General features: G+C 65.3%; 54 protein-coding genes (2 of these 54 running past the window's edge). 31 read left to right on the forward strand and 23 right to left on the reverse strand.

The window, feature by feature from the left end:
* From kdsA to HOP03_01115, 4 genes are all read right to left on the reverse strand, one after another.
* On the reverse strand, positions 1-494 hold the 5' portion of the coding sequence (gene kdsA / locus HOP03_01100; GenBank protein NOT86761.1) for a 3-deoxy-8-phosphooctulonate synthase. 346 nt of this gene lie to the left of the window's left edge; 494 of the gene's 840 nt are visible here — the first part of the coding sequence; the start codon lies at positions 492-494; its stop codon lies off the left edge, out of view.
* Entirely contained in the window at positions 491-799 is a 309-nt protein-coding gene (locus HOP03_01105; protein ID NOT86762.1) for a hypothetical protein, read from the reverse strand. The genes kdsA and HOP03_01105 overlap by 4 nt, the downstream gene beginning before the upstream one ends.
* Positions 796-2,499, reverse strand: a complete 1,704-nt coding sequence (locus HOP03_01110) for a CTP synthase (protein NOT86763.1) — start codon at positions 2,497-2,499, stop codon at positions 796-798. The genes HOP03_01105 and HOP03_01110 overlap by 4 nt, the downstream gene beginning before the upstream one ends.
* Positions 2,500-2,655: 156 nt before the next feature.
* A complete protein-coding gene (locus HOP03_01115; protein ID NOT86764.1) occupies positions 2,656-2,925 on the reverse strand; it encodes a hypothetical protein in 270 nt (89 codons plus the stop codon).
* A gap of 209 nt (positions 2,926-3,134) precedes the next feature.
* Between HOP03_01115 and parE the strand changes: the two genes are divergently transcribed.
* Positions 3,135-5,042, forward strand: coding sequence for a DNA topoisomerase IV subunit B (gene parE / locus HOP03_01120; protein ID NOT86765.1), 1,908 nt, complete (start codon positions 3,135-3,137; stop codon positions 5,040-5,042).
* 223 nt (positions 5,043-5,265) lie between these two features.
* The gene (locus HOP03_01125; protein NOT86766.1) at positions 5,266-5,811 is read left to right on the forward strand and encodes a DUF1697 domain-containing protein; all 546 of its coding nucleotides are present in this window, start codon (positions 5,266-5,268) and stop codon (positions 5,809-5,811) included.
* 14 nt (positions 5,812-5,825) lie between these two features.
* On the opposite strand, the gene HOP03_01130 is transcribed toward HOP03_01125, so the two are convergent.
* On the reverse strand, positions 5,826-6,866 hold the full coding sequence (locus tag HOP03_01130; protein ID NOT86767.1) for a hypothetical protein: 1,041 nt from the start codon (positions 6,864-6,866) through the stop codon (positions 5,826-5,828).
* Between the two features lie 107 nt (positions 6,867-6,973).
* Between HOP03_01130 and HOP03_01135 the strand changes: the two genes are divergently transcribed.
* The 5 genes from HOP03_01135 (at position 6,974) to HOP03_01155 (ending at position 11,691) form a co-directional block, all read left to right on the forward strand.
* The gene (locus HOP03_01135) at positions 6,974-7,564 is read left to right on the forward strand and encodes a hypothetical protein (protein ID NOT86768.1); all 591 of its coding nucleotides are present in this window, start codon (positions 6,974-6,976) and stop codon (positions 7,562-7,564) included.
* 86 nt (positions 7,565-7,650) lie between these two features.
* Complete coding sequence (locus HOP03_01140) at positions 7,651-8,313, forward strand: hypothetical protein (protein ID NOT86769.1); 663 nt, start codon at positions 7,651-7,653, stop codon at positions 8,311-8,313.
* Complete coding sequence (locus HOP03_01145; GenBank protein NOT86770.1) at positions 8,310-8,774, forward strand: hypothetical protein; 465 nt, start codon at positions 8,310-8,312, stop codon at positions 8,772-8,774. Before HOP03_01140 ends, HOP03_01145 begins: the two co-directional genes overlap by 4 nt.
* Positions 8,771-9,586 (forward strand): hypothetical protein, encoded by an 816-nt coding sequence (locus HOP03_01150; GenBank protein ID NOT86771.1) that lies wholly within the window; start codon positions 8,771-8,773, stop codon positions 9,584-9,586. Before HOP03_01145 ends, HOP03_01150 begins: the two co-directional genes overlap by 4 nt.
* Complete coding sequence (locus HOP03_01155; protein ID NOT86772.1) at positions 9,583-11,691, forward strand: carboxypeptidase regulatory-like domain-containing protein; 2,109 nt, start codon at positions 9,583-9,585, stop codon at positions 11,689-11,691. Before HOP03_01150 ends, HOP03_01155 begins: the two co-directional genes overlap by 4 nt.
* 159 nt (positions 11,692-11,850) lie before the next feature.
* Here HOP03_01155 and HOP03_01160 read toward each other — a convergent pair whose 3' ends face one another.
* From HOP03_01160 to HOP03_01185, 6 genes are all read right to left on the reverse strand, one after another.
* The gene (locus HOP03_01160) at positions 11,851-12,819 is read right to left on the reverse strand and encodes a DMT family transporter (GenBank protein NOT86773.1); all 969 of its coding nucleotides are present in this window, start codon (positions 12,817-12,819) and stop codon (positions 11,851-11,853) included.
* A 10-nt stretch (positions 12,820-12,829) separates the two neighbouring features.
* Entirely contained in the window at positions 12,830-13,606 is a 777-nt protein-coding gene (hutG, locus tag HOP03_01165) for an N-formylglutamate deformylase (GenBank protein ID NOT86774.1), read from the reverse strand.
* Between the two features lie 54 nt (positions 13,607-13,660).
* Positions 13,661-13,858, reverse strand: coding sequence for a DUF2892 domain-containing protein (locus HOP03_01170; protein NOT86775.1), 198 nt, complete (start codon positions 13,856-13,858; stop codon positions 13,661-13,663).
* A 59-nt stretch (positions 13,859-13,917) separates the two neighbouring features.
* Entirely contained in the window at positions 13,918-14,643 is a 726-nt protein-coding gene (locus HOP03_01175) for a Crp/Fnr family transcriptional regulator (GenBank protein NOT86776.1), read from the reverse strand.
* Positions 14,640-15,896: an FAD-dependent oxidoreductase gene (locus HOP03_01180; protein ID NOT86777.1), complete on the reverse strand. Its 1,257-nt coding sequence runs from the start codon at positions 15,894-15,896 to the stop codon at positions 14,640-14,642. The genes HOP03_01175 and HOP03_01180 overlap by 4 nt, the downstream gene beginning before the upstream one ends.
* 104 nt (positions 15,897-16,000) lie before the next feature.
* Positions 16,001-16,480, reverse strand: a complete 480-nt coding sequence (locus HOP03_01185) for a peptidylprolyl isomerase (protein ID NOT86778.1) — start codon at positions 16,478-16,480, stop codon at positions 16,001-16,003.
* A gap of 170 nt (positions 16,481-16,650) precedes the next feature.
* Between HOP03_01185 and HOP03_01190 the strand changes: the two genes are divergently transcribed.
* The 4 genes from HOP03_01190 to HOP03_01205 all read left to right on the forward strand — a co-directional run bounded on the left by HOP03_01190 (position 16,651) and on the right by HOP03_01205 (position 20,008).
* Positions 16,651-17,124: a C40 family peptidase gene (locus HOP03_01190; protein NOT86779.1), complete on the forward strand. Its 474-nt coding sequence runs from the start codon at positions 16,651-16,653 to the stop codon at positions 17,122-17,124.
* Between the two features lie 369 nt (positions 17,125-17,493).
* Positions 17,494-17,964 (forward strand): C40 family peptidase, encoded by a 471-nt coding sequence (locus tag HOP03_01195; GenBank protein ID NOT86780.1) that lies wholly within the window; start codon positions 17,494-17,496, stop codon positions 17,962-17,964.
* A gap of 170 nt (positions 17,965-18,134) precedes the next feature.
* Entirely contained in the window at positions 18,135-18,551 is a 417-nt protein-coding gene (locus HOP03_01200; GenBank protein ID NOT86781.1) for a hypothetical protein, read from the forward strand.
* Positions 18,458-20,008, forward strand: coding sequence for a pentapeptide repeat-containing protein (locus HOP03_01205; GenBank protein NOT86782.1), 1,551 nt, complete (start codon positions 18,458-18,460; stop codon positions 20,006-20,008). Before HOP03_01200 ends, HOP03_01205 begins: the two co-directional genes overlap by 94 nt.
* Positions 20,009-20,200: 192 nt before the next feature.
* Here the strand turns inward: HOP03_01205 and HOP03_01210 are convergent, their stop codons facing one another.
* On the reverse strand, positions 20,201-21,517 hold the full coding sequence (locus HOP03_01210; protein ID NOT86783.1) for a dicarboxylate/amino acid:cation symporter: 1,317 nt from the start codon (positions 21,515-21,517) through the stop codon (positions 20,201-20,203).
* Positions 21,518-21,669: 152 nt separating this feature from the next.
* Here HOP03_01210 and HOP03_01215 point away from each other — a divergent pair, with 152 nt between their 5' ends.
* Positions 21,670-23,364 (forward strand): alkaline phosphatase, encoded by a 1,695-nt coding sequence (locus HOP03_01215; GenBank protein NOT86784.1) that lies wholly within the window; start codon positions 21,670-21,672, stop codon positions 23,362-23,364.
* A gap of 45 nt (positions 23,365-23,409) precedes the next feature.
* Here HOP03_01215 and HOP03_01220 read toward each other — a convergent pair whose 3' ends face one another.
* Entirely contained in the window at positions 23,410-23,862 is a 453-nt protein-coding gene (locus HOP03_01220) for a CopD family protein (GenBank protein NOT86785.1), read from the reverse strand.
* 385 nt (positions 23,863-24,247) lie between these two features.
* Here HOP03_01220 and HOP03_01225 point away from each other — a divergent pair, with 385 nt between their 5' ends.
* The 8 genes from HOP03_01225 (at position 24,248) to HOP03_01260 (ending at position 30,061) form a co-directional block, all read left to right on the forward strand.
* On the forward strand, positions 24,248-24,646 hold the full coding sequence (locus HOP03_01225) for a hypothetical protein (GenBank protein ID NOT86786.1): 399 nt from the start codon (positions 24,248-24,250) through the stop codon (positions 24,644-24,646).
* A 141-nt stretch (positions 24,647-24,787) separates the two neighbouring features.
* Positions 24,788-25,144: a roadblock/LC7 domain-containing protein gene (locus tag HOP03_01230; protein ID NOT86787.1), complete on the forward strand. Its 357-nt coding sequence runs from the start codon at positions 24,788-24,790 to the stop codon at positions 25,142-25,144.
* A 103-nt stretch (positions 25,145-25,247) separates the two neighbouring features.
* Complete coding sequence (locus HOP03_01235) at positions 25,248-26,180, forward strand: hypothetical protein (GenBank protein NOT86788.1); 933 nt, start codon at positions 25,248-25,250, stop codon at positions 26,178-26,180.
* Positions 26,181-26,255: 75 nt separating this feature from the next.
* Complete coding sequence (locus HOP03_01240; GenBank protein NOT86789.1) at positions 26,256-26,783, forward strand: hypothetical protein; 528 nt, start codon at positions 26,256-26,258, stop codon at positions 26,781-26,783.
* Positions 26,780-27,718, forward strand: coding sequence for a hypothetical protein (locus HOP03_01245; protein ID NOT86790.1), 939 nt, complete (start codon positions 26,780-26,782; stop codon positions 27,716-27,718). Before HOP03_01240 ends, HOP03_01245 begins: the two co-directional genes overlap by 4 nt.
* 12 nt (positions 27,719-27,730) lie before the next feature.
* Positions 27,731-28,618: a histone deacetylase gene (locus tag HOP03_01250; GenBank protein ID NOT86791.1), complete on the forward strand. Its 888-nt coding sequence runs from the start codon at positions 27,731-27,733 to the stop codon at positions 28,616-28,618.
* Between the two features lie 64 nt (positions 28,619-28,682).
* Positions 28,683-29,450, forward strand: coding sequence for a 4,5-DOPA dioxygenase extradiol (ygiD, locus tag HOP03_01255; protein NOT86792.1), 768 nt, complete (start codon positions 28,683-28,685; stop codon positions 29,448-29,450).
* An 11-nt stretch (positions 29,451-29,461) separates the two neighbouring features.
* The gene (locus tag HOP03_01260) at positions 29,462-30,061 is read left to right on the forward strand and encodes a class I SAM-dependent methyltransferase (GenBank protein NOT86793.1); all 600 of its coding nucleotides are present in this window, start codon (positions 29,462-29,464) and stop codon (positions 30,059-30,061) included.
* 4 nt (positions 30,062-30,065) lie between these two features.
* Here HOP03_01260 and HOP03_01265 read toward each other — a convergent pair whose 3' ends face one another.
* Positions 30,066-30,458: a TfoX/Sxy family protein gene (locus HOP03_01265; GenBank protein NOT86794.1), complete on the reverse strand. Its 393-nt coding sequence runs from the start codon at positions 30,456-30,458 to the stop codon at positions 30,066-30,068.
* A 111-nt stretch (positions 30,459-30,569) separates the two neighbouring features.
* Here HOP03_01265 and phaZ point away from each other — a divergent pair, with 111 nt between their 5' ends.
* The 3 genes from phaZ (at position 30,570) to HOP03_01280 (ending at position 33,977) form a co-directional block, all read left to right on the forward strand.
* Entirely contained in the window at positions 30,570-31,904 is a 1,335-nt protein-coding gene (phaZ, locus tag HOP03_01270) for a polyhydroxyalkanoate depolymerase (GenBank protein ID NOT86795.1), read from the forward strand.
* Between the two features lie 202 nt (positions 31,905-32,106).
* Positions 32,107-32,703: a hypothetical protein gene (locus tag HOP03_01275; GenBank protein NOT86796.1), complete on the forward strand. Its 597-nt coding sequence runs from the start codon at positions 32,107-32,109 to the stop codon at positions 32,701-32,703.
* Entirely contained in the window at positions 32,700-33,977 is a 1,278-nt protein-coding gene (locus HOP03_01280; protein NOT86797.1) for a lipase, read from the forward strand. The genes HOP03_01275 and HOP03_01280 overlap by 4 nt, the downstream gene beginning before the upstream one ends.
* A gap of 108 nt (positions 33,978-34,085) precedes the next feature.
* Here the strand turns inward: HOP03_01280 and HOP03_01285 are convergent, their stop codons facing one another.
* Positions 34,086-35,516 carry a phosphoesterase gene (locus HOP03_01285; protein NOT86798.1) on the reverse strand — a complete coding sequence of 477 codons (1,431 nt, stop codon included), beginning with the start codon at positions 35,514-35,516 and terminating at the stop codon, positions 34,086-34,088.
* A gap of 350 nt (positions 35,517-35,866) precedes the next feature.
* Here HOP03_01285 and parC point away from each other — a divergent pair, with 350 nt between their 5' ends.
* From parC to HOP03_01300, 3 genes are read left to right on the forward strand one after another with little or no spacing between them, the layout of a single operon-like run.
* Positions 35,867-38,110 carry a DNA topoisomerase IV subunit A gene (parC, locus tag HOP03_01290; GenBank protein ID NOT86799.1) on the forward strand — a complete coding sequence of 748 codons (2,244 nt, stop codon included), beginning with the start codon at positions 35,867-35,869 and terminating at the stop codon, positions 38,108-38,110.
* Positions 38,110-38,769 (forward strand): thiopurine S-methyltransferase, encoded by a 660-nt coding sequence (locus HOP03_01295; GenBank protein ID NOT86800.1) that lies wholly within the window; start codon positions 38,110-38,112, stop codon positions 38,767-38,769. The genes parC and HOP03_01295 overlap by 1 nt, the downstream gene beginning before the upstream one ends.
* Positions 38,770-38,803: 34 nt before the next feature.
* Positions 38,804-41,158 carry a penicillin acylase family protein gene (locus HOP03_01300; protein NOT86801.1) on the forward strand — a complete coding sequence of 785 codons (2,355 nt, stop codon included), beginning with the start codon at positions 38,804-38,806 and terminating at the stop codon, positions 41,156-41,158.
* Positions 41,159-41,218: 60 nt separating this feature from the next.
* Here the strand turns inward: HOP03_01300 and HOP03_01305 are convergent, their stop codons facing one another.
* The 8 genes from HOP03_01305 to map all read right to left on the reverse strand — a co-directional run bounded on the left by HOP03_01305 (position 41,219) and on the right by map (position 50,488).
* Entirely contained in the window at positions 41,219-42,052 is an 834-nt protein-coding gene (locus HOP03_01305) for an alpha/beta hydrolase (protein NOT86802.1), read from the reverse strand.
* A gap of 130 nt (positions 42,053-42,182) precedes the next feature.
* Positions 42,183-43,895 carry an asparagine synthase B gene (gene asnB, locus HOP03_01310; protein NOT86803.1) on the reverse strand — a complete coding sequence of 571 codons (1,713 nt, stop codon included), beginning with the start codon at positions 43,893-43,895 and terminating at the stop codon, positions 42,183-42,185.
* A 314-nt stretch (positions 43,896-44,209) separates the two neighbouring features.
* Entirely contained in the window at positions 44,210-45,358 is a 1,149-nt protein-coding gene (gene dapE / locus HOP03_01315) for a succinyl-diaminopimelate desuccinylase (protein NOT86804.1), read from the reverse strand.
* A complete protein-coding gene (locus HOP03_01320; protein ID NOT86805.1) occupies positions 45,355-45,714 on the reverse strand; it encodes a Spx/MgsR family RNA polymerase-binding regulatory protein in 360 nt (119 codons plus the stop codon). The genes dapE and HOP03_01320 overlap by 4 nt, the downstream gene beginning before the upstream one ends.
* Positions 45,711-46,190 (reverse strand): hypothetical protein, encoded by a 480-nt coding sequence (locus HOP03_01325; protein ID NOT86806.1) that lies wholly within the window; start codon positions 46,188-46,190, stop codon positions 45,711-45,713. The genes HOP03_01320 and HOP03_01325 overlap by 4 nt, the downstream gene beginning before the upstream one ends.
* A complete protein-coding gene (gene dapD / locus HOP03_01330) occupies positions 46,187-47,077 on the reverse strand; it encodes a 2,3,4,5-tetrahydropyridine-2,6-dicarboxylate N-succinyltransferase (GenBank protein NOT86807.1) in 891 nt (296 codons plus the stop codon). The genes HOP03_01325 and dapD overlap by 4 nt, the downstream gene beginning before the upstream one ends.
* On the reverse strand, positions 47,074-49,707 hold the full coding sequence (gene glnD, locus HOP03_01335) for a [protein-PII] uridylyltransferase (protein NOT86808.1): 2,634 nt from the start codon (positions 49,705-49,707) through the stop codon (positions 47,074-47,076). Before glnD ends, dapD begins: the two co-directional genes overlap by 4 nt.
* A 4-nt stretch (positions 49,708-49,711) precedes the next feature.
* On the reverse strand, positions 49,712-50,488 hold the full coding sequence (map, locus tag HOP03_01340; protein NOT86809.1) for a type I methionyl aminopeptidase: 777 nt from the start codon (positions 50,486-50,488) through the stop codon (positions 49,712-49,714).
* 315 nt (positions 50,489-50,803) lie between these two features.
* Here map and rpsB point away from each other — a divergent pair, with 315 nt between their 5' ends.
* The 5 genes from rpsB to HOP03_01365 form a co-directional block, all read left to right on the forward strand.
* Positions 50,804-51,697 (forward strand): 30S ribosomal protein S2, encoded by an 894-nt coding sequence (rpsB, locus tag HOP03_01345; protein ID NOT86810.1) that lies wholly within the window; start codon positions 50,804-50,806, stop codon positions 51,695-51,697.
* A 155-nt stretch (positions 51,698-51,852) separates the two neighbouring features.
* Entirely contained in the window at positions 51,853-52,731 is an 879-nt protein-coding gene (locus tag HOP03_01350; GenBank protein ID NOT86811.1) for an elongation factor Ts, read from the forward strand.
* Positions 52,732-52,974: 243 nt separating this feature from the next.
* A complete protein-coding gene (locus HOP03_01355; GenBank protein ID NOT86812.1) occupies positions 52,975-55,032 on the forward strand; it encodes a carbon starvation protein A in 2,058 nt (685 codons plus the stop codon).
* Positions 55,007-55,219, forward strand: a complete 213-nt coding sequence (locus tag HOP03_01360; GenBank protein NOT86813.1) for a YbdD/YjiX family protein — start codon at positions 55,007-55,009, stop codon at positions 55,217-55,219. The genes HOP03_01355 and HOP03_01360 overlap by 26 nt, the downstream gene beginning before the upstream one ends.
* A 204-nt stretch (positions 55,220-55,423) precedes the next feature.
* Positions 55,424-57,092, forward strand: partial view of a S9 family peptidase gene (locus HOP03_01365; GenBank protein NOT86814.1) — the 5' portion only. Its footprint extends 215 nt past the window's final position; only the first 1,669 of its 1,884 coding nucleotides appear in the window; the start codon lies at positions 55,424-55,426; its stop codon lies beyond the right edge, outside the window.

Below are 57,092 nucleotides of genomic sequence, written 5' to 3' on the forward strand. Positions count from 1 at the left end.
GCGCCGCGCTCGCAGACCATGATGTCGTGGTTGCCGGTGGACTTCGCCTTCTCGACGACGGGCTTCATGTCCCACGGCGACAGGAACTGGCCCTTCTTGATGTTGACCGGCTTGCCGGCGCTGCAGACCTTCTTGATGAAATCGGTCTGGCGCACGAGGAACGCGGGCGTCTGCAGCACGTCGACCACGCTGGCCACTTCGTCCATCGGCGTGTATTCGTGCACGTCGGTGAGCACCGGCACGCCGATCTGGCGCTTCACTTCGGCCAGCACGCGCAGGCCTTCCTCCATGCCGGGCCCACGGAAGCTGGTGCCCGAGGTGCGGTTGGCCTTGTCGAAACTCGATTTGAAGATGAAGGGGATGCCGAGCGCCGAGGTGATCTCCTTGAGCTGGCCGGCGACATCGAGCTGCAACTGCTCGGATTCGATCACGCAGGGGCCGGCGATCAGGAAGAACGGGTGGTCGAGACCGACATCGAAACCGCAGAGTTTCATGGTGTGACGAGCCCTCGTTGCAGCATGGAATAGGACAGCAGTGCGGAAGCCGCGAGACAGGCGAGCCCGATGATCAGATAGCGGCGCAACCAGCGCACGGAGCGACCGTGACGGATCAGATAGACCCAGCCGACCATCGGCACCACCATGGACAGCAGCGCGAAGCGCTCGCGCCCATGCTCGCGGGCGAGCCCGACCGCACTGATGGTCGCGGACACGCCGACGAAGAACAGCATGGCGACCGACACCGCCAGCAGTCCGACCAGCGACAACGCCAGAACAGCGGAGACCGCTGCGTCGTTCACGCGTTCACTTCCTTCAACAATTTTCCGCCCGCACTGCCTTCATTGACCTTGTACTCGCGCGCGGCGCGGATGAAGCCGATGAACAGCGGGTGGCCGTGACGCGGCGTGGACAGGAATTCCGGATGCGCCTGGCAGGCCAGGAACCACGGATGCTGCGCCTGCGGCAGTTCGATCATCTCGACCAGCAGATCGTCCATCGACTTCGCTGCGATCACCAGGCCGGCATCCTCGAGCTGGGTGCGGTAGCGGTTGTTGAATTCGTAGCGATGCCGATGACGCTCGCCGACCACGTCCTTGCCGTACATGCGGTGCGCCAGCGTGCCCGGCTTGACGCGCTGTTCCTGCAAACCCAGGCGCATGGTGCCGCCGAGATCGCTCTTCTCGCTGCGACGCTCGACTTCGCCGGTCGCGGTGCGCCACTCGGTGATCAGACCGATCACCGGATGCGGGCTCTGGCGGTCGTTCTCGGTGCTGTTGGCATCGGTGAGGCCCAGCACATGGCGGGCGTAGTCCACCACCGCCGCCTGCATGCCGTAACAGATGCCGAAATACGGCACGCCGTGTTCGCGGGCGTACTGCGCGGTGAGCACCTTGCCCTCGAAACCGCGATCGCCGAACCCGCCCGGCACCAGGATGCCGTCGATCCCGGCCAGCACCGCTGCGGCGCCATCGCGTTCGATGTCCTCGGATTCCAGCCATTTCAGCGTGACCCGGCTGCGCTGGCGGATGCCGCCGTGCTTCAGCGCCTCGGCCACCGATTTGTACGCATCCTTGTGATCGACGTATTTGCCGACCACCGCGATGGTGACTTCGTCGATCGGATGTTCGGACGCGTCGACCACGGCTTCCCACTCGGACAGGTCGGCGGTCGGCGCGGCCCTGTTCTGCAGGCGCAGATGCTCGACCACGATCTGGTCGAGCTGCTGCTGGTGCAGCCACATCGGGATCTTGTAGATGTTGTCGAGGTCGACGGCGGAGATGACCGCCTTCTCGGAGACGTTGGTGAACAGCGCGATCTTGCGGCGCTCGCCGTCCGGCAGCGGCTGCTCGCTGCGGCACAGCAGCACGTCGGGCTGGATGCCGATCGAGCGCAGTTCCTTCACCGAGTGCTGGGTCGGCTTGGTCTTCAGCTCACCGGCGGCGGCGATGTACGGCACCAGGGTGAGATGCATGAACATCGCCTGGTCGGCACCGCGCTCGGTGCGGATCTGGCGGATGGCTTCGAGGAACGGCAGCGATTCGATGTCGCCGACGGTGCCGCCGATCTCGACCAGCGCCACGTCGAAACCCTCGGTCGCCGCATCGATGCAGCGCTTGATCTCGTCGGTGATGTGCGGAATGACCTGCACGGTGGCGCCGAGATAGTCGCCGCGGCGCTCCTTGCGGATCACGGCTTCGTAGATCTTGCCGGTGGTGATCGAATTCTTGCCGGACAGGCGGGTGTTGACGTAGCGCTCGTAGTGGCCCAGGTCGAGGTCGGTCTCGGCGCCGTCGTCGGTGACGTAGACCTCGCCGTGTTGGAACGGGCTCATCGTGCCCGGATCGACGTTGATGTAGGGGTCGAGCTTCATCATCGTCACCCGCAGGCCGCGGGCTTCGAGAATCGCGGCGAGCGAGGCGGCGGCAATCCCTTTGCCGAGCGAAGACACCACGCCGCCGGTAACGAAGACGAGTGGAGTGGCAGTGCGGGGGGAGGTCATGGCGGCAGCGGGTCGCTGGAAAGCGGTAGTTTACCGGGATGCGGGCCTTGAGGCGACCGCCAAAGCGGCAGATGCATCGTAACCGGCTGATTCAGTGGAAATAAAAACGCCCCGGCAGAACCGGGGCGTCGATAGCGGGGCGGGAAGCGCGCAGCTTCAGATGTCCTCTTCTTCCTCGAGCTCGCGCTCGGGGGCCTTGTCGTCCTTGGCTTTGTCGCGCTTGGGCTTGCGGGCCTCGGCTTTGCGTGCCGCTTCGGCTTCGGCCTGACGCTTGTCGGCTTCGGCCTTGGTCTTGTCGGCGTCTTCGGAAGCGTCCTGTGCGATGTCGGTCTGCGACTGGGCGGCGGCCGGGCCAGCGAGCGCCAGCCACGCGACCGCGAGCGCCAGCGGCGACAGGGCAAGCGCGAAACGGCGGGAGAAGGTCATGGTCTGGACTCTGCCCGCATGCGCGCCGGACATCGGCGGGGTCTTGTGCGAGCCAGCGCACCATAGTCGCAGCCTGCCTGCTGGGCCGTGAACACCCGGCCCACACGCAGCCCGCGCCTGAACGGCTTGACCCCCGACGGCCGTCCCGCCAAGCTCGCCGGCCTCGGGTGCCGCGTTCGCCGCCCTCTCCACACGGTTCCGTCATCGCAATGAGCAGTCGCTACAACGCCGCAGATATCGAAGTCCTCTCCGGCCTGGATCCGGTCAAACGCCGGCCGGGCATGTACACCGACACCACCCGCCCGAACCATCTGGCGCAGGAAGTCATCGACAACGCGGTCGACGAGGCGCTCGCCGGCCATGCCCGCAGCATCGAAGTCGTGCTGCACACCGACGGCAGCTGCGAAGTGTCCGACGATGGTCGCGGCATGCCGGTGGACATCCACCCCGAGGAAAAAATTTCCGGCGTCGAACTGATCCTCACCCGCCTGCATGCCGGCGGCAAGTTCAACAACAAGAACTACACCTTCAGCGGCGGCCTGCACGGCGTCGGCGTCAGCGTGGTCAATGCGCTGTCGAAACAGGTCGAACTGTTCATCAAGCGCGACGGCAACGAATACCGGATGGCTTTCCGCGACGGCGACCGTGCGTCCGACCTGGACATCGTCGGCAGCGTCGGCAAGAAGAACACCGGTACGCGCCTGCGCTTCTGGCCCGACCCGAAATATTTCGATACCGCGAAATTCAATCTGCGCCACCTGCGCCACGTGCTGCGCGCCAAAGCGGTGCTCTGCCCCGGCCTGACCGTGAGCCTGCTCGATGCGGCCACCGGCGACAAGGACCAGTGGTTCTACGAAGACGGCCTGCGCGATTATCTGAAAAGCGAACTCGGGGCGAGCGAAGCGCTGCCGCCGGACCTGTTCGTCGGCCAACTGAAAAAAGATTCGGAGATCGTCGACTGGGCCGCCACGTGGATCCCCGAAGGCGATCTGGTCCAGGAAAGCTACGTCAACCTGATCCCCACCGCGCAGCACGGTACGCATGTGAACGGCCTGCGTACCGGTTTCACCGATGCTTTGAGGGAGTTCTGCGATTTCCGCACGCTGCTGCCGCGCGGCGTGAAGCTGGCGCCGGAAGACGTGTGGGACCGCGTCGCCTTCGTGCTCAGCGTGAAGATGACCGATCCGCAGTTCAGCGGCCAGACCAAGGAACGGCTGTCGTCGCGACAGGCCGCCGCGTTCGTCGAAGGCGCCGCGCACGATGCGTTCTCGCTGTGGTTGAACACGCACACCGAACTGGGCGAGAAGATCGCGCAGCTCGCGATCGAGCGTGCCGCCGCGCGCCTGAAGACCGAGAAGCAGATCGTCCGCAAGAAAGTCACCCAGGGCCCCGCCCTGCCCGGCAAGCTCGCCGACTGCATCAGCCAGGATCTGTCGCGCACGGAACTCTTCCTGGTCGAAGGCGATTCCGCGGGCGGCTCGGCGAAACAGGCGCGCGACAAGGATTTCCAGGCGATTCTTCCGCTGCGCGGCAAGATCCTCAACACCTGGGAAGTCGCTTCCGGCAGCGTGCTCGCGTCGCAGGAAGTGCACGACCTCGCGGTGGCGATCGGCTGCGACCCGGGCAAGGACGACATCAGCGGTCTGCGCTACGGCAAGGTGGTGATCCTCGCCGATGCCGACTCCGACGGTCTGCACATCGCGACATTGCTCTCTGCTTTGTTCCTGAAACATTTCCCGGCGCTGGTGATCGCCGGGAACATCTTCGTGGCGATGCCGCCGCTGTTCCGCGTCGACGTGGGCAAGCAGGTGTTCTACGCGCTGGACGAAGAGGAGAAGCGCCTGCTGCTGGAGAAGATCGAGCGCGAGAAGGCCGCGAATACGAAAGGATTCGGCGGCGCGGTCAACGTCACCCGCTTCAAGGGCCTCGGCGAAATGAACCCGCAGCAGCTGCGCGAATCGGCGATCCACCCCGATACGCGCCGGCTGGTGCAGCTCACCGTCGATGGCGGCACCGAAACCCATGCACTGATGGATATGCTGTTGGCGAAGAAGCGTGCTTCGGATCGGAAAACGTGGTTGGAAACCAAGGGCGACCTGGCGACGCTGGAGGTCTGATCCATGGCCTGAGGTATCCCCGCTTTTTCAAGTGTTTCGAAAAGCTTCGTCATCCCCGCGAACGCGGGATCCAGCGACTTCAAGCTTATGCGACTTACCGCTTCTGCGCGGCGCAAAGACACTGGGTTCCCGCGTTCGCGGGAACGACGGGCAATAGAACGGTAACTGCCGATCAATCGATCCGTTTGATTTTCTTGATAAAAAACTGGGGACGCCTCAGGTCATGGCAATACAGATCGCGCTGTTCCGCGGCATCAACGTCGGCAAGGCCAAACGCATCGCGATGGCCGATCTGCGCACCATGTTCGAAGACCTCGGGTTCAAGCATGTGCGGACCCTGCTCAACAGCGGCAACGTCGTGTTCGACGCCGGCCGCAGCGCGACTGCGACCAATGCGAAGCGGATCGCCGCCGCGCTGATACAGGCCACGGGGGTTTCGGCCAATACGCACGTCTTGACGGCTGCCGAACTGGATGCGGCTGCGGCCGGTAATCCGTTCCTCGACCGCATGGACGATCCGTCGCGGATGATCGTGGGTTTCATCGCTGCCGGTGCCGACCGCAAGCCGCTGCAGGCGCTCGTCGACAAGGCTGCAGCGGACGAGCACGTCGCCCTTGGCGCACATGCCCTGTATCTGTGGTGCCCGGAGGGCATCCTGGAAAGCGCATTCGCCGGCAAACTCGTCGGTCCGGCATTCCGCGACAGCGTCACCAGCCGGAACTGGTCCACCGTGCTGAAGCTGCAGTCCCTCGCCGCAGGGAATCGCTGAAACGGGTTGGCCTGCTAGACATTCGCGACATACAACTGCGAATACAGCGGGTGATCGACTTCGCCCAGCAAGCGCAGCCGCTGCGTTTCGGGCAGCAGCACCGCGATGTGTTCGAAGGTGTCGATCGGCGACAAGGTCTGCGCCAGCACCGATTCGACCACCGGCCCGGACGCGTCCCAGTCGGCCGCCATCCGCGCGAGGTCGGCCGCATCTTCGCGATTCAGCAGGTCGTGGACGACGACCACGCGATCGCGGACCCGCTCCCATTCGCGGGCATCGACCTGCCCGGACTGCAGGAAGCGATCGATGATGGCTTCCTGCAGCGCGGACAAGCGGTTGCCGCGCTCCATCTCGACCGCCCACTGCATCTGTTTGTCGTCGAGCTCCGGAACCGGCGTACCGGTGGCCTCGGAGACGCGCGCGCCGACGCGCCGCATCTTGTCGGCGTCCGGCATGTTCTTCGACAGGATGTGGTCGATCGAACGCGCGTACAGCTCGATGAAGACCGGTCTGAAGTTGCCGGCATCCACCGGCAGCACCGTGCCGGCCCGAGGTTGCGCGCGCAGGATGTCATGCGCGGCCTGCGCCGTCATCGCAGGGTCGGCGATGCACGCGCTGCCCTGCGGAACGTTGTCCGGGTCGTGGATCGGGTTGGAGGTGACGGTGCAGGTGGCGTAATCGTCGTAGACCCGCACCAGATCGAAGAACACCGGCATCTTGCCGTGATCGTAGACCGCAGCCGCGATGCCGTCCTGTGGATGGACGCCGGCCCACAATTGCATCGTCGGCATCTCCGGCACGGAAAAACGCCCGACCTCGTCGAATCCCGAAGCCAGCAACGCATCGACCTGACTCCCGGTCCCGGGCTGCTGCCAGGTCTCGACGTTCGGTACCAGGGTGATGCGTGCGGCGATGCCGGCCTGCGGCAGGTTGGCCATCGCCGCGATCTTCCGCGACAGCCACCAGGGCAATGCGAAACGCAGCAACAGCAACAACAACAAGACGAAGCCGACAAGCGTCGCGAAGACCACGGCCAGGATCTGCAATACGGTCATTCCCCATTCCCCTGCCGGGCGGACGTTGCCGGCACGGGCAGAGTGTACGTGGCCCGCACGGCCCGTGACCGCAATGATCCCAGTCCCATCCACCAAGGAATGACACGATGCTGAAGACCCGCAAGACCCTCGGCGCAGCCGGCCTGCTCTGCCTCGCCATGGCGGCCGTGATGCCCGCCCACGCCGAATCCGACTTCCAGACCGGCGCCGGTACGCTCAACGCCAATGCCCGCCTCGACTTCCGGGTGGTCATCCCGAAGTTCATCCGCTTCCAGGTCGGCAGCGCGGGCGCCACGATCGACCTCGTCGAATTCGCGGTGCCGGCCGCCAACGTCGGCGATGGCACCGACGTCGCCCGCACCAACGGCGGCGCCGTGCCGGTGCTGCTGCAGAGCAACAACGGCAACGTGTCGCTGACCGGCACCACGCTCGGACAGCTCAACAACGGCGCCGGCGAGAACATCTCGTTCGCCGAGATCCTGTCGACCAGCTCCGACCCGAATCTCAACGTACCCACCCTGATCGATGGTGGCACCAGCGCCGCGATCACCGTGACGCCGAATGTCGGCGCGCGCGTGGTCAATCGCACCGCCAACTGGTCGTTCGCCTACAGCAACACCAACTTCGTCGGTGCCGGCAGCTACGGCGGCGTCAACGTCAACAACGGCCGCGTGACCTACACCGCATCGTTGCCGTAATCGACGGCCTCGGATCCTGTTGCATCAAGGAACTGTTCGCCAGGGGCTGTCCGTCGGGCAGCCCCTTCGTTCGAGAGGTTCACGCCATGGATTTGCGTCTCTCCCGTCTCCCCGGCCTTCCAGGCATCCGCATCGCGTCGCGGGTGCTGCTGTTGCCTGTGCTGGCCACTGCCGGCATCGGCGATGCCTGCGCTTACACCATCACCATCGGCACCGGCACCAAGGCCGCATACCTGCGCGTCGGCGACGGCAGCATCAGTGGCGGCAATTACAACGCCGGCGGCACGCCTGCCGCGAATACGACGGTCAATCTGGTCAGCGTCGCGGTGCCCGCGAACGTCGTCGGCAACACCGTCGACCAGGCGATGACCGGCACCGGCCGGCTCACCAGCGACCTGGACGGCTTCGTGTTCTGCAGCGCCGGACAGGTCTATATCAGCGCGTTTTTCCGCTTGCCCACCACCGCGAATCAGAGTGCGACGCTGCGCGCGACTTCGCCCACCACGCTGACCAGCGCCGGCGGCGACACCATCCCGATCAGCCAGATCAGCTGGACCAGCAGCGGCATCGGCGACACCGGCGCGCAGCCGATCCCCGCAGGGACCTTCACCGGCGGTACGCAGACGCTGGCGACGCTGCTGCGCAACACCTGGAACGAGAGCTGCCACACCTTCCGCTACGGCAACGATGCGATCATCGCCGCCGGTACCTACAACGCGCGCGTCACCTACACCTTGGCCACGCCATGATCCGCAGCGTGCTGTTGCTGCTCATCGCAGCGCTGTGGACATCCACGATCGCCGCGCAGTCCTTTCCGGTCGACGACAGCGCCAGCCACGTGCTGGAGGCCGGCCCGGTCAAGATGCGCTGGAATACGCTGGTGCCGCAGCCGGGACAGGCGTCGACCATGACCGGCCAGGTCGTGGTGCTGGTGCGGCTGGACGTCTCGCCCTGGCGCGGACGCCGCGCGCGCATCTACCAGACCCTGCCGTCGCAGCCGATCGGTCCGGTGGACGTGCGCTGGACCGCCAACGGACCACTGTTGCCCGGCGCGCTGCGCGGCGGCGACCGCGCACTCGTGTATGCCGGACCGATCCAGGCCGATCGGCTGGAAGACACCTTCCGCATGACCATCCAGGCCGACGGCAACCGCGTGCTCCGCCCGCAGGATCTGACGTTCGCGTTCGAGATCGAATTGGAGTCGCCGTGATCACATCCGCCCGCCTGCGCTGCATATTCGCGCTGATCGTCGTCGCGTTCGCGTCCTCGGCGCAGCCCACACCCGCAGCGGCGCAGGAATTCGCCGTGGTGGTGACGCCGCCGCGCTTCGAAGACCGCGCGAAAGCCGGTGCGATCTACCGCAATATCATCGAAATCAGCAACACCTCGCCGAAAGCCTCTCGCTACACCGTGCAGACCGCCGATTGGACCCTGGATGCGCAGGGCGGACCGGTGTTTTCGCAGGCGCTGTCCAACGACAGCTGCCGGCCGTGGGTCGGCATCGAAGCCGGCGAGATCACCGTGAAAGGCAACGGCAAGCGCCGCTATCGCTTCGAAGTCGCGGTGCCGGCCGGTACGCCGCGCGGCGAATGCCGGTTCGCGATCATGATCGAAGGCGAACCGCAGCCGCCGCGCGGCGATGTGCCGCTGCCGGTCAGCGGACGCATCGGCGTGATCGTCTATCTGGCGATCGGCGATGCCGCGCCGCGACTGGAGGTGCTCGAAACCCGCAGCGCCAGCATGCAGGGACAGACGCTGCCGGTGCTGCGCGTGCGCAATGTCGGCGACATGCACGGCCGCCTGGAAGGCTATCTGGCGGCCGTCGACGCCAAGGGCACGCGGATCGTGCTGGTGCCCGACAACAGCCCGATCCTGGTCGGCACGACCCGCGACATTCCGCTCTATCCGCAGGCCGAGGAGGACAGCGCGCAGATGCCTGCGATCGTCTATCCGCTGCGGATCAAGGGCCGGCTCGATTCAGGCAACCAGCGGCTGGATATCGAGACCACCCTGAGCCGATGACCAGGACGCAGGGAAGACCAGCGGCTCGCCGACTTGCGCCAGGACTGCTGGCGCTCGAGGTCGCGCTCGCGCTGATGTCGGCGCAGAGTTTCGCCGCTGGATCTTCCGGCGCGGATCCGAACGGCGGCGCGGTCGAAGACGCCGGCTTCGATGCGAACTACGACCCGAACTACGATCCGTTCACCGAACTCGGCGCGCCGCCGACGGGCGTCGTCGACACCGCAACGCCCTACCGCGACCGGATCATCCTGCCGGAAAGGCTCGCGCCCTTGCCCGTGGATGGGGACGAGCAGAACACATCGGGCGCACCGCGCGCCGTGCATGTCGAACTGATCGCGCACCGCAGCCGTTTCGCGGGCGAACGCAGCGTCGAGCTCGGCGCGGGATTCGGCGGTTTCTGGGATACCGACGCGCTGGGCACGCTCTCTGCGGAGGCGCTGGTGTTCCGCAGCGATCGCGCGCGCGACGGTGGCGAGCGTTGGCGCGGCAGCGCCACGCTGTGGCAGCGCGGCCTGGCCATGCCCGGAGGCTGGGCGGTGAACAACGGGCTCGGCGTGTTGAATACGCCGATGCCGGCAGTGTTGCGCGATCAATACCGCTTCTTCCTGCCGAGCGTGCCGATGCTCGGCGCCAGCAGCGAATGGCAGCAGCGCACGCGCGGGCTGCAGCTGCAGGCCGCCGTCGGTCGCGGCGGCTCGTACAACGGCACGCGACTGAGCGGCTTCGAGACCGGCGACGGCTCGGTGGCGACCATCGGTGCGCAGTGGGCGTGGTCGGCGCGGTGGACCGGCGCGGCATCGCTGCTGGTGACCGATGGCCGCATCGTTCCCGACGACCAGGGCTTGCCCGCTTTCCAGAACACCGCCACGCGCGCGCTGCTGTTCGGCAACCGCTGGCAGGGCGCGCGCGACAGCGTCGCCGTGCATCTGCAGACCAGCGATACCGATGGCGCGCAGGCCTCCGGCGCGTGGGTCGATGCGCGCGCCGATCGCGGTCGCTTCACCCATCGCTATGGCGCGTTCCATCTCGAACCGGAGCTGGCGTGGGGCGCGTGGCCGATCAACAACGATGTCCGTGGCGGCTACTACCGTCTGGATTTCAACCGTGCGCGCTGGAGCTGGAATGCCGGCATCGATCGCATCGATTCGATTTCCGGCAGCGGCTTCGACGGCTGGTACGGCAACAGTTTCCTTCGCTATCAGGCAAGCGCGCGACTGGGCTACGGCGGCGGACTGTCCGCGCGCGACAGCCGCAGCGGCAGCGCCGAAGACAGCGCGCAGGCGCTGCAGTTGTTTCTCGACGCGCAATCGCGCTGGGGCCAGACCCGGCTGCAGTACGACCGCACGCACGACCAACACGATGCCGACAGCTGGCAGGCGCTGGTCGATCATGCGCTGCGGATGCGCGAAGGTTCACGACTGTCGCTGTCGGCAGGCATCGGCGAATTGGCCAACGGCCAGTCGCGTACCAGCCGCACGCTGTCGCTCGCGGCCTATGGCGGCTTCGATCTGACCGACGATGTTTCGCTCGACGGCACGGTCCGCTGGAGCCGCAGTCAGGACGAAGATGCGTCGCAGGGTCTCGATCTGAATCTGGGCTGGCGCTGGCGGCTTGCATCGCGCTGGACCCTGCTCGGCAATCTCAGCGAGAGTCGCGGCGCGCGGCGCTCGCCGTTCGCGCTCGATCCATTGACCAACCAGCCGGTGTTCGGAACGCTGCCGCACGACCGCTCGATCCATGTCAGCCTGCGTTACGACTACAGCGCGGGTCGCGCGCGACAAGTGCTGGGCGGCCCGCCCGATGCAGCGACGGGACGCATCGCAGGCAGCGTATTTCTCGACGACAACAACGACGGCGTGCGCGCCGCCTCCGAGCAGCCGGTCGCGAACATCGGCATCGTGCTCGACGACCGCTACAGCGTGCGTACCGACGATCAGGGCCGGTTCGTGTTCGAGCGGGTCGCGGTCGGCACGCACTCGCTCGAGGCCGTCGCGGACAACCTGCCGCTGCCGTGGTCGATCGACGAGGAGCGCGGGCGCCGGAGTCTGCAGGTCGATGTGCGCGGCGACACGATCGTCGATATCGGCGCCGTGCGTCCGCGTTGATGCGGCGCTGCACTGTTTGCCTCCTCCCCTTGCGCGCAGCGCAGGAGAAGGTCGGGAGGGGGTGTTTTTTTCGCTGCAAACAACCCTTTCCTCAACCCTCCCCCTTCGCGATGCGAAAGGGAGGGAGGAGGGAGCATTTCCACTTGAATCGGGAACGCGCTAAATCTTCGATCGCGACATCGACAGCACGCCTGCGACCACCAGCAGCGTCCCGGCGATCTGCCAGGGGCCCATCGGCTCATGCAGGATCAAGAGACTCAACACGATCGTGGACACCGGGCCGATCATGCCGATCTGCGATGCCGGCCCGGAGCCGATGCGTCGCACGCCGATCATCGTCGCCAGCACCGGCAACACCGTGCACACCGTGCCGTTCAACAGCGACAGCCCGTAGACCGCGCCGGGCAACGCGGGCAAACCCGAAGGTTCGAGCAGCAGATACTGGCCGATGCACAGCACGCTCGCGACGGTGCTGGCATACGCGGTCAACCGCACCGCGCCGACCCGCGCGACGATCTCGCCGCTGCCGTAGAGATAGACCGCATACGACACCGCGCTGCCGAGCACCAGCAGGCCGCCGCGAATCACATCGTCCCCAGCGATGCCCAGATCGTGACCGAACGCCAGCAGCACGCCGGCATAGCTGATCGCGAGTGCGACCAGCTGACGCCGCGTGGGCCGCCGATGCGCGAGCAGTGCGCCCAGCAGCAGCACGAACGTCGGCGTGAGATACAGGATCACCCGTTCGAGCGTCGCCGAAATATGGGCGAGCCCGAGGAAATCGAGCAGGCTCGCGAGGTAATAGCCGCAGACGCCGAGCGCAACGATGCGCCAGCGGTCGCCGCGCGCCAATGCCGGCGCGCGGCGCGCGGCCCAGACACCGATCAGCAGGAAGAACGGCAGCGCCACCGCCATGCGCAGCGCGAGCAGGGTGATGGCATCGGCGCCCAGCCGGAAGCCCAGCTTCACGATGATGGCTTTGCCCGAAAACGCGACCGCACCGAACGCGACCAGCAGCACGCCGACGAGGTCGAGCCTGAGCGGAACCGCAGCGGCGACCGATGTCGGATCCGATGTCCCTGCAACGATGCCGCCGCCCTCGTCGGTCACCGCCTCCGGCGCGGTCATGTCGCTGGACTCATGCCAGCGCGGCTTCGATCAATGCCCGGATCGCGCGCTGCGCGCCTGCGGCGAGCGTTTCATCGTATGCGAACGAATCCTCGTCCATGTAGATGCGCTGCGCGATCTCCAACTGCACCGCATCGATGCCGTTCGCCGGATCGCCGTAATGGCGGGTGATGTAACCGCCCTTGAAGCGACCGTTGACGACCCGGTCGTAGCCGGTCTGCGCGCGCAGCGCGGCTTCGATCCGCGACTGTCGGCCAGGCGCGCAACTCGCGCCGGATGCGGTGCCGAGATTCAGATCCGGCAGACGCCCGTCGAAGAGGAACGGACACTCGCCACGGATCGAATGTCCTTCCCACAGCAGCACGCGACCATGGGCGGCGCGTAAACGGTCGAGTTCGTCGCGCAGCGCAGCGTGATATGGGCGCCAGTAGGTGTCGATGCGGGCCTGGATGTCATCGGGCGTCGGCGCTCCGCCGGGCAGATACACCGGATCGCCGGAAAACCGCACCGTCGGACACAGCCCGGTGGTGTTCTGTCCGGGATACAGCGAGACATCGTCCGGCGGGCGGTTGAGATCGATGACGTAACGCGAACAGCGCGGCACGAGGATCGATGCACCAAGCTCATGTGCGAACGCGTACAGGCGCGACACATGCCAATCGGTGTCGGGCGCGCGCTGCGCCTCGGGGGTCATCCGCGCGGCGAGCGCGGCGGGAATCTCGCTGCCGTCGTGCGGCAGGCTGATCAACAGCGGCGCGGTGCCGCGATGCAGGACGAACACATTCATGCGGCCAGTGTAGCCGCATGAATGCCGATGCCGTGATGTCGATACCGTCGTTGGTTACGCCTTGACCTTGCAGGTGTTCATGCCGAGCAGCGTGTACAGCGGGCACCAGCCCATCAGCGACGTCAACAGGGGCACGAGACCGATCAGGCCGAAATACTTCATCGGCGCTTCGAGCAGGAACAGCAGGCTCAGCAGACCGAGACCGAGAACGATGCGGACGATCTTGTCCGCGGAACCGACATTCTTCTTCATGGGGCGTCTCCAACAGTGCGGCGGGAATGGCGCCAAGGTACGCCGCGTCTGCCGTGCGCTCAGTGACCTTTATCACCGGCCGGTCTTTCGAAGGCGGGCTTGTCGATGGCCGCCGCCACGCCCTGCGCCAAGGCACGCAGCCCTTCGACATCGGCGATGCGCACCCCGGCGCGCGACAGTTCGACCAGGCCCTGCTCCGCCAGTTGACCGAGCGTGCGCGTCACCATCTCGCGCACGCTGCCGATCTCGTCGGCGATCTGCTGGTGGGTCATCGCTACCGTCTGCAGGCCGGTGTCGGCGCGTTCGCTGAGGAACTCGGCCAAACGGCGGTCGAGGCGGTGGAACGCCAGACGCTCGACCCGCTCCATCAAATCCGACAGCCGCCCGGACAGCACCGCGAACAGGAAATGACGGAAGCCCGGCGACTCCGCGATCATCCGCTGGAAGAGTTCGGGCGGCAGGATCGCCATCTGCAGCGCGCCTTCGGCCACGCCTTCCGCGCTGTAATCGGTGCCGCCCAGCAGGCAGCTCGACGTGAGGATGCAGGTCTCGCCGCGTCCCACCCGATAGAGCACGATCTCGCGCCCGGACTCGGAGCGCTTGAATACCTTGATCCCGCCCTGCAGCACCAGCGGCAGACCGCCGCAGTGCTGGCCTTCGCTGAAGATCCGGCTGCCGTCGCGGAACGCGTGCATCGCCACCTGCGCCAGCACCTCGTGCTGCAGCGGCAGCGGCAACTCGGCCAGCAGCGGATAGGCGGCGGACAGCGCCGTCGATCCGCTCATGCGAAACGCTCGGGCCGATACGGTGCCGGATCGATCGCCGACGCGCGACCGGCCATCAGATCGGCCAGCAGCTGCGCGCTGCCGGTGCTCATGCCCACGCCCATCATGCCGTGACCGGTATTCAGCCAGGTGCGACGGCAACCGGGCGCGCGACCGATCAGCGGCATGTCGTCGCGGCTCATCGGCCGCCAGCCGTACCACTGCTCGCGCACCTCGGGGCCGACGGGATCGTGCAGGTATTCGCGCGCGCCGCGCTCCAACGCGCCGAGACGCCGCGCGTTGAGGGTGTCGTCGAAGCCGGAGAATTCCATCGTGCTGCCGAGCCGGTAGCCGTCGCCCCACGAAGTGACGCAGACCGAACGCTCGCGCAGCACCAGCGGGCGCTTCGGCACGCGGTCGGGCGCGCGATAGGTGATCGAATAGCCCTTGCCGGGCTGGATGATCTTCTTCATCCACGGCATGCCCAGCGCATCGGCCGACTTCGCCGACCACGCGCCCAGCGCCAGCACCGCATTGCGCGCACGCATCGTGCCGTGGACGGTGTGGGCGAGCACACCCTCGCGGTCCTCGCGCAGTCCGTGCAGGGCGCAATGTTCGACGATCTCGCCGCCGCGTTCGCGGACCGCGCGCGCCAGTTCGGCGAGATAGCGGTCCGGTCGCAGCGAGGCGTCGCCGCTGAAACGCAAGGCGCCGGCCACGCCCGGCTTGAGTGCCGGTTCCTGGGGTTCGTACGCGGCGCCGTCGATCGCTTCCACCGCCACGCCCAGCTCGCGCAGCAGCGGAAGCTCGTGTTGGCCGTGCGCGAAGGCGCGGGCATTGCGATAGACGTAATCCTCGCCGGATTCGACGAACTCGCACTGCAGTCCGTAGCGCTGCACCCAGTCGGCGAGCCGGCGCCGGGAATCGTCGAGCAGCGCGAATTTGCCGTGCGCGCTGGCTTCCCAGTCGCGGACATTGCAGCGCGCGGCGAAGCCCAGCAGCCAACCCCACAGCAGGGGATCGAAACGCGGCGGGATGTACAGCGGCGCGTCGGGCGTCAGCGTCCATTTCAACGCTTTCAACACTGCGCCGGGCGCGGCCAGCGGCGGCGCGTGGCTGGGCGTGATGGTGCCGCAGTTGCCGTGCGAGGCGCCGCTGCCGATGGCATTGGCCTCGATCACGCGCACGCCGCGTCCGGCTTCGAGCAGCGCCAGCGCGGCGGCCAGACCGCTCACGCCGCCGCCTACGATGAGTACGTCGTATTGCTGTTCCATGACCACAGTGTAGCGGCGCCGCGCTGGGCGCGGCCACGGTCCGGAATGCGAACGGCCCGCTTGCGCGGGCCGTCCGTTGTGTTCAAACCGGCTGGCGGCGAACCTCAGTGGTGATGACCGCCGTCGCCATGCACGTGACCATGCTCCAGCTCTTCGGGGCTGGCGGCGCGCACTTCGACCACTTCGATGTCGAAATGCAGCGACTTGCCGGCCATCGGGTGGTTCAGATCGACATCGACCACGCTCATCCCGACCTTCTCGATGGTGACCGCGCGCGGGCCGTATTCGGTCTGCAGCACGACCTGCATGCCCGGCAGCAGGCGCTGGTCGCCGAAATGCTTCTTCGCGATGCGCTGGGTCAACCCTTCGCGGCGCTCGCCGTAGGCCTCGGCGGCAGGCACGTCGACGGCGAAGGTTTCGCCGGCTTCGCGGCCGTGCAGCGCATTCTCCAGACCCGGGATGATGTTGCCGTGGCCGATCATGATCGCCAGCGGTTCCGCGCCCTGCGAGCTTTCGGTGGCGGGCTGGCCGACTTCGCCGACGGTGTAGTGGAAGCGGACAACGCAGTCTTTTTCGATTTTCATGGGTCTGGCTCGGGAAGGTCAGGAGAGGATCGAACCGCGGAATGCGGCAGGGGGCGGCTTGATCGCCACCCGGCGATGCGGCCAAGATGACCGCCGTGAAGGCCGCGCATTATCCGTGCTCCACCGCTTCGGCGCCATTGGCGCAGCGGGCGGTCGTCGCCGTACTGCTGATGGCGCTCGCGCTGGCCGGCTGCGGCAAACCGGAAGCCGTGCGTTCGCAGCCGCCGCCGTCCCACGACTGGTCCGGCAGCCAGCCGAACGACCCCGCCGCCGCCAACGCGGTGCTGATGCGGGCGATCGGGCTGGTCGGTACGCCCTACCGCTACGGCGGCAACACCCCGGACACCGGCTTCGACTGCAGCGGACTGGTCAACTACGTTTTCCGGGACATGCTCGACCTGCGCCTGCCCCGCACCTCGCGTGAGCTGGCGGCGATGCAGGGCCCGAAGATCGCCACCAATCGTCTGGCCCCGGCCGATCTGGTGTTCTTCGGCAGTGGCGGCGAGATCAGCCACGTCGGCATCTATGTCGGCGAAGGCCGCTTCGTCCACGCCCCGCGCACCGGGGGCACGGTCCGGCTCGATCGCCTCGACGGCGCCTACTGGCGGGACCACTACACCGGGGCCAAACGGATCCTCGACTGACCTCCGGATCGACCTACGCCGGGGTATGGATGTCCCGTTCCGGAACCGTGGTCACCTTTTCCGGGCCAGGTCTAACGAAATCTGAACCCCCTTGCGGCCACGGTCGGGCACTATCCATCCTCCTTTCCGCAAAGTGCATGACGCGTGACGACCCAAGCCCAAGGCTCCGGCCGCTCTTCCGCCATCCACCGCCTCATCCGCGGTCAAATCCGTTTTCTCGTTGCCGGCCTGCTCTTGGTCGGCAGCCTCCCGGTCTTCGCGCAGCAGCGCGTGGTACCGGCGACGCAGGACCCGCTCGAACTCGGCCTGCTCGCCCCGATCGGCGACGCCACCCTGCACGGCCCGCTGTCGCTGCCCGGCCGCAGCGTGATGTTCGCCAACGACATCCGCAACATCTTCGAAACCGCGCAGATTCCGGGCGAAAGCGCCGATGAACCGCCCGCCGCGCCGACCGAAGGCCCCATCAAGACCATGCTGAAGCGCGCCCTGGCGCTGCTCGGCACGCCCTACCGCTGGGGCGGCACCAGTCCCGAACGCGGTTTCGACTGCAGCGGTCTGGTCGGTTATGTGTTCCGTCACAGCCTCGGCATCGAACTGCCGCGCATTTCGCGCGACATGGCGAATGTCGGCCAGCTGATCCGCGACCCCAACGCGCTGGTCGAAGGCGATCTGGTGTTCTTCAGCCGCCGTGGCAAGCATGTCGACCACGTCGGCATCTATATCGGCAACGGCCAGTTCGTCCACGCCCCGCGCACCGGCAAGGACGTGGAAGTGGCCAACCTCGCCACCGGCTACTGGAGCCAGAAGTTCTTCCAGGCACGCCGGGTCGCTGCGCAGTAAGCGCACGCAACGCCCAGGGTTTCCCCGCAAAGGCCGCGAAAGCGGCCTTTCGCTTTTGGTGGGTCGCCCACGCGACGACAGCCCGTGCCGTTTGCGCCCCTGCCCGCTTGCGGGCACGCCACGGCAGGCACATTCTTCGCTACCGGATCGATGGAATGGGGACAACGACGATGGGGCGCACGATTCTCGGCATGCTGGTGGGTCTGGCGACGATGTGGTTGACCGTCGCCGCACTCGAATTCCTCGGTCACGCACTGTTCCCGCCGCCCGCCGGCCTGGACCCGCAGAACCCCGAACACCTGCAGATGATCATCGCCGCCGCGCCCACCGGCGCGCTCGTGATGTTGGTGGTCGCGTGGGCCGGCGGCAGTTTCGTAGGCGGCTGGGTCGCCGCGCGCATCGCCCGCCATGCACGCGCCGCCGCGATCGCGGTCGCGCTGTTCGTGATGGCGGGGGTCGCCGGGATGATCATGATCGTGCCGGATCATCCGGGGTGGGTGTCTACGCTGGGTTTGGTGTTGCCTATTCCGGTGGCGTTGGTTGCTGCGAGGTTGGCGGGGAAGCGGGAGAAGACGTTGCCCAAGTGATGGCTAGAAAAAAGGACGCTCTCACAATCATGATTACTCATGAAAAAGCGCTTAGTAATGCACACGCAATTTTCGCGCGATCCCACGCCGTTTACGGCAGCCCAGCGTCACCTACGAAAGCTGGATTTTTCGAGCTAGCCAAAGCAGGAAAACACACATGGAATGCATGGAGGACCGAGTATCCAGAACCTGCTGCAGATTTTAGCGGAATATTATTTGAAGAAGAAATAAATTTTTCCGATTATATTTTCGCAACAAATAAAGATGAGCAAGGACCAAATTTCTGCGGCGCCAGATTCATGAAATTAACACGCTTCCGTAACGCCTCATTTGGAAGGATTTCGGATTTCAAAAGAGCGATTTTCGTCGAAGAATCCGATTTTTCAAGAGCACGGTTTGGGGACGATATCGAATTCGGCTCGGTGGAGTTCAGAAAGCCTACGCTTTTCAGCGCCGCCAAGTTTGGTGATGGAGCAGATTTTTCTGAGGCTCGCTTCAAAAGCACATCAATCTTCAGCAAAAGTGAATTCGGAAAACATGCGTCATTTTTTCGAACAGAATTTGGCTTACGTACTGTTTTCGTGGATTCAAATTTTGATGCGGACGCAACATTTAGAGGGGCAACATTCGGTAGCTTATTGAATTTCAACCGATCTGAATTTCAAGGAAACTGCAATTTTTCTGCCGAAAACAAAGAAGAAACAAAAAAAGAAGCACGACAATTTCATTCCGTAAATTTTGGCGGATGCAAGTTCCTAGGAAAAGCGGACTTCTCTGGCAGAGAATTCAGAGAATCGACGCATTTTGGACCTGATATTCGTGAAAATAGGAAGCAACAAACCGTATTCAAAGGTCCTGTTCTTTTTCATTCGTGCAAGCTGCACCAAGATACATGCTTCGATGATGCGGAATTCCTCTCACCACCCAACCCTGAAGCTGCACGCAGCTATCGCACCCTCAAGTTGGCGATGGAGCAAATCAAAGCGAGTCGTGAGGAGCAAAGATTTTTCCGTCTGGAGATGAAATCTGAACACCCAAGCCTGCCTCGAGGCAGACGTTGGATCTCAACGCTCTACAGCCTTTTCTCGGACTACGGCTTCAGCCTGTGGCGACCCGTCATCGCACTGCTGATCTTCTCGCTTTTCCTCGGAGCAGCCTACGGGTTGCTCGCCAACAGATGCGCATCAGATTCGGAATGCAAGCAGGCCGCCATCGCGGCAAACACAACGACAGGCGAAGAACGCACATCGGATCTGTTGAAATACACGCTCGCCAGCGTCGCTCCGGTGCCGGGTCTGGACAAAATGCAGACCGAGCTGCGGGCGCCGCTGTTCGGTCAGCATGGGTGGATCGCGGTCACCGCTGTGGTCCTGGAGATTTTTCACAAGATCGTGGCGCTGGTGATGACGTTTCTGTTTGCACTGGCCTTACGCAATCTTTTCAAGATGAAGTCGTAGTCGCGGCTCCCGCCGCTCCCACAAGAGCCGGTGCGCTGAAGCGCACCCTATGTGGCTTTTACCCGTCGTTCCCGCGAACGCGGGAATCCAGTGTCTTTGCGTTGGGCAGAAGCTTGAAAGTCGCTGGGTCCCCGCGTTCGCGGGGATGACGACGCTGTTTGAAACGCTCGAAAAAGTGGGGATACCTCAGCCCTACACAACCTCTTCGATGCCGACATTGGTCGGCGCACGTTCGTAGATCTCGCGATCCAGCATTCCGGTCTCTTTCGCGACGAGCACCGGCACCAGCATCTGTCCGGTGACATTGGTCATGGTGCGCATCATGTCGAGGATGCGGTCGATGGCGTAGAGATAGCCGATGACTTCCAGCGGCAGGCCGGCGGCGCTGAGCACGACGGTGGCCATCACCACGGCGGTGCCGGGGACGCCTGCGGTGCCGAAGCTGCCGAGGACGGATGCGATCAGTACGATGAGGTATTGCTCGGGCGTGAGCGGGGTGCCGGTGTATTGCGCGATGAACACCGCGCACAGCGCCGGGTAGATCGCGCCGCAGCCGTCCATCTTGATGGTGGCGCCCAGCGGCACAGCGAACGCGGCGTAGTCCTTGTTGACGCCGAGGTTGTGCACGGCGCTGCGCAGCGACGAGGGCAGCGAGGCGAAACTCGACGAACTGACGAAGGCGACCTGCATGCCCGGCGCGGCGCCGCGGAAGAATTTCAGCGGGTTCAGGCCATGCGCCATCAGCAGGCCGCTGTAGACGATGAGGATGTGGATCGCGCAGGCGACATACAGCGCCAGCACGAAACTGCCCAGCGGCAGCAGCTTGTTGAAGCCATAGGCACCGACCAGCGAGGCGATCAGGCCGAAGGTGCCGATCGGGGTCATCTCCAGCACGAAGCGGGTGAGCTGGATCGAAATCTCACTGGCTTCGCCCGCCAGCTTGCGTGCCAGCGCGACCTTCTCGCCGAGTTTCACCATCGCGAAACCGACCAGCGCGGCGAAGAAGATCACCGGCAGGATCGAGCCCTTGCCCGCAGCCAGCACGGTCTCGCCTGCTGCATTCTTGACCGCGCCGATCCCGGTCAGCGCCTGGAAAGGATTGGCCGGCACCACGTTCAGCAGCACCTGCACGACGCTGGGCACCTCTTTCGGCACATAGTCCGGATCGACCATCAGCGGTATCTGCACCATGCCCGGCTGCATCACCGTGCCGACCGCGAGACCTACAGCCACCGCGAGGACGGCGGTGATCGCGAACCACAGGAACGTGCGGCCACCCAGCGCGGCCATCGACTTCTGCCCGTGCAGCGAGGCCACCGCGTTGATCACCGCGAAGAACACCAGCGGCACCGCGATCATCTTGATCAGGGTGACGTAGAGATTGCCGAGCGGGCCGAACCAGGTGTCGGCGGCAGGCCCCATCAGCTTGCCGGCGATGCCGCCCAATACGAAGCCAGCGAGCACGCGCGCCCAGAACGGGATGCGGAACCAAGCCGAGATCAAGCCCATGTGCGGTCTCCGGCGCAGCGCGCGCCCGTGAATCGATCACGCACGATAGCGGAGCACAGCGGGCCCCGCGAGACCGGATGCAGCATGACCGCATTCCACGATTGCAACGTCGGGCGGGCATAATCGCTGCTTTCGGCCAAACCACCGCGCCCATGTCCTTTCGCCACGCCCTGCTCGCCTTCGCCTGCACCCTCGCAGCCACGTCCTGCTCCACCGTCCCCGCCGCCGCTCCGCGCGCTTCGGCACCGATCGGGGTCGTCGATGTCCCGCAGATCGTGCGCCCCGGCGGCGAAACCCCGGCCTGGTGGTTCCGCGCGGGCGCTGCGCAGGCGGCATCGCGCGGTGCAATGTCCGGCAAAGCGAAGAACGTGATCCTGTTCGTCGGCGACGGCATGAGCCTGACCTCGGTCGCAGCGGCACGGATCCTCGACGGTCAGCGCAAAGGCGGCTCCGGCGAGGAGAACATGCTGAGCTGGGAAGCGTTCCAGCACACTGCGCTGAGCAAGACCTACAACACCGACAGCCAGACGCCGGACTCCGCCGGCACGATGTCGGCGATGGCCACCGGCGTGAAGACCCGCGCCGGGGTGCTGAGCATCGGCCAGGACGCCGAGCGCGGCGACTGCGCCGGCTCACTGCGCTCGCCGATGCTGAGCCTGTGGGAACTGGCCGCCAGCACCGGCCTCGCGACCGGCGTGGTCACCACCACCCGGGTCACCCACGCCACCCCGGGCGCGACCTTCACCCATTCGCCCGACCGCAACTGGGAAAACGATGCAGAGCTGTCCTCGGCCGCGATCGACGCCGGCTGCGCCGATATCGCCCGCCAGTTCGTCGAATCGCCCTACGGTCACGGCCCCGATGTGCTGATGGGCGGCGGTCGCGCGAATTTCTTTCCGGCAACCGAACGCGACCCCGAATACGACGACAAGGTCGGCCTGCGCCTGGACGGCCGCGATCTGGCGTCCGAGTGGAAGCAGCATCATCCGGCCGGCACCTACGTCTGGAACGCCGCGCAGTTCGCCGCCGCGCCGAAAACTGGGCCGCTGCTGGCGCTGTTCGAGCCCAGCCACATGCAGTACGAACACGACCGGCCGAAAGACCGTGCCGGCGAGCCTTCATTGGCGGAGATGACCCGCAGCGCGATCGAGCGCCTGCGCGTGGATCCGCAGGGCTACGTGCTGCTGGTCGAAGGCGGTCGTATCGACCACGCCCACCATTCCGGCAACGCCTACCGCGCGCTCACCGACGCGATCGCGTTGAGCGAAGCGGTCGCGGTGGCGACCTCGATGACATCGGCGGACGACACGCTGATCCTCGTCACCGCCGATCACGCGCACACCATGACCTTCGCTGGCTACCCGGTGCGCGGCAACGCGATCCTGGGCAAGGTCAAGGGCAGCAGCGGCGAAGGCAGCAACCCCAGCGGATACGCCACCGATGCCGCCGGCCAGACCTATACCACCCTCAGCTACGCCAATGGCCCGGGTTATGCCGGCGCCACCGACCAGCAGCCGGAAGGTCCCAAAACGTTTCTGCACGAAGTCAGCGGCTATCAGGAAGCGAAAGACGGGCGCCCGGATCTGGGCGAGGTCGATACCGAAGCTCCGGACTACATGCAGGAAGCGATGATCCCGCTGTCGAACGAAACCCACGGCGGCGACGATGTCGGCATCTGGGCGCGCGGCCCGGGCGCGGACGCGGTGCGCGGCACGATCGAACAGAACGCGATCTTCCACATCCTGCTGCAGGCCACACCCGCGCTGCGCGAGCGTCTTTGCGCGGCAAAGCTGTGCAACGCGGACGGCGTGCCGGTGGAGTTGCCGAGGCCGGCGCAGTTCAGGTAGGGCGGCCCGAAGGCCGCTTCTACCGACGCAGGGCGGCATCCACGATCAGAACGGCTTCGCAAGCACCAGGTAAACGACCGCGATCAGCGCGAACACCGGCACTTCGTTGATCCAGCGCATCGCCTTCGACGAAGGCAGCGCGCGCCCCTTGTCGACGCCCTTCAACCAGCGCCCGCAAACGATGTAATACGCGAACATCAGCGCGACCAGGGTCAGCTTGGCGTGCATCCAGCCGCTGCCGGGGGCGACCATCGTCGGGAAATCCGCGAACATCCGGTAGCCCAGCCACAGCACGAGCCCCAGCACCAGCGCGATCGCGAACATGGTGTGGCCGAAGCGGTACAGCCGCCGCCCCATCAGCACGAGACGCTCGCGCACCGCGGGCGCATCGCCGACTTCGGCGATGTTCACCAGGATCCGCGGCAGATAGAACACCGTCGCCATCCATGCGATCACGAACACGAGATGAAACGTCTTGATCCAGAAATAGGCCTGCATGGGATCGATCCGGGGCAATTGGGCGCCGACATTAACAGATGCATCCGGATCCTTCAGATCGATGGCGGGTCAAGTCTCGCGAAACAATGAGAAAGAACGGGATGCGTCTCATTTTGCCCTCGATTGTCACCTCGCTGTTGTAGAGCCGACGAAAAGTTGACCCTCCGCGTCGTCGACACGCGCCAAGACCGTCGAGCGGCCTCTGATCGGACTGCCCGAACATGTCCGCAGCAAACGCGGCCCGGCAGCGCAGCCTGCAAAGTCCGGATCCCGGAGATCCTGGACTGGCACGGAACCTGCTTGAGAATCATTCACAACCATACCGGAACCCGCCGTGTCGGCCGCCCTCAAAGTGATTGAATCTTCGAACTCGCAAGTGACCGACGTGAGCATGCCAGCACGCATGAACTGCCAGAACGTGCTGGTGGCCTTGCTTGAACGGAAACCGGCAGTCCTCTTCGCATCAATGGCCACTGTCGACGGCCGCAGCTATGCGCACGCCAACAGCACCGCAAGCAAGGCCAATGCGCAGCGCTCGGCGGCGATCATGAGCTCGCTGATGGGCTTGATCGAATCCTTCAGTCGCGAATCCCTCAACAGTCGCGCGCTGTACAACAGCATCGCCACCGAGCACGGTTCCATCGTCATGGTGCGGATTCCATCGAAAGCGAAGCTGCACACGCTCTGCGTATGCGCGGACGCGAGCGAAAACCTCGCGATGACCATCCGCAGTGCACTCGATACCGCCGCACTGCTCGCCGGAGAAGTCGACGCCATCTATTGATGGTGCCCGACAGGCACCACAGCCGTAGCGTCTTCGGGCTTCCGCCCGAGAACCAGCCGCTTCGCGCGAATCGTTTCGCCACGCGTTCCGCAGAAAAACCCGCTTCCCACCGTTTCACACACAGCATAGGACCCGAACACCATGGCCAAGATTTCCCTCGAACCGCTGCGCAACCTCGACGGCTACCTCGCCGCCGCCCTCGTCGATGCCGACAGCGGCATGCTGCTGGCCGGCGACGGTTCGGGCGTGAACCTCGAACTTGCCGCTGCCGGCAATTCCGAAGTCGTACGCTCCAAGCGCAAGGTCGCCAACGCGCTGAAGCTCAACGACACCATCGAAGACATCCTCATCAGCCTGACCAAGCAGTACCACATCATCCGTCCGCTCGAATCGAACCAGAAACTGTTCCTCTACGTGGTGCTGGATCGCTCCAAGTCCAATCTCGCGATGGCGCGCCACGAACTGCGCACGTTCGAGAAGAGCGTCGACTTCTCTTGATGCAATCACCGACGCGGTGCGGGTTTCCCCGCACCGCCGGCCACGCAGGCGTCGCAATGGCGTCTGCGCACGCCCCCTCCCAGAATCGTCTTCGACGGAAGCCATGATCCGCTTCGATATCGCCATCGCCGCACTCAGCGAGCAGGCCGAACAACGCATCCGGATCGCGGCCATTCTGCTCGCCGCCTACCGCATCCGCGCACAGGTCCGCACCTGGGACGGGACGCGCTGCGGCGCGCTGGTGGCCGATGTGTCCGATGCCTACGGCCGCCAAGCCGTTGCCCTCGCGAAACGGCGCGGCACCCCGATGCTGCTGTTCGGAGCCGATGGGCAGGCACCGGAACCCGGCATCGCATTGACCACTGAAGCCAACCCCGCGCCGATACTGGCGCAGACCCTGCGCGAGCTGCTGGGCGCCGTCGAACCCGTCGATGGACAGGCCATCGCGGCCGGCGGCCCGACACCAGCGCTGTGCCGCCTTGCCGAACCCGAGTTCAGTGGGCGGGCTGTCGATGCGACCTATGGCGGTCGGATCGTTCGTATCCGTCCGGAAGCAGGCCGCGTGTATGCCCCGACGTTCAGCGACCTGCTGTCCGCGCGCGACAGTTTCGCCAGCGCCGAATGGCACCTCAGCACTGCGGACGGCGAAACCCCGGCAACTGACGACGGCGGCGCCAACCGCAGCCTGGAGGCATTCCTGCTGCAGGCCGCTTTCCAGGGCCGCGACCAGTTGCCTGCGTTTCCTCCGGGTCGCTACCAGCTGAAGGAATGGCCCGACGTGGGCTCGGCGCCCGAGCTGGTCGGTGCGCTGAAGATCGCGAAATTGCTGCTGCGCGAGGCCGCAAGCGCGGAAGAACTGCTGGCATGCAGCAAGGTCGGCGCGCGGGATATCAATGCCAGCCTCTGGGCCTATCGAGCGGCCAATCTGCTCGACGCGCAGGGCGAATCCGCCGGTGGCGAACCACCACCACGACCGTCCGCAGGCGCCTTCTCGGGAATCCTGGCGCGCATCGCCAGCCGTTTCGGGCTGGGCTAGGCGCGACTGCCATGACAGGGGTCCTGGCCGCACGTTCGGCAAGGACGCACACGAAACGGAACAGTGGGAGAGGCTGTGTCATTCGATAGCGCAAAACTGGTATTCGCCGGCCCGGTCGGCGCTGGCAAGACCACCGCCATACGATCGTTGTCGGACTTCGAGCCCGTATCGACGGAAATGCCGCTGACCGATGGTCCGATGGGCGAAAAGACCACGACGACGGTCGCACTGGACTTCGCGCCGGTGTCGCTCGAAGACGGCACGCCGCTGCATCTCTACGGCCTGCCCGGCCAGGAACACTTCTCGCACATGCGGCCGATCGTGATGGCCGGCGCGGTCGGCGTGATCGTGGTGTTGCCCGGCGACAACGCGCGGATTTCCGACGAATGCGAGCGCTGGCTCCGCACGATCCGCGATATCACGACCGACGCTGGCGTGGTGATCGGCATCACCCGCACCGACCTGGTCGGCAACTTCCGCATGGACACCATCCGCGACGCCGTGCGCCGCTGCGGCCCGCCGGTCCCGGTCTTCACTTTCGACGCCCGCGACCGCGAGCAGACTTCGCATCTGGTCCGGGCGCTGCTGCTGTCACTCGATTGAGCGCCGATACGCACGAGATCGTCTCGGCGTTCGCGCAGGCCGGGCTCGATCTGCACGGAACGCTGCGCGAGATGCTCGACGAGCATCCCGCTCATCGCACCGAACGGCGCGGCTGCGGCTATACCCAGGCCTCACGATTCCTGTCGACCTTCATCAACCAGCCACGTCGTCCCGACCAATCGCTGGATTTCGGTCTGTTCGCCGAATGGCCGAAAGCGCGGACCGAAGCGTTGGCGCGGCAAGCCATCGCTGCCGGCTGGGCGCGGGGTTGGCGGCGCTTGGACCGATGCGACCCCGCGATGCGCGCGCACCTGCTTCCGGAATCGCTGGCAGCGCAGCTCGCAACGCTGCCGAAAATCCTCGCCGACATCGAAGCCGGCCTGCAGCACGAGGAAAGCCGCCTGCTGATGACGCTGATCCGGCAGATCCTCGCGCCCGAGGCGCCCGCTGCGCCGTCGATAACGGAAATGAGCGAGAAGCCCGAGATCGGCAGCTGCTCGCGGGCGGAGGAGTTTTTTCTTGAAATCGCGCACGGCCGCGTGCGCCGCAACGGACGCGTCAATGTTTTCGTCGACAACGCCTGCCAACCGCTGCTGGTGGAAAAATTGGGGCTGGGAGAATCCCATTCGGCGATGGCGGTGGCGCCGGTGACGATCTGCGATGTGGTGCTGCCGCCGGGGTCGCTGTTCGCGCTACGCTATCCCGACGAAACAAAGCCGAAACGCGATATCGCCTGCGGGCACTTGCTGCCCATCGAAGCGATCACGCAGGCGCGTTTTCTGCGCCTGACCACGCTGGCCGTATCGACTGCCATACGCCGCCGGGCATTCAGCGCGCAGTTCGAAGCGCAATTGCGCGGCGACATGCTTTCGCCAGCGAGTACCACCATCGACGACCTGCGGCAGTTCGCGCTCGACAATCTGGCGCGCGGCTGACAGCCGCTCTCGATGATACGCATCCCTGCTTGCTTCCACCCCGACTACGCCCCCGACGAGATCCCATTGTTGGCGCGACTGGGCACGACTGCCGCGAAACTGGAAAGACTCGGCCTGGCGGAACTGATTCCTCCCCGACCCTTCGACACGGAACTTCTCCTCGGCCTGCATGATGAGCGCTACCTGCGTGCGTTCCTGTGCGGCGAAGAACCGATGGCGTCGAGACAGGGCATTCGCTGGTCGCCGCGCGTGCGCGACGCCGCCTTGGCGATGCTCGGTGGCCAGCTGGCGGCATCGGACACGGCGCATCGCGAAGGCATCGCCATGAACATCGCGCGCGGTTTCCATCATGCGGCACCGGCCTCCGGCAGCGGCTACTGCCCATTGAACGGCCTCGCCCTCCTCGCGCATATCGACAAAGACCGCAGGGTGATGGTCATCGATTGCGATGAACACGGCGGCAACGGGACCGAGGAATTCGCAGCGCGGCTACCCAACCTTTACAACGTCTCGATTTTTGGCACCCGCTTCGGATGCCGCGGAGGTACGCGCTCGTGGGCCATGCAGGTCCGCGCGCGCGAGCAGGGCTTTCGGCATTATCTGGATGCGCTTCGGGAAGCCGAAACGCTCGTCGATGCACATCGCCCGGATCTGCTGGTGTATCAGGCCGGCGCGGACTGCCACGAAAACGACCCCAAGAGCCAAGTGGGTCTGACCACGATGCAAATGTTCCAACGCGATATCGCCGTATTCAGGATCGCACGCATGCGCGGCATTCCTGTCGTCTTCGTCGTAGCCGGCGGTTATCAGGACGCCGAACGCGTGGCGCGACTCAATGCCAATACGGTGCGTGCCGCGCGCTGGGTCTGGCGCCAGCATTCGCCTACCAACCATACTTGATCAACACGGGCATACGCCCTGCGAGATAAGCATGCCCACTACGCCATCCGTTGCAGGCCCTCCGATGCCCGCGCTGTTCATCGGCCACGGTTCGCCGATGAACGCGATCGACGACAACGCATGGTCGCGTGCGTGGCATGCGCTGGGCACGCGGCTGCCACGCCCTCGCGCGATCCTGTGCATCTCCGCGCACTGGGAAACGCCGGGGCCATGGCTCACCGGAAGCGCCGCACCGCCGACGATCCACGACTTCGGCGGGTTCCCGCAGGCGCTGTTCGATGTGCGTTATCCGGCGCCGGGCGCTCCCGCGCTGGCGCAACGTGTGGTCGAACTGCTGGGCGAGGATGCGTCGGCGCGCATCCACCCCGAACGCGGGCTCGATCACGGCGCATGGGGCGTGCTGCGACCGATGTATCCCGACGCCGATATTCCCGTCGTCCAGCTCGGCATCGATTCGCGCCGGCCGGGCGCATGGCATGTCGCGCTGGCGCAACGCTTGGCGCCGCTGCGCGACGAAGGCGTGCTGGTGATCGCCAGCGGCGACATCGTCCACAACCTGCGGCTGTTCGACTGGCACGACCAGACCCCGCTGCCGTGGGCGCTGCGTTTCCGCGATCGCGTCAATGCGCTGATCCGCGAGGGGCATCTCGCCGCGCTCGCCGATTGGCCCGCGCTGGGCGAAGATGCGGTGCTCTCGATTCCCACCCCCGAGCATTACCTGCCGCTGCTGTACGCGCTGGCGTTGGCGCGCGACGGCGATGCCCTGGAATTCTTCAACGATGATGTGATCGGCTCGCTGTCGATGACCTCGCTACTGATCGGACACGCATGACTCAGGCACGCATGACGCCGCACGACAAGACCTACGACCGCGATTACTTCGACCGCTGGTATCGCGATGCCGGTATCGGCGGACGACAGCGCCTGCAGCGCAAGGTCGCGTTGGCGGTGGCCACCGCCGAATACCATCTTGGACGCCCGATCCGCAGTGTGCTGGATATCGGCTGCGGCGAAGGCGTGTGGCGCGCCCCGCTGCTGAAACTGCGCCCCAAGCTGCGTTATCTCGGCTTCGACAACAGCGAATATGCGATCCGACGCTACGGCGCACGCCGCAACCTGCATTTCGCGCGCTTCGGCGATTTCGAAATGCTGCGCCCCTGCGCGCCGGTCGACCTGCTGATCTGCAGCGATGTGCTGCACTACCTGCCGACGCGCGAACTCGACCGGGGCCTGCCGGGTCTGGCGGAACTCTGCGCGGGCGTCGCGTTTCTGGAAGCGTTCACCGCCAGCGACGCGACCGAAGGCGACAACGTGGGTTTCCAGGGCAGGCCAGCCCGGTTCTATCGGCAGCGGCTGGCGGCGCTGGGTTTCGGCACGCTCGGGTCGCACTGCTGGCTGTCGCCGATGCGTGTCGACGACGCCGCCGCATTGGAACTCGGCTGACGCCTCAGGGCTTCGCGGGTTTGCGAGGGCGCTTGGCAGCGGCTTTTTTCTTCGCGGGCTTGGCGCCGGCACTGCGCAGCGCCGCTTCCAGCGCCAACCGCGCCCAGGGGCGCATCGCCTCGGGCGAATCCATGGCGTCGTCGGGCGGAGTCCAGTAACTCGCCACCGTCACCGGCTTGTCCTTGCCGTCGTACACGAACGGCCTGCCGCCGGCGTCGGCGAACAGGTCACGACTCGACGCGTCCGCCTTCAGGTACAGCGTGCCTTCGACCTCCAACGCCACGATCAGGCCATCAGCGTACAAGCCCGCCCCGCCGAACATCCGACGGACGGTGATCGCGCCCAGCGGCTCGAGCAGTTCGCGGAACCAGGCGATGTCTTCGTCTCGTGCAGTCATGCGACAAGCGTAGCTGAACTGCGGGACTGCGGCACAGGTCGCACTACAGGCCTGAGGATGGGGTATGCTGCAGCGCACCATTTCATGGTCGAGATCAGGGGTTAGCCGATGCTGCTGTATCAGATGCAAGAACTGGGTCGTGCCTGGATGGCGCCGGTCACCTACTGGGCCGAAGCCAACGCCCGGATGTTCTCCGCGCCCGGCAGTTGGATGTCGAGCCTGCCGCAGGCGCAGCGTTTCGCCGCCGCCAACGAATTGCTGTATCGCATCGGCAAGGATTACGAAAAACCCAGGTTCGGCATCCACAGCGTCACCGACGACGGCCTCGGCGGTTCGGGCATGGTGTTTCCGGTGGTCGAGCGCGAAGTGCTGCGCACGCCGTTCTGCCGCCTGCTGCGCTTCAAGCGCTTCTCCGACGACGCCGATGGCATCGTCGACCTGAAGAACGATCCGCCGGTCCTCGTGGTCGCGCCGCTGTCGGGCCATCACTCCACGCTGCTGCGCGACACGGTCAAGACCCTGCTGCGCGATCACAAGGTGTACATCACCGACTGGATCGACGCGCGCATGGTGCCGAAGGACGCCGGTGCGTTCACGCTCGACGATTACGTCATCACCATCCAGAATTTCATCCGCCACATCGGCGCCGAAAGCCTGCATGTGATCAGCGTCTGCCAGCCGACGGTACCGGTGCTGGCCGCCGTCTCGCTGATGGCCGCGCGCGGCGAAACCACGCCGCGTTCGCTGGTGATGATGGGCGGGCCGATCGACAGCCGCGAATCGCCGACTGCGGTAAATACGCTGGCCACCGAAAAACCGATCGGCTGGTTCGAGCAGAACCTCATCCACGTCGTGCCGGCGAACTACCCGGGTCGCGGTCGCCGCGTGTATCCCGGCTTCCTGCAGCACTTGGGCTTCCTGGCGATGAATCCCGAACGCCACGTGATGTCGCACTGGGATTTCTATCAGGATCTGGTCAAGGGCGATCTCGACGACGCCGACGCGCATCGCCGGTTCTACGACGAATACAACGCGGTGCTGGACATGCCGTCGGAGTATTACCTCGACACCATCCGCACCGTGTTCCAGGAACACCTGCTGCCACGCGGGCTGTGGGACGTGGCCGGCGAACGCGTGAAGCCGTCGGCGATCCGCAACACCGCGCTGATGACCATCGAAGGCGAACTCGACGATATTTCCGGCCTGGGCCAGACCCGCGCCGCGCACAAACTGTGCACCGGCATCGCCGAAGCCGATCGCGTGCATCTCACCGCACAGGGCGCCGGCCACTACGGCATCTTCAGCGGCCGACGCTGGCGCGACCAGGTCTACCCGCAGGTCCGGGATTTCATCGCGAAATACGCCGCGCCAGCAGCGACTCCCGCAGCCAAAACCGTGAAGTCCGTCAAAGCGGCAAAACCCGCCCCGCGCCGCAAGGCGCGCTGACGCTATCTGCTGCTGCGGCGTCCGGAAGCTCCGGAACCGCCGCATCGCGCACGCCTTGGCCGCCATCGGTCGGACAGGCGGGCCTGCCGGCTTGACTCCGTCATGGGCCAAGGCCACAGTCGGTCGCAACCGTATCGACATGTGATGTCCCCGTATGGCTTCACGCCATCTCCCGCTTGCTGTCCTGATGACGCTCATGACCATGACCAGCTGCCAAAGCGCTTCCGCACCCGACCCTCGCCCGCAGGCCGCCATGGCCGCGCCCGTCCCCGATGTCCATGCCAAGGTGAACCCGGCACCGAAACGCGGGTATGCGCTTGCGCTGCGTTTCACGGGTCTGCCGGCCGCCGTGACCCGCCTGTCGCTCACCGCGAATTACGAGGTCGACAATCTCGAGTGCGTGCCGGTGGATTACACCAAGGCCATGGGCGGCGTCCGCCTGCCTCCGGAGCAACGCATCGAATTGACCCTGCAACGCATCGACGACAACACCTACGCGGCCACGGTGCATGAAGACGCGTTTCTCGACGAGGACTATTACGATCTCGGCATCTGCCATTGGGCGCTGGGCACCGCGAGCGTGCATTTCCACTCGCCTTCCACCCAGTTCGTCGGCGGAATCTCCGCGGACCAGCTGACGGCGGAAGCGGAAGTGACCGAGCATTACCTCGTCCGCGATTTCGCGCAGAAACCTCCGGTCGGCGACGTGGTCTTCGGTGAAGACTCTCCGGATTTCTATCTCGCCAGCCTCGGCCCGCAATTCAAACTCACCATCAGTGCCCGCAGGGAAGCGCCATGACGATCAGCAGCCGCGACTACGCCGCACTGAGCGAACATTCGTACCGGCATCCGCAGACGCCGGCGAACGATTCGGTCAAGATCGAAGGCGTCGACTACCGCATCCTGGCCAACAGCGACCAGCCCAACGGCTATCAGGGCACGATCTACCAGCGACTCGACACCCGCGAGATCGTCGTCGCCCATCGCGGCACCGAGCCGAACCGGAGCGCGGGCGAGACCTTCCGCGACCTGGTGCGCACCGACGGCGGCATGGTCACCCACAGCATCAACAACCAGTCCCAGGACGCGATCAACCTGACCCAGCGCGCGCTCGAATTCGCGCGCCAGGAAGGCGAGCGCAGCGGTCGCACGCCGCCGGTCACGGTGACCGGACATTCGCTGGGCGGCACGCTTGCCCAGATCACCGCGCACCGTTTCGACCTGCACGGCGAAACCTTCAATGCCTACGGTGCCGCAGCGCTGCGCCAGGGCGTGCCCGAAGGCGGCAACAACGTCGTCAACCACGTGCGCGCCACCGATGTGGTCAGCGCCGGCGCACCGCATTACGGCCAGGTCAGGATCTATGCCACCCAGCAGGACGTGGATGCACTGAACAACGCCGGCTACAACAACCGGGAAACGCGCTGGGACCTTCGCAATCCGCTCAGCGTAGCGGCGAACCGTGGACTCCCCGCGCACGAGTTGGGCGCCTTCATCCGCGAAACCGGCGGCGGCCCGCTGATGACCGAAGCCAACCAGCGCTTGGCACAGGATCATCACAACCAGATCGACAAGTACCGCGACGACGTCCAGGCGATCCGTACCGGCATCACCGTGGGCTCGGACGCAACCCGCGACGGCATCAACATCATGCGCGGACGCTGGGACCGGGTGTTCACGAACCACAGCACGCGCGCGGACCTGGGCGACGGGGCGCTGATGAGCGACAACCCGATGGTCGGCCAGACCTATGCCGCACTCGCGCGCAGCAGCGATCCGGCGGTGCAGAACGCGGATGCGCGTACGGTCGCCGGCATCGTCACCAACGCACAGCAGCAGGGCCTCACCAATATCGATCACGTCACCGGCAACGGCAATGGCACGCTCTACGCAGTGCAGGGGCGCTCGGTGGAGGATCCGGCCGCGCGCGTGGCGCCGGTCGATCTCAGCGCGGCGCAACAGCAGCCGCTCGCGGCCAGCTCGCAGCTCTCAGCAGCGCAGCAGACCGCACAGCCCGACCCGCAATTGGCGCAACAGGATCAGCCGCAGCGCGCAGCCGCGATGCGTTCCTGATCGTACGTTCCGTCAGCCGGCCTCAAGAAAAAAGCCGCAGCGATGCGGCTTTTTTCTTGTCCGGCGCAACATCCCGGCCCCCGCGACGCGGGGACCGGGACATCGCACTCAGTTGCCTGCGGTGCCGTTGATGTAGGCGCGGCTGAGCGTATACGCCTGCGCACCGATCTTGCGGCCGAGGACACGCGCTTCGACGTCGCCATCCTGGAAGTGGATGCCGCCATAACGACGCGAAATGCCCGCTTCGTCCGCAGCCGCCGTGAACGTCGGCCAGCTCAATACCACATCATGCGCCGGCACAAGACCCGGCTCCACGCGCGAACTGCCAGCCGGCACCGTGACCGCCGCGCCGAAGTAATCGCTGCCGGTGTAGCGCTTCAGCACTTCCGCAGCGGACGCACTGAAAATGCTGTGGCCGGAAACGTATTCGGCGAACGGCGGCGTGACCACGGTAGCGGCCTGATACGGCCGCCAGTTCTGGCCGAGGATGACCCGGGTCCCCAGCCCTTCGCCGGCCCACGCGAAGATCGGGCGGTTCTTGAACAGGAAATGCACGGCGGAGACCGGGCGGATGTAATCGAACTGACGCTTGTAGCCCCATGACGTGATGCTGGCATCGAGCACCGCGTTGGTCATCGCGAACGTCATCTTCACGTCCTGGCCCAGCGTGTGGTGATCGCGTTCCGACACGTGCTTCGCGAACAGCACCCAGTGGCCGGGCGGCAGTTCCGACGAAGGACCATCCGCCCAGTATTCGGCGATGGTCTTCTGGCGATCGTTGAGCGTCGCGCTGTAGTAGACCACCTGCAGCGCCTGCTGCAGATAAGCGAACGTGCCGAAGCGCGCGGGCGCTTTCACCGGGAACTGATCGTATCGGCTCAACGCGAACGGTTTGACAAGGGACCAGTGCGGCGCGATGAATTTCTGCAGCACGAAGCCGCCGCTGCCGTCCGGCACCGCCAGCGGCTGCCAATGGTTCGGGTCGACGATCTGGGTGGGGCTGTTCACCGGCAGATAGCCGGTGTAGTCGCTGTAGGGCGCGCCACCGTTGACGTTGCCGAGCTGATTCGAACCGTCCGCATGGCGGTACTGGATCAATGCGGCGGCGGCCACGTTGCCCACACCCTGCGGCGTGGCGATATTGCCCGTGGTGTCGGTCGGGTCGTAGCCGAGGCCGGCCATTTCGGCAGCGAATTGTGCCTGCCGGGTCGGGAACAGATCGACCAGCACGCGGTAGGCGGCGAAACTCATCGCCTTGCGGCGGTTGGCATCGGTGCGCTCGCTGGCCGGACGGCGCAGTTCGCCACCGAGCTGGGTCCCATTGGCCTTGTTGTCGTACGCCGCCCAGGCGTCGTACATGGCGGTGTTGGTGATCGCCAGCATGCGCGCGACCATCGGCGGGCCCGGATGGGTCACGCGGATGGCTTCGAGCGCTTCGTCGTTCCAGTCGGTGACGACGGTGGCAGCTTGGGCGGCACCTGCGGTGCCGAGCAACAAAGCACAGGCCAGGGCGAGCCTGGTCCGGATTCCATGTGTCATTGAATGATTCCCCAAAGAGTTTGATTGCTGAACGCGACAGTCGACGCTGCCTGCGGAGGGCGTCCCACGCGCCTTCCAGAACATACCGGCAGCACCTACAGCGACGTCAGTCGTGAGCGTTTCACGAATATTGCAGTGTGATTCCCGGAAACGGCCGGGACCTCTGAACAAAAAAACAGCAGGGTTCCACATCACTCCCTACGGCAAGCTTCCATTCCATTGTTAGCGAAGACGCCGAAAGCGGACTTTACAGGTCATGACCGCTCCGGACCCGGGTTCGCAAGCCTATCCGGGCAGCAAGCCGCTACGAAGAACCGATTAGAATGACGCTTTGTCCGACCGGCCCCGCCATGCCCGACACCGCACGACCCGCCTTCCACGGTTTCGAACAGATCCCGCTGCGCGAATACGCCGAACGCGCGTATCTCGACTACTCGATGTACGTGGTCCTGGATCGCGCCCTGCCCTTCCTCGGCGATGGCCTGAAGCCGGTGCAGCGCCGGATCATCTTCGCGATGAGCGAGCTGGGCCTGAACGCCGGGGCCAAACCGAAGAAATCCGCGCGTACCGTCGGCGATGTCATCGGCAAATACCATCCGCACGGCGACAGCGCCTGCTACGAAGCGCTGGTGCTGATGGCGCAGCCGTTCTCGTACCGCTATCCGCTGATCGACGGCCAGGGCAACTTCGGTTCCAGCGACGACCCGAAATCGTTCGCGGCGATGCGTTACACCGAATCGAAACTCACGCCCATCGCCGAAGTGCTGCTCGGCGAAATCGGCCACGGCACGGTCGATTGGGATCCGAACTTCGACGGCACGCTGGAAGAACCCACCTGGCTGCCGGCGCGGTTGCCGCACCTGCTGCTCAACGGCACCACCGGCATCGCGGTGGGCATGGCCACCGACGTGCCGCCGCACAATCTCAACGAGATCGTCAGCGCCTGCGTCCGCCTGCTCGACGATCCCGACGCCACCGTGCGCGACCTCTGCGAACACGTGCGCGGCCCGGATTACCCGACCACCGCCGAAATCATCACCCCCATCGCCGATCTGCAGGCGATGTACGAGACCGGCCACGGCAGCGTGCGCGCGCGCGCGACCTACCTTCGCGAACAGAACAACATCGTGATCACCGCGCTGCCGTACCAGGTCAGCCCGAGCAAGGTGATCGAGCAGATCGCGCAGCAGATGCGCGCGAAGAAGCTGCCGTGGCTGGAAGACCTGCGCGACGAGTCCGACCACGCCAACCCGACCCGGATCGTGATGATTCCGCGCAGCAACCGCGTCGATGTCGAACAGCTGATGGGGCATCTGTTCGTCACCACCGATCTGGAGAAAAGCTACCGGGTCAACATGAACGTGATCGGCCTCGATGGCCGTCCGCAGGTGAAAAACCTGAAGATGCTGCTGTCGGAATGGCTGGTGTTCCGCATCGACACCGTCACCCGCCGCCTGAAGCACCGCCTGGACAAGGTCGACCGCCGCCTGCACCTGTTGGAAGGCCTGCTGGTCGCGTTCCTCAATCTCGATGAAGTGATCCGCATCATCCGCGCCGAGGACGAACCGAAACCCGCGCTGATCGCACGCTTCGGGCTGAGCGAAGACCAGGCCGACTACATCCTCGACACCAAGCTGAAACAGCTGGCGCGACTGGAAGAGATGAAGATCCGCGGCGAACAGGACGAACTCGCCGCCGAACGCGACAAACTGATGTCGATCCTCGACAGCAAGTCGAAGCTGAAGAAGCTGGTCAAGGACGAACTGCTGGCCGACGCGAAGAAATTCGGCGACGCGCGGATGTCGCCGCTGGTCTCGCGCGAAGCCGCGCAGGCGATCGACGAGACCGAGTTGGTGCCCAGCGAACCGATGACCATCGTGCTGAGCGAGAAAGGCTGGATCCGCGCGGCCAAAGGCCATGACATCGATGCGGCGGGATTGAGCTATCGCGACGGCGACAGCCTGCTGTGCGCGGTACGCGGACGCAGCACCCAGCAGGTCGCGTTCCTCGACAGCACCGGCCGCAGCTATTCGTCGCTGGCGCACACACTGCCCTCGGCGCGCGGCAACGGCGAACCGCTGAGCGGGCGTTTCTCGCTGCCGGCGGGCGCGTCCTTCCAGACCATGGCCGGCGGCGCCGACGACGCGCGCTTCGTGCTGGCGTCGTCGCACGGTTACGGCTTCGTCACGAAGTTCGAGAATCTCACCGGTCGCAACAAGGCCGGCAAGGCGATGCTGTCGCTCACGCCGGGATCGGTCGTGCTGCAGCCGGCACAGGCGGGCAATCTCGACACCGATCGCATCGTCGCCGTGACCAGCGCCGGTCATCTGCTGGCGTTTCCGATCGCGGAGTTGCCGGAACTCGACAAGGGCAAAGGCAACAAGATCATCGAGATCCCGAAAGCCAAGCGCAGCACCGAGCGCGTGATCGCGATCGCGGTGGTGCCGCCCGGCGGCACGCTGTCGGTGAAATCCGGCGCGCGCACGATGTCGCTGTCGTTCAAGGAGCTGGAACCCTACCTCGGCGCACGCGGCAGCCGTGGTGGCCTGCTGTCGCGCGGCTGGCAGAAAGTCGATGCACTGACGGTGGAATGATGGATCCCGATTTCTGGCACCAACGCTGGCGCGACAACGACATCGGCTTCCACCAGGAGCAGCCGACACCGCTGCTGCAGAAACACTGGCCCGCCATCGCTGCATCGGCGGGCAGTCGCGTGTTCGTCCCACTGGCGGGAAAATCGGTCGATATGCTGTGGCTCGCATCGCAGGGCCATCGCGTGCTGGGCGTCGAACTGTCGCCGCTCGCGGTGGCGCGGTTTTTCGCCGAGCACGCGCTGGAACCCGACGTCATCGAATCGCGTTACGGCACGCATTACCGCGCCGGCGACATCGAACTGATCTGCGGCGATGTCTTCGCGATGGACGAAGCCGTCCTCGCCGACTGCACGGCGGTCTTCGATCGCGCCGCACTGATCGCTCTCCCCCCGGAACTGCGACAGCGCTACGTCGATGAACTCTACGCACGCCTGCCGGTGGCATGCCGCGGCCTGTTGATCACGCTCGAATACCCGGCGCACGAAAAAGAAGGTCCGCCGTTCACCGTGACCGAAGCCGAAGTCCGCGAACGCTACGCACCGCATTGGACCATCGACCTGCTGGAACGCCGCGATATCCTCGCGACCGAACCGAAGTTCGTCGACCAGGGCGTGAGCGCGCTCGACACCTGCGTCTACCGCCTGCAACGCAACGACTGAAACCGCTCACCCATACCACCCATCCGGATCGCTCATGAAGAAGTGGCTCAAACGCATCGCACTGTGGCTGCTGGTCCTGATCGTCGTCGGCCTGGGCACCGGTTGGTGGCTGATGCGCGGCAGTCTGCCGACGCTCGACGGCGAGCTCGCGCTCGATGGCCTGTCCGCGCCGGTGACGATTCAGCGCGATGCGCTGGGTGTCGTGACCATCGACGCGGCGAACGAAATCGATGCGATGCGCACGCTCGGCTATGTGCATGCGCAGGAACGGTTCTTCGAGATGGATCTGATGCGCCGCGTTTCGACCGGCGAACTGTCCGAGCTGTTCGGACCGATCGCGATCGAGAAGGACAAGACGCAGCGCGTGCACCGCATCCGCGCGCGGGTCGAAGCCGATCTCGCGGCGATGAGCGCCGATAAACGCCCGCAGCTGCAGGCGTATACCGACGGCGTGAACGCCGGTCTCGGCGCACTGCGCGTGCGCCCGTGGCCGTATCTGCTGCTGCGCCAGCAGCCGAAACGCTGGGAACTGGGCGACGCCGCGCTCACCGGGTTCGCGATGTATTTCGATCTGCAGGATGCCGGCAATCATCGCGAACTGGCGCTGTGGAAGATCAAACCGCACCTGCCGCCTGCGCTTTACGCGCTGTTGACGCGCGACGGCACGCGCTGGGACGCGCCGCTGGTCGGCAGCGCACGCGGCGATGCGACGCTGCCGGCCGCCGACGAGGTGGATCTGCGGAAACTGCCCGGAACGCCGGCGAAGCGCCACGACGTGGCCGCCGACGACATCGTCCCCGGCAGCAACAACTTCGCGGTCTCCGGCGCACTCACCGCCGATGGCCGCGCGATCGTCGCCGACGATATGCATCTGGGCTTGCGTGCGCCGGGCATCTGGTTCCGCGCACGGCTGCGCTACGCCGATCCGCGCGCGCCGGGCGGCAAGGTCGATGCCACCGGTTTCACCCTGCCCGGCCTGCCTGCCATCGTCGTCGGCAGCAACACCCACGTGGCGTGGGCGTTCACCAACAGCTATGTCGATACCGCGGACTGGAAGCTCGAAACCGCTTGCGGCGCGAAGCCGACCGACGCCTGCGTGAAGCCGGTCGTCCATAGCGAAACCATCCGTGTGGCCGGCGCGGCACCGGTCGACTTCGAGGTCGAAGAAACCGCATGGGGTCCGGTGCTGCATCACGATGGCGACACGCTGTTCGCGCTGCGCTGGAACGCGCATCTCAAGGGCGCGCTCGATTTCGGCCTGACCGATTTGCTGATCGCCCGCGATCTGGATCAGGCGATGGCATTGACCGACCGCAGTGCGATGCCGACCCAGAATCTGCTGATCGGCGATTCCACCGGGCGGATCGCCTGGCGCCTGATCGGCCCGCTGGCCGCACGCGGTGCCGACTGCAACGGCGCGCTGCCGCTGACGGCATCGCAGGATTGCCCTGCATGGACGATCGCGACGGATCGATCGCCGAACATGGTCGACCCCTTCTACGACCGACTGTGGAGCGCCAACAACCGCACCATGGACGGCACGGCGCTCGCCCAGGTCGGCGACGGCGGCTTTGCCTTCGGCGCGCGCGCGCGCCAGATCCGCAACGACCTGTTTTCGCGGAAGATATTCGCCGAACGCGACCTGCTCGCCGTGCAGCTCGACGATCGCGCGGTCTTCCAGACCCAGTGGTGGACGCTGCTGCGCGATACCGCAGCACGCACGAAAACGCCGGCGCTGAGCGAATTGTCCGAAGCATCGAAACACTGGGAAGGCCGCGCCAGCGTCGACTCCGTCAGTTACCGCATCGTCCGCGCATGGCGGCTCGCGGTGCACGCGCGTGTGGCCGAAGGCCTGACCGCGCCCGCGCATGCCGCCTTGGGCGAGAAGTTCGACATGCCCGCCTTCCAGCAGCTGGAAGGCACGGTGTGGCCGCTGGTCACGCAGCGCCCGCCGCATCTGTTGTCGAAGAAATACGCGACGTGGGACGCGCTGCTGGAAGACGCCGCGAAGGACATCCGCGACGAACTGAAGGCGCAGGGCCCGCTCGCCCAGCGCACCTGGGGCGAGCGCAACACCGCCGCGATCTGTCATCCGCTGGCCAAAGCGATTCCGCTGATCGGCAAGTCTCTGCTGTGCATGCCGCCGGATCGGCTGTCGGGCGATGGCGGCATGCCGCGCGTGGTCGGCCCCGACTTCGGCGCCTCCGAACGCATGGTCGTATCGCCGGGCCACGAAGCCGACGGCATCACCCATATGTCCGGCGGCCAGAGCGGACATCCGCTGTCGCCGTTCTGGGGCGCCGGCCACGACGACTGGGTGCATGGCCGGCCGACGCCGTTTCTCCCCGGAAAAACCGAGTACACGCTGAAACTCCAGTCGACGCCTTGAGAAAATGCGGCACGACTTCCGGCTGCGAACCACCGCGCGGACCGCTCAACACGCGATCGCTCAACTACTGCGCAGGAATCCCAGCAGCGCTGTGTTGAACGCGTCCGCATGGCTGGTATTGCAGCCGTGCGGCGCATGTTTCAACACATGCAGCTCGCTGTGCCCGATCGTCGCATGGGTCAATGCACCCGAACCCTCGAACGGTACGACCGCATCGGAGTCCCCATGCAGGACCAGCGTGGGAACGCTGATCCGCTTCAGGTCCTCGCGGAAATCGGCGGTGCTGAACGCGTGCATGCAACCAAGAGCTGCGATCTGGTTCGACTGCAGACACAATCCGATCGTCGCTTGCCGCTGAACTTCGTTGACCTGCAGTTCACCGTCGACCGAAAAGAACTTGCGGGTGAATCCGTCGAAGTAGGCATGCCGGTCGGCCTTGAGGCCCGCTGATTTCTCTTCCGCCTTCTCGGGTGTCAGCGGACCCTGGGGATTGTCCGCCGACTTCATCAGGCAGGGCGTCACCGCTGCGGCGAACACCACGCCGCCCAGTCGGTCCTGCCCGTGCAGGCTGACGTAACGCGCTACTTCGCCGCCGCCCATCGAAAATCCGACAAGGACCGCATCGTGCAGATCGAGATCGACGATGAGCCCTGCCAGGTCGTCGGCAAGCGTGTCGTAGTCGTAACCATGCTCCGGTTTTTCCGAACGTCCGAAGCCGCGACGGTCATAGGCGATGACCCGGAAGCCAGCGTCCTGCAGCGCGGGAACCTGCGCCGCCCACGACTCGCCGGACAACGGCCAGCCGTGGATCAGAACGACGGGACGACCGCTACCGCCGGTATCCTGCACATGGAGCTGAGCGCGTCGGATCCGCTGCACGCTTGAAGTATCCATCGTTGACTCCTTGGCTCATTGCGAATTTCATGAGCTTCGGAGTCTACGCGCGGTCGATGGGAACAGATTGAATGCGTCCCCACTCTGCAGATCGCACGCTATCGCACCGATTTCGCGCGATCCGCACGATTCATGCGCTTGCGTTCGCCGAATGGTGAACACCAGCCACCGCGCGACCGGACGGGTCTGCCGCATTCGCGAACGACGCATCCCAGGCAATCGCAGCAGGCGACGAACACGCGATCGATTTTCCGCCGGGCACGGTGTTCGCGCAGCCCTCGCCCGGGAACGCTTCATCGAAAATCCGCCGGTAGAAATACGCTTCCTTGGTCTGCGGCGGATTGATCGGAAAGTGCTTTTCGGCGTGTGCGAAATCCGCATCGCCGACCTGCGCTTCGGCATGCGCTTTCAAACCATCGATCCAACCGTAGCCGACGCCGTCGCTGAACTGTTCCTTCTGCCGCCACAGGATTTCCGGGGGCAGATAACCTTCGAAGGCTTCGCGCAGCACCGCTTTTTCCATCTTCCGCGTGCCCGATGCCTTGTCGATCATCTTGTTCTGCGCATCCATCCGCATCGCCACGTCCAGGAATTCGGTGTCGAGGAACGGCACCCGCGCCTCGACGCCCCAGGCCATCATCGATTTATTCGCGCGCAGGCAATCGTAGTTGTACAGCGCGTCGAGCTTGCGGATGGTTTCGGCGTGGAACTCGCGCGCGTTCGGCGCCTTGTGGAAATACAGGTAACCGCCGAAGACTTCATCGCTGCCTTCCCCGGAAAGCACCATCTTCACGCCCATCGCCTTGATCCGGCGCGCGAGCAGGAACATCGGCGTGGAGGCGCGGATCGTGGTCACGTCGTAGGTTTCGACATGGCGGATCACTTCCGGCAACGCATCGAGACCTTCCTCGAACGTATAGGTGAAACCGTGGTGCACGGTGCCGAGCGCTTTGGCCGCGACTTCCGCCGCAGCGAGATCCGGCGAACCCTTCAGGCCGATGGCGAAGGAATGCAGGCGCGGCCACCAGGCTTCGGTCTCGTCGCCGTCTTCGACGCGGCGCCGGGCGAAACGCGCGGCGCAGGCGGCGACCAGCGAAGAATCGAGTCCGCCCGACAGCAGCACGCCATAGGGCACGTCGCTCATCAGCTGGCGATGCACCGCAGCCTCGAACGCTTCGCGCAGTTCGCGCGCGGACACCTGCACCCCCGCGGTGGCGTCGTAATCGCGCCACGCGCGTTCGTAGTAGCGATGCAACTGGCCATCGGCGCTGTCGAAATAGTGGCCGGGCGGGAACTGGGCGACATCGTCGCAAATCCGCACCAGCGCCTTCATTTCCGAAGCCACCCAGACGCGACCGTCTGCATCGTGCCCCCAGTACAGCGGGCACACACCGATGGGATCGCGGGCGATGATGAAACGGCCCGCAGCGCGATCCCACAGCGCGAACGCGAAAATGCCGTTGAGGCGATCGAGCCAGGCGCCGATGTCGCCGCCTTCGCGGGCCTTGCTCTCGGCGTACAGCGCGTTGATGACTTCGCAATCCGAGCCCGACTGGAATGCGTAGGGCTTGCGCAGAGCACCCTCGAGCGAACGGTGGTTGTAGATTTCGCCGTTCACCGCGAGGGTGAGATCGCCATCTTCGGAATGCAGCGGCTGCGCGCCGCCGGTCGGATCGACGATAGCGAGGCGCTCATGCACCAGCAGCGCGCGGGGTTCGACGTGCACGCCGGACCAGTCGGGACCGCGATGACGCTGCCGCGCGGACAGCGACAGCGCGAGGGGGCGCAGCGGGCCGAGATCGGCGCCGGGACGAAGATCGAAAACGCCGAGAATCGAACACATCGAAAAAACTCCTTTGCTGGTTTTCCTGGCGCCGAAAGCACGAAACCCGCGCTTCCGGCGCGGGTTTCTGGGTGTCAGGCCTGTTCTGTCGCTTATGCCTGATCGCCATCCCGCCGTGTGTATGCACGGTTATTCGCGCAATTGTTATTGCTGCGGTCGGGATTGCGAGGGGCGGCGGAACGCAAGGTCATGGCCCGACCATAACCCGGTCCCAAGAGGTTTGGCAAGCGGTCCTGCGAGGAAACGATGGTCCCGCTGCCGGGATCGGTGCTTTCCATCGGAGCTTTCCATCGGAGCTTTCCGTGCACAGGGTCTCAACGTGGGCACAGCATGCGTTCGATCAGCGTGAAATACAGATCCGGCAATCGCTCGAGATCGGCGACCGACACATGCTCGTCGACCTTGTGGATGCTGGCGTTGACCGGGCCCATCTCTACGCAGTGCGCGCCCAACGGGGCGATGAAGCGCGCATCGGAGGTGCCGCCTGCGGTGCTTTCCTCGGGCAGCGCACCGGAAAATTCGCGCAGGACCTCGCGCGCAGTCGCGCGCAGCTGGCCTTCGGGCGTGTAGAACGGTTCGCCGCCGCGATGCCAGCGGATCTCGTATTCCAGCCCATGCGCGGTCAGCATCGCCTCGCATTCGCGCTCGATCTGTTCTGCGCGCCAGCTCGGGTTGTAGCGCAGATTGAACAGCACCTGCAGCTCACCGGGAATCACGTTGTTGGCGCCGGTACCGGCATGCACGTTGCTGATCTGGAAACTGGTCGGCGGGAAAGTCTCGTAGCCGCTGTCCCATTCGCGCGTCGACAGTTCCAGCATCGCAGGCGCGGCCTGATGGATCGGATTGCGCGCTTTTTCGGGATAGGCGACATGGCCCTGGACGCCCTTGATCGCCAGCGTGGCCGACAGCGTGCCGCGACGCCCGACGCGCAACAGATCGCCGAGCACGGCTTTCGACGACGGCTCGCCGGTGACGCACCAGTCGATGCGCTGGCCGCGTTCGCGGAACAGCTGCGCGACCTTCGGCACGCCATCGAGCGCATCGCCCTCTTCGTCCGAGGTCAACAGCATCGCGACCGTGCCGCGATGATCCGGATACGCTGCCGCGAAGCGCTCCAGCGCAACGACGAACGCCGCCACGCTGCCCTTCATGTCGGCGGTGCCACGGCCGTACAGCACGCCATCGCGGATCTCGGGCGCGAAGGGATCGCTCGCCCACGCTTCGACCGGTCCGGGCGGCACCACATCGGTATGCCCCAGCAACACCAGCACCGGTCCGGCGTCTTCACCGGACCCTGCGCCATGCGTGGCCCAGAGATTGTCGGTGTCGCCGTAACGCAGATGCTCGCAGCGGAAGCCGGCGCGCGCGAGCCGCTGCGCCAACAATTGCTGGCAGCCCGCATCGTCGGGCGTGATGGAACGGCGCGCGACCAGATCCTGCGTCAGCGCAAGCACATCATTCATTTCGCCACTCCGAACCGGATCTTGAAGCCATTGTCGCTGAAGCCCTGCGTGACCACGCCATCGTCGGTGACGACCAGCGGCCGGCGGATCAGCTGCGGATACTCCTTCAGCAGCAGTTTCCACTCGGCGTCGGAAGCCGGCGCTTTGCGATTCGCCGGCAACGTGCGCCATGTGGTCGACGATTTGTTGATCATCGCCTCCCAGCCGCCGAGCGCAGCTTTCCACGCGAGCAGCGTTTCCGGCGATTGCCGGTGGTCGCGGTAATCGACGAAATCGTGCGCGATCTCGAAGCGCTTCAGCCAGTTGCGGGCTTTCCTGCAGGTATCGCAGTTGTTGAGGCCATGGAGTGTCGTCATCGTGATGCGTCCATTTGCCGGGCCCGATCCACGAGCAGGATCAGCTTCTCGCCGACCATGTTTCTGGCGAACGGGTTGAACCGGAATTCCGACTTCGGCATGAACACGACCTCATCGCCCAGCCTGCATTTTTTCCGCAATCGCAGCGAGATCCGCGTCGGATTGGTCATCTGCGTCACACTGACATTCATGATCTCCGCCAGCCGGATCCGCTCTTCGATACCGCCCTTGCGCACGATCAGCGCATCGCCGGCCAAAGACACGTCATCGGCCAAGTCCCATACCAGTTTCCTGAAGATGAAGACACCGGATGCGGCCATGATCAACGGCATCAACAGAAACGGCAGCGCATCCACCATTTCGTGAGGGCCGGAAACCAATCCGATGACCATGAAAATCAGCAGGAACCCGAGCCAGGCCACCGGCAATACCCGCTTGATGAAGAAAGTGGCGCCCGAAAGTGTTTCGCCGTTCATTCCGCCAGGCCTCTCAGCAACTCGTTGATGGAGGTCTTGCTGCGCGTCTTCTCGTCCACCTGCTTCACGATCACCGCGCAGTACAGCGAATGCGAGCTGTCGGCGGCGGGCAGCTGGCCGGACACCACGACGCTGCCCGGCGGCACCGAGCCGTAGGACACTTCGCCGGTGGCGCGGTGGTAGACGCGGGTGCTCTGGCCGAGGAACACGCCCATGCCGATCACGCTGTGATGGCCAACCACGAAACCTTCGACCACTTCCGAGCGCGCGCCGATGAAGCAGTGATCTTCGATGATGGTCGGCGAAGCCTGCAGCGGTTCGAGCACGCCGCCGATGCCGGCACCGCCGGAGAGATGGCAGTGCCTGCCGATCTGCGCGCAGCTGCCGACCGTGGCCCAGGTATCGACCATCGTGCCCTCGCCGACGTAAGCGCCGATATTGACGAAGCTCGGCATCAGCACGACATCCTTCGCGATGTGCGCGCCGCGACGCGCGATCGCGCCCGGCACCACGCGCACGCCGAGCGCGCGGAAGTCGGCCTCGCCGAAACCTTCAAAACGCGCCGGCACCTTGTCCCAGAACGGCGCGGGCTGGGCGTCGATCAATTGCATCTCCTGGGTGCGGAAATACAGCAGCACCGCTTTTTTCAACCATTCGTTGACGGTCCAGCCGCCCTGCCCGTCCGGCGCGGCGACGCGGAATTCGCCGGCTTCCAGACCGGCGATGACGCGGTCGACGGCGGGACGCACGCTGCCGGCGATATCGTCGGCGGCCAGATCGGCGCGTCGGTCCCAGGCGCTGTCGATGATGGACTGCAGTTCGGTGGCGGAATCGGTATTCATGCGTGTCTGGAATCTGTCTGGTCGTCGGTGGGAGATCGGATTCATGCAGGTACGGAAGCTTCGAGCAATGCCTGCAGGGCGGCGCGCAGCGCGTCGGCCTGGGACTCGTCGAGGGGCTGGTCCTGCGCATCGGCGATCAGGAACATGTCTTCCGCACGCTCGCCGAAGGTCGCGATGCGCGCATCGTGCACGCGCACATGCTGCTGGCGCATGACGTGGGTGACATCGGCGAGCAGCCCGGGGCGGTCGGTGCAGATCAGGCTCATCCGCGTGCTCAGGCCATTGGCCGCGGGTTCCAGGCCGATGCGCGGCGCGATCCGGAAATGTTTGAGATGGCGCGGCTGTGCGCGACGCGACGGCAGCAGCCGATCCAGATCGCCGGACAGTGCGCGGCGCAGACTCGATTCGATCTGTTCGACCGCCGGCGCGTGCTGCGGATCGCTCGGCAGCACGTGGAAGGTGTCGAAAATCAACCCTTGCGGGCCATCGAGCGCGCGCGCCTGCAGGATCGCCAGCCCCAGGCGGTCGAGGGTGATGACGATTGCCGCGAACAGACCATCACGGTCGGGCGTATGCACGAAGACTTCGTAGCCGCCGCCGCGACCGCGCAGCAGTCGCGTGCGCGCGACGATATCGCCGGGCTCGCTGCCGTGCAGCACGGTGGCCTGCCAGACGATCTGGTCCGGACGGCTGCGCAGGAAATTCTCGCGCGGCATGCGCGCGAAGATCGCGTCGACAGCGGCATCGTCGAAGCCCTGCTCGATCAGCAGACCGCGGGCGACGTTCTGGTTCTCGACGATGCGTTCATCCGCCGCCACAGGATGTTCCAGGCCGCGACGCAGCGCGAAGCGCGTGGCGGTATGCAGATCGGCGAGCAGCCGGTCCTTCCACGCATTCCACAGCTTCGGCGAAGTGCCGGCGATATCGGCGCAGGTCAACAGATACAGGTGATCCAGCCGCTGGCGATCGGCGACTTCGCCCGCGAAACGATGGATCACGCCGGGATCGGTGATGTCCTGCTTCTGCGCGGTCACCGACATCAGCAGATGCTTGCGCACCAGCCATTCGATCAGCGCGGTATCGGCTTCGGACAAGCCGTGCGCAAGGCAGAATTCGCGCGCGTCGACCGCGCCGAGTTCGGAGTGGTCCCCGCCCCGGCCTTTGCCGATATCGTGGAACAGACCCGCGATCAACAGCAGTTCCGGCTTGCGCAGCGACGGCCATACCGTATGCGCGGTCGAGAACCGCTCATCGGCGACGCCGCTGGAAAAGATCGCGAGATTGCGCAGCACCGCCAGCGTGTGCTGGTCGACGGTGTAGACATGGAACAGATCGAACTGCATGCGCCCGGAGACCTGCGCGAACGCGGGAATCCAGCGCCCCAGCACGCCCAGCCGCGCCATGCGCTCCAGCACCTTCACCGGCTGCGGGCCGCGCAGCAGGCCGAGGAACTGCTGTCGCAGCAGGTGGTCGGTCTCCTGATAAGGCGAAATCTTCTGCAGGGTTTCGGCCAACGTCCATGCGGTCATCGAATGCAGACCGCGAATCCGCGGATGCGACGCCCACGCCGAGAACAGCGCGAACACCTGCGCGGTGCCGCGCAGCAGCCACGCACGGTCGCGCACCGCGAGATAGCCGCGACGCAGCTCGAAATGGTCGTCCAGCGTTTCGGCCTCGCCCTCGCCTTCGATCTGTTCCTCGAAGCGCTGCAGCAGGCGATCGTTGATGCGCAGCACGCGACCGGCGCTGCGATAGAAACCCTGCATCATCTGCTCGACCGCGAGATTGTCGGCATCGTCGGTATGTCCCAGGCGCGCGGCGAGCAGCTTCTGGTAATCGAAGCGCAGCCGTTCCTCGCGCCGTTTCGCGACCAGGTGCAGTCCGAAACGCAGCCGCGACAGCGCTTTGCGTTCGCGTTCCAGCGTATCGAATTCGACCGCGCCGATCTGGCCGAACGCCAGCATCGATTCGAGATTGCCGCTGCCCAGCAGCCGCTGCGCCATCCAGCGCAGGGTCTGGATATCGCGCAGCCCGCCGGGGCCGTCCTTCAGATTCGGTTCGAGATTGTCGGCGGTGTCGCCGAAGCGCGCGTGCCGCTGCGCCTGTTCCTGCACCTTGGCGCGGAAGAAGTCGCCTGCCGGCCAGACCCGCTCCGGCGAGATCGCACCACGCAGCGCATGTTGCGCGATCTCATCTGCAGCCAGCGCGCGCCATTCCATCATCGCGGTCAACACGGTCTGATCGGCTGAGGCTTCGGTGCACTGCGCTGGCGAACGTACGGCCTGGCTGGCCTGCAGGCCGGCATCCCACAGCAGCGCGAGGAACCGCGACAGCGCGTCGCGGTGCGCCTGCTGCGCGTCGTCACCCGCCAATACCAGCAGATCGATATCGGACTGGGGAAACAGCTCGCCGCGTCCGTAGCCGCCGATCGCGAACAGCGCCAGACCGGCATCGGCCGGTACGCAGCGCGCCCAGGTCGCGCGGATCGATGCATCGACGGCGGTTGCGCGCTGCTCGACCAGTCGGTCGACATCGACCCCCTGGTCGAACTGCGCGGCCAACTGCGCATCGACCTGCGCAAGCGACGCCCGGGTCTCGGCCGTCCACGTAGCATCGCCATCGGGCGTCGAAGGGATGGAACTGCCGGCCGGGTGCGTGGGGGCGGCAATGGTCATCGCTTCAGAGGTCGTTGTCGTCGCCGGGCAGGCGGGTCAGGATTTCGACGCCGGTCCCGGTCACGGTCACCGTGTGTTCCCACTGCGCCGACAGCGTGCGGTCCTTGGTGACCACGGTCCAGCCATCGGGCATCAGCCGGGTATGGCGCGCGCCTTCGTTGATCATCGGTTCGATGGTGAAGGTCATGCCGGGCTTCAGCACCAGGCCCTCGCCGGGGCGCCCGTAATGCAGCACCTGCGGGTCTTCGTGGTACACGCGGCCGATCCCGTGCCCGCAGTATTCGCGCACCACCGAGAAACGTTCTGCTTCGGCATAGGTCTGGATGGCGTGGCCGATGTCGCCGAGCGTGGCGCCCGGCTTCACCGTGCGGATACCGCGGAACATCGCCTCGCGGGTCACCTCGACCAGCCGCTTGGCCATCACCGAGGGCGTGCCCACGTAGTACATGCGGCTGGTGTCGCCGTGCCAGCCGTCCTTGATCACGGTGACATCGATATTGATGATGTCGCCCTCCTTCAGCACCTTGGTCGGCCCGGGAATGCCGTGGCAGATCACGTTGTTGACCGAGGTGCAGACGGTGGCCGGGAAGCCGCGGTAGCCGACGTTGGCCGGGATCGCCTGCTGCACGTTCACGATGTGGTCGTGGCAGATGCGGTCCAGTTCGCCGGTGCTGACGCCGGGCTTCACGTGCGGGGCGACGATCTGCAGCACCTCGGCGGCCAGGCGGCCGGCGACGCGCATGCGTTCGATGTCTTCTGGGGTTTTGATGGTCATGGCCATGGCCGCATTATTGCCCATCCAAGCGGTTTTCGCCCCTCTCGACTTGTCCGCAACCCTCTGTTACGGCTAGAATCGCCGGGTTGTGCACCGGCCAAGGCCGGCCACGCCGCCGACAACGGGCGTCACCGTTGAATCCACACCCGCCGCAAATCTCCGTACCGGGGTGTCTTTCGCAGTCCATCGCGAAGGATCTGGCTACGGCGCAGCGGGGAGGCCCAACCCCGGAACCACGCGCTCCGCTTCACGGCGGGCGCACCGCCTTCATCCGGCCGCAATGCGGCCCCGGCGGCAGGTTCCATCATTCGGAGTTTCCCAATGCCTCAGATCACCATGCGCCAGATGCTGGAAGCCGGCGTCCATTTCGGCCACCAGACCCGTTACTGGAACCCCAAGATGGGTCCGTACATCTTCGGCGCCCGCGGCAAGATCCACATCATCAACCTCGAGAAGACCGTTCCGCTGTTCAACGACGCGATGAACTTCATCTCGGGCATCGCGCAGAAGCGCGGCGTGATCCTGTTCCTCGGCACCAAGCGCAGCGCGCGCGACTCGGTGAAGGAAGAAGCCGAACGTTGCGGCATGCCGTACATGACCCAGCGCTGGCTGGGCGGCACGCTGACCAACTTCCGCACCGTGAAGCAGTCGGTCTCGCGCCTGAAGGAACTGGAAGCCGGCGAAACCGACGGCACCTTCCAGAAGATGGTCAAGCACGAAGTGCTGACCCTGCGCCGCGAGCGCGAAAAGCTGTTCGCCTCGCTCGGCGGCATCAAGGAAATGAACCGTCTGCCCGACGCGCTGTTCGTGATCGACATCGGTCATGAAGACATCGCGATCAAGGAAGCCAAGAAACTCGGCATCCCGGTCATCGCCGTCGTCGACACCAACTACGACCCCAACCTGGTCGATTACGCCATCCCGGGCAACGACGACGCCATCCGCGCCGTGCAGCTGTACGCACGCGCCGCTGCCGACGCCGTGCTGGAAGGCAAGGCCGCCGCACCGCAGGCCGCTTCGGTGCGCGAAGAAGATTTCGCCGACGCCGATGGCGAAGGCAAGGGCGACAAGCGCGGTCCGCGTGGTCGTGGTCCCGGCGGTGCCGGCAAGAAGCCCGAAGGCGCGAAGAAGCCGGAAGCCGCTGCTGCTGCGCCGGCCGAAGCCGAAGCCCCGGCCGAAACGCCCGCTGCGGACGAAGCGCCGGCCGCCGAGTAATCGGCCCGCGTCATCGGCAAGTCATGCGGCCACGCGACACTGCGCGGTCGCACTTCCCACCCCGTCGCGTTTCGAGCTGCATCGCATGCTTGGGAAACCGGCGTCTCTATGGCGGGCCTGGGCCCGCCCTACATTGATTCATATCGAGGTTTGCAATGGCTGAAATCACCGCCTCCCTGGTCAAGGAACTGCGCGAGCGCACCGGCGCCGGGATGATGGAGTGCAAGAAAGCGCTCACCGAAAACAACGGCGATCTCGAAACGTCCGCCGAATGGCTGCGCAAGCAGGGCATCATCAAGGTCGGCAAGAAGGCCGACCGCGTCACCGCCGAAGGCCGCATCGCGATGGCCCAGGACGGCGGCAAGGCCGTGCTGGTCGAGATCAATTCCGAAACCGACTTCGTGGCCAAGGACGACAACTTCCTGGCCTTCATCGATGCCGTCGCCAAGGCCGCACTGGCTTCCGGCGCAGCCGATGTCGAAGCGCTGAAGTCGGCGAAGATCGCTTCGGGCGAAACCGTCGAAGACGCGCGCGCAGCGCTGGTCGCGAAAGTCGGCGAGAACGTGCAGGTCCGCCGCATGGCCCGCGTCGACAGCGCCGACAACGTCGCCGCCTACGTCCACAGCGGCAAGATCGGCGTGCTGGTCGAGCTCAAGGGCGGCAACGCCGACCTCGCCCGTGGCATCGCGATGCACGTGGCGGCCATGAACCCACCGCACAACAAGGCCAGCGACGTGCCGGCCGAGTTCATCGCGAAGGAAAAGGAAATCGAACTGGCGAAGATGACCGACAAGGACAAGGCCAAGCCGGCCGATATCCTCGAAAAGATCATCGGCGGCAAGATCGCCAAGATCGTCAATGAGAACACCCTGTACGGCCAGCCCTACGTGCTGAACACCGAGCAGACGGTCGAAGCCGCGGTGAAGGCCGCCGGCGCCGATGTCACCGGCTTCCAGCGTCTGGCCGTGGGCGAAGGCGTCGAGAAAGTGGTGGAAGACTACGCCGCTGAAGTGGCGAAGGCGATGCAGGTCTGATCGCTTTCCAACGCGAACGAGTACACGAAGAACCCGCAGGCGACTGCGGGTTTTTTGTTGCCTGCCCGATGCCCGGACACGCGCTCTGCTCTCCTTCTGCCCGCTCGCGGGGAGAAGGTGGCGCAAAGCGCCGGATGAGGGTCGGCGGTGGGCTTTGCTGTGCCGCGCATTGACCTTGCCGGAGTTCCGCGACAGGCTGCGGACCTGGCCGGCGGTGGGTCGCGGGCAATCGGGAGTGGCGGCATGGGCGTGGGCAAGATCATCGGCTGGGGGTTGCTGTCGCTGTTCGCGGCGTTCTGTCTGGGCACGGTGGCGGTATCGCGGGGCGAAACGATCAGCGCGTTCTGGATCGTGGCGGCGGCGGTGTCGATCCTGACGATCGGGTATCGCTTCTATTCGAAATACATCGCCGAGTACGCGCTGCGCCTGGACGGGACGCGGGCGACGCCGGCATGGCGACGCAACGATGGGCTGGATTACGTGCCCACCGACAAGCGCGTGCTGTTCGGTCACCACTTCGCGGCGATCGCGGGCGCGGGGCCATTGGTAGGCCCGGTGCTGGCGGCGCAGATGGGCTATCTGCCGGGGATGCTGTGGATCCTGTTCGGCGTGGTCTTCGCCGGTGCGGTGCAGGATTTCATCGTGCTGTTCCTGTCGACGCGGCGCGATGGGCGCTCTTTGGGCGACATGATCCGCAACGAGATGGGCAATGCCGCCGGACTGACGGCGATGATCGGCATCCTCGCGATCATGGTGATCCTGCTGGCGGTGCTGGGCCTGGTGGTGGTGAAGGCGCTGGCGATCAGTCCGTGGGGCACGTTCACGGTGGCGATGACCATTCCGATCGCGCTGCTGATGGGCGTGTATCTGCGCTGGCTGCGACCGGGACGGATCATGGAGGTGTCGATCCTCGGGCTGGTGCTGCTGCTGGCGTCGATCTGGCTGGGCGGCACGGTGGCGGCATCGCCGACGTGGGGGCCGATGTTCACGTTCGAGGGCAAGGCGCTGGCGTGGATGTTGATCGGCTACGGCTTCGTGGCGGCGGTGCTGCCGGTGTGGCTGTTGCTGGCGCCGCGCGATTACCTCAGCACATTCCTGAAGATCGGCACGGTGGCGATGTTGGCGATCGCGATCTGTTTCGCGCTGCCGGATCTGAAGATGCCGGCGGTGACGAAGTTCATCGATGGCACCGGCCCGGTGTTCGCGGGCACATTGTTTCCGTTCCTGTTCATCACCATCGCCTGCGGCGCGATCTCCGGTTTCCACGCGCTGATCAGCAGCGGCACCACGCCGAAGATGCTGGAAAACGAGCGCGATGCGCGACTGATCGGCTACGGCGGCATGTTGATGGAAGCGTTCGTCGCGATCATGGCCCTGATCGCCGCCTGCGTGCTGGATCCGGGCCTGTATTTCGCGCTGAATTCGCCCGCCGCGCTGATCGGCACCACGCCCGAAGCCGCAGCCGCAGCGATTTCCGGCTGGGGCTTCACGATCACGCCGGAGATGTTGACCGCGACTGCCGCCGAGATCGGCGAATCCAGCGTGCTGTCGCGCACCGGCGGTGCGCCGACGCTGGCGGTGGGCATGGCGCAGATTCTGCACGGCATGATCGGCGGCAAGGGCATGATGGCGTTCTGGTACCACTACGCGATCCTGTTCGAGGCATTGTTCATCCTCACCACCATCGATGCCGGCACGCGCGTCGCGCGGTTCATGATCCAGGAGGTGATCGGCGTGGTGTACGCGCCGTTCCGCCGCACCGAAAGTTGGACCGCGAATGTGGTCTGCACCGGTCTGGCGGTCGCGGGCTGGGGCTGGTTCCTGTACCAGGGCGTGGTCGATCCGCTGGGCGGCATCAATACGCTGTGGCCGCTGTTCGGGATCGCCAATCAGATGCTGGCCAGCATCGCGATGATCTTCGTCTGCGTGGCCATCGCGAAGATGAAACGCGAGCGTTATCTGTGGATTCCGCTGTTGCCCACCGTCTGGCTGCTGGTGTGCACGATGACCGCGGGCTGGCAGAAACTCTTCCACGCCGATCCCAAGATCGGCTTCCTCGCCAACGCCGACAAGTTCGGTACCGCGCTGGCGTCCGGCGAGCTGCTGGCGCCCGCGAAATCGCTCAAGGACATGGAGCGCATCGTGTTCAACAACCAGCTCGATGCGGCGCTGTGCGTGCTGTTCATGAGCGTGGTGACGCTGATGGTGGTGTTCGGCATCCGCGTCATACTGGCCGCGCGCCGACAGGCGCAGCCGACCGCACAGGAGACGCCGCATGTCGCGTTCGATGCCGTTCGCTGAGCGCCTGCGCGCGCTCTGGGCGTTGCTCGCGCAGACCGCGCGACTGATCGTGGGCGTGCCCGACTACGACCGGTATCTCGCGCACATGCGCCAGTCGCATCCGGACACGCCACCGATGAGCCGCGAGGCGTTCTTCGTCAACCGCCTGGATGCGCGCTACGGGCGTGGGGCGTCGCGCTGCTGTTGAGGCGCGCATGAAGAATCCCGGGTAGCATCGCAGGCAGGCGGGAAAGCTGCCTGCCAATACCGATCCGTTCAAACCGGGGAATACACTGCCATGCATCGCGCTTTCACTGCACTCGCGCTCGCCCTCGTCGCCGGAACTGCTTCCGCAGCAGAACCGGCCGAAATTCCGATCATCGATTTCGTCCGCAATCCCACCTACAGCAGCGTGAAGATTTCGCCGACCGGCGAATATCTGGCGCTGACCGTGGATCGCGGCGACGTGGATGTGTTGACAGTGCTGCGCACCCGCGATCTGGGAATCGTGAAGATCAATCAATTGCCGAACGATAAAAGCGTCGGCGCGTTCCATTGGGTGAGCCCGCAGCGATTGATGTTCGACTCGGTACGAAAGTTCGGACGTTTCGCGCAACCCTTCTCCACCGGCGAGTGGTATTCGGTGAATGCCGACGGATCGATGCCGCGGTTTCTGGAAATGGGCAAGAAAGGCGCACGCGATCTGCAGAATGCCCGCTTCAGCATGCTCGACAATCCACAGAACGACGACGGCAAAGTGCTGATGTCGGCGATCTATCCACGCTCTTCGGAAGGCGTCAATACCGAAGTGGCCGAGGTCGATACGCTCAACGGACGTTGGAAGAGCCTCGCCCGCGCGCCGCGCGAAAACTGCGGCATGGCGCTGGACGCGCAGAAGATGCCGCGCTACGCGGTGTGCTCGGACTACAAGAATGAAGCCGGCGATTTCGACCAGGTGACCGAGCTCTACCGCCGCGAAGCGAACGGCGAGTGGGCACTGGTCAACAGCTCGAAATCCTCGGGCAAATCGCTGGAGGTGTTCGGCAGCGCGCGCGATGGCCGCATCTATGCGACCGAGAGCGACGGCAAGGCCACCACCACCTTCGGCGAGATCGATCCGGCAACCGGTGCGTTCAAACCGCTGTTCCGAGATCCGGTCTCGGACCCGTCGGGTTACATCGCTTCGGTGGATGGCAGCGAAATGGTGCTGGGCATTACCACCGAAGCTGGCGCCCCCCAGGTGACGATGATCGACAATGACCACGCCGACGCAAAACTTTACGCGTCGCTGGCGGCGTCGTTCCCCGGCCAGTTCGTCGACTTCGCCAGCGCTACGCGCGACGGCAAGCAGATCATCGTCCAGGTCTACAGCGACACCAATCCGGGCGAGCTGTACCTGTTCGATCGCACCACCAACCAGGCGCGGTTCCTGATGCAACAGCGCAAATGGATCGACAGCAAGCGCATGGCCAGCGTGAAGCCGGTCGCACTGACCACCCGGGACGGCCTGAAGATCCATGGTTATCTCACCATCCCCAACGGCAGCGACGGCAAGCGTTTGCCGATGATCGTGAATGTGCACGGCGGCCCGATGGGTCCGCGCGACGACTGGGGATTCAACTGGGAAAGCCAGCTCTTCGCCAGTCGCGGCTACGCGGTGCTGCAGATCAACTACCGCGGCTCGGGCGGTTTCGGCAAAGGCTTCCAGGACATGGGCTACGGCGCATGGGCGACCGGGATCATGAACGATATCGTCGACGCCACGAAATGGACCATCGCCCAAGGCTACGCGGACAGGGATCGCGTGTGCATCTACGGCGGCAGTTTCGGCGGCTACGCGTCGATGATGGCGCCGGCTCGCGAGCAGGATCTGTTCAAATGCGCGTTCGGTTATGTGGGTGCGTACGACGCCGAAATCCAGATGACCAAGAGCGACACCAGCCGGTCGGAAAGCGGACGGATGTACATGCAGCGCGCGCTGGGCAAGACCAAGGCCGAACGCGACGCGATGTCGCCGGTGAACCATGCCGCGGACATCAAGATCCCGGTGTATCTCGCCGCCGGTGCGCGCGACCCACGCT

The organism is Lysobacter sp. (assembly GCA_013141175.1).
GTDB lineage: Bacteria > Pseudomonadota > Gammaproteobacteria > Xanthomonadales > Xanthomonadaceae > Lysobacter_I.

What these genes read in the sequence shown, in the direction of transcription:
- HOP03_01110 (NOT86763.1), bottom strand. Translation starts at nt 2,499, where the DNA reads ATGACCTCCCCCCGCACTGCCACTCCACTCGTCTTCGTTACCGGCGGC.
- HOP03_01115 (NOT86764.1), bottom strand. Translation starts at nt 2,925, where the DNA reads ATGACCTTCTCCCGCCGTTTCGCGCTTGCCCTGTCGCCGCTGGCGCTC.
- parE (NOT86765.1), top strand. Translation starts at nt 3,135, where the DNA reads ATGAGCAGTCGCTACAACGCCGCAGATATCGAAGTCCTCTCCGGCCTG.
- HOP03_01125 (NOT86766.1), top strand. Translation starts at nt 5,266, where the DNA reads ATGGCAATACAGATCGCGCTGTTCCGCGGCATCAACGTCGGCAAGGCC.
- HOP03_01130 (NOT86767.1), bottom strand. Translation starts at nt 6,866, where the DNA reads ATGACCGTATTGCAGATCCTGGCCGTGGTCTTCGCGACGCTTGTCGGC.
- HOP03_01135 (NOT86768.1), top strand. Translation starts at nt 6,974, where the DNA reads ATGCTGAAGACCCGCAAGACCCTCGGCGCAGCCGGCCTGCTCTGCCTC.
- HOP03_01140 (NOT86769.1), top strand. Translation starts at nt 7,651, where the DNA reads ATGGATTTGCGTCTCTCCCGTCTCCCCGGCCTTCCAGGCATCCGCATC.
- HOP03_01145 (NOT86770.1), top strand. Translation starts at nt 8,310, where the DNA reads ATGATCCGCAGCGTGCTGTTGCTGCTCATCGCAGCGCTGTGGACATCC.
- HOP03_01155 (NOT86772.1), top strand. Translation starts at nt 9,583, where the DNA reads ATGACCAGGACGCAGGGAAGACCAGCGGCTCGCCGACTTGCGCCAGGA.
- HOP03_01160 (NOT86773.1), bottom strand. Translation starts at nt 12,819, where the DNA reads ATGACCGCGCCGGAGGCGGTGACCGACGAGGGCGGCGGCATCGTTGCA.
- hutG (NOT86774.1), bottom strand. Translation starts at nt 13,606, where the DNA reads ATGAATGTGTTCGTCCTGCATCGCGGCACCGCGCCGCTGTTGATCAGC.
- HOP03_01170 (NOT86775.1), bottom strand. Translation starts at nt 13,858, where the DNA reads ATGAAGAAGAATGTCGGTTCCGCGGACAAGATCGTCCGCATCGTTCTC.
- HOP03_01175 (NOT86776.1), bottom strand. Translation starts at nt 14,643, where the DNA reads ATGAGCGGATCGACGGCGCTGTCCGCCGCCTATCCGCTGCTGGCCGAG.
- HOP03_01180 (NOT86777.1), bottom strand. Translation starts at nt 15,896, where the DNA reads ATGGAACAGCAATACGACGTACTCATCGTAGGCGGCGGCGTGAGCGGT.
- HOP03_01185 (NOT86778.1), bottom strand. Translation starts at nt 16,480, where the DNA reads ATGAAAATCGAAAAAGACTGCGTTGTCCGCTTCCACTACACCGTCGGC.
- HOP03_01190 (NOT86779.1), top strand. Translation starts at nt 16,651, where the DNA reads ATGGCGCTCGCGCTGGCCGGCTGCGGCAAACCGGAAGCCGTGCGTTCG.
- HOP03_01195 (NOT86780.1), top strand. Translation starts at nt 17,494, where the DNA reads ATGTTCGCCAACGACATCCGCAACATCTTCGAAACCGCGCAGATTCCG.
- HOP03_01200 (NOT86781.1), top strand. Translation starts at nt 18,135, where the DNA reads ATGGGGCGCACGATTCTCGGCATGCTGGTGGGTCTGGCGACGATGTGG.
- HOP03_01210 (NOT86783.1), bottom strand. Translation starts at nt 21,517, where the DNA reads ATGGGCTTGATCTCGGCTTGGTTCCGCATCCCGTTCTGGGCGCGCGTG.
- HOP03_01215 (NOT86784.1), top strand. Translation starts at nt 21,670, where the DNA reads ATGTCCTTTCGCCACGCCCTGCTCGCCTTCGCCTGCACCCTCGCAGCC.
- HOP03_01220 (NOT86785.1), bottom strand. Translation starts at nt 23,862, where the DNA reads ATGCAGGCCTATTTCTGGATCAAGACGTTTCATCTCGTGTTCGTGATC.
- HOP03_01230 (NOT86787.1), top strand. Translation starts at nt 24,788, where the DNA reads ATGGCCAAGATTTCCCTCGAACCGCTGCGCAACCTCGACGGCTACCTC.
- HOP03_01235 (NOT86788.1), top strand. Translation starts at nt 25,248, where the DNA reads ATGATCCGCTTCGATATCGCCATCGCCGCACTCAGCGAGCAGGCCGAA.
- HOP03_01250 (NOT86791.1), top strand. Translation starts at nt 27,731, where the DNA reads ATGATACGCATCCCTGCTTGCTTCCACCCCGACTACGCCCCCGACGAG.
- ygiD (NOT86792.1), top strand. Translation starts at nt 28,683, where the DNA reads ATGCCCGCGCTGTTCATCGGCCACGGTTCGCCGATGAACGCGATCGAC.
- HOP03_01260 (NOT86793.1), top strand. Translation starts at nt 29,462, where the DNA reads ATGACGCCGCACGACAAGACCTACGACCGCGATTACTTCGACCGCTGG.
- HOP03_01265 (NOT86794.1), bottom strand. Translation starts at nt 30,458, where the DNA reads ATGACTGCACGAGACGAAGACATCGCCTGGTTCCGCGAACTGCTCGAG.
- HOP03_01275 (NOT86796.1), top strand. Translation starts at nt 32,107, where the DNA reads ATGACCAGCTGCCAAAGCGCTTCCGCACCCGACCCTCGCCCGCAGGCC.
- HOP03_01280 (NOT86797.1), top strand. Translation starts at nt 32,700, where the DNA reads ATGACGATCAGCAGCCGCGACTACGCCGCACTGAGCGAACATTCGTAC.
- HOP03_01285 (NOT86798.1), bottom strand. Translation starts at nt 35,516, where the DNA reads ATGACACATGGAATCCGGACCAGGCTCGCCCTGGCCTGTGCTTTGTTG.
- parC (NOT86799.1), top strand. Translation starts at nt 35,867, where the DNA reads ATGCCCGACACCGCACGACCCGCCTTCCACGGTTTCGAACAGATCCCG.
- HOP03_01295 (NOT86800.1), top strand. Translation starts at nt 38,110, where the DNA reads ATGGATCCCGATTTCTGGCACCAACGCTGGCGCGACAACGACATCGGC.
- HOP03_01300 (NOT86801.1), top strand. Translation starts at nt 38,804, where the DNA reads ATGAAGAAGTGGCTCAAACGCATCGCACTGTGGCTGCTGGTCCTGATC.
- HOP03_01305 (NOT86802.1), bottom strand. Translation starts at nt 42,052, where the DNA reads ATGGATACTTCAAGCGTGCAGCGGATCCGACGCGCTCAGCTCCATGTG.
- asnB (NOT86803.1), bottom strand. Translation starts at nt 43,895, where the DNA reads ATGTGTTCGATTCTCGGCGTTTTCGATCTTCGTCCCGGCGCCGATCTC.
- dapE (NOT86804.1), bottom strand. Translation starts at nt 45,358, where the DNA reads ATGAATGATGTGCTTGCGCTGACGCAGGATCTGGTCGCGCGCCGTTCC.
- HOP03_01320 (NOT86805.1), bottom strand. Translation starts at nt 45,714, where the DNA reads ATGACGACACTCCATGGCCTCAACAACTGCGATACCTGCAGGAAAGCC.
- HOP03_01325 (NOT86806.1), bottom strand. Translation starts at nt 46,190, where the DNA reads ATGAACGGCGAAACACTTTCGGGCGCCACTTTCTTCATCAAGCGGGTA.
- dapD (NOT86807.1), bottom strand. Translation starts at nt 47,077, where the DNA reads ATGAATCCGATCTCCCACCGACGACCAGACAGATTCCAGACACGCATG.
- glnD (NOT86808.1), bottom strand. Translation starts at nt 49,707, where the DNA reads ATGACCATTGCCGCCCCCACGCACCCGGCCGGCAGTTCCATCCCTTCG.
- map (NOT86809.1), bottom strand. Translation starts at nt 50,488, where the DNA reads ATGGCCATGACCATCAAAACCCCAGAAGACATCGAACGCATGCGCGTC.
- rpsB (NOT86810.1), top strand. Translation starts at nt 50,804, where the DNA reads ATGCCTCAGATCACCATGCGCCAGATGCTGGAAGCCGGCGTCCATTTC.
- HOP03_01350 (NOT86811.1), top strand. Translation starts at nt 51,853, where the DNA reads ATGGCTGAAATCACCGCCTCCCTGGTCAAGGAACTGCGCGAGCGCACC.
- HOP03_01355 (NOT86812.1), top strand. Translation starts at nt 52,975, where the DNA reads ATGGGCGTGGGCAAGATCATCGGCTGGGGGTTGCTGTCGCTGTTCGCG.
- HOP03_01360 (NOT86813.1), top strand. Translation starts at nt 55,007, where the DNA reads ATGTCGCGTTCGATGCCGTTCGCTGAGCGCCTGCGCGCGCTCTGGGCG.